This window comes from Kitasatospora sp. NPDC088742 (genome assembly GCF_055584905.1).
This window is the reverse complement of sequence record NZ_JBVJLD010000008.1, coordinates 86550-144220: the sequence shown is the minus strand read 5'-3', so window position 1 is coordinate 144220 and position 57671 is coordinate 86550. Positions and strand designations below refer to the sequence as shown.

General features: G+C 70.6%; 48 protein-coding genes and 1 tRNA gene. 37 read left to right on the top strand and 12 right to left on the bottom strand.

Going from position 1 to position 57671, the window contains the following annotated elements; all coding sequences use genetic code 11:
• The first annotated feature begins 22 nt into the window (after positions 1-22).
• Positions 23-1501: an MFS transporter gene (locus tag ACZ6ZR_RS10030; protein WP_465641333.1), complete on the top strand. Its 1479-nt coding sequence runs from the start codon at positions 23-25 to the stop codon at positions 1499-1501.
• A gap of 84 nt (positions 1502-1585) precedes the next feature.
• The gene (locus tag ACZ6ZR_RS10025; protein ID WP_465641257.1) at positions 1586-2554 is read left to right on the top strand and encodes a carbohydrate kinase family protein; all 969 of its coding nucleotides are present in this window, start codon (positions 1586-1588) and stop codon (positions 2552-2554) included.
• 115 nt (positions 2555-2669) lie between these two features.
• On the opposite strand, the gene ACZ6ZR_RS10020 is transcribed toward ACZ6ZR_RS10025, so the two are convergent.
• From ACZ6ZR_RS10020 to ACZ6ZR_RS10010, 3 genes are read right to left on the bottom strand one after another with little or no spacing between them, the layout of a single operon-like run.
• Positions 2670-3626 carry an ABC transporter ATP-binding protein gene (locus ACZ6ZR_RS10020; protein WP_465641255.1) on the bottom strand — a complete coding sequence of 319 codons (957 nt, stop codon included), beginning with the start codon at positions 3624-3626 and terminating at the stop codon, positions 2670-2672.
• A complete protein-coding gene (locus ACZ6ZR_RS10015; protein WP_465641253.1) occupies positions 3623-6358 on the bottom strand; it encodes a hypothetical protein in 2736 nt (911 codons plus the stop codon). The genes ACZ6ZR_RS10020 and ACZ6ZR_RS10015 overlap by 4 nt, the downstream gene beginning before the upstream one ends.
• Entirely contained in the window at positions 6355-9597 is a 3243-nt protein-coding gene (locus tag ACZ6ZR_RS10010) for an FtsX-like permease family protein (RefSeq protein WP_465641251.1), read from the bottom strand. The genes ACZ6ZR_RS10015 and ACZ6ZR_RS10010 overlap by 4 nt, the downstream gene beginning before the upstream one ends.
• A 123-nt stretch (positions 9598-9720) precedes the next feature.
• On the opposite strand from ACZ6ZR_RS10010, the gene ACZ6ZR_RS10005 reads away from it, so the two are divergent.
• Both ACZ6ZR_RS10005 and ACZ6ZR_RS10000 read left to right on the top strand, forming a co-directional pair.
• The gene (locus ACZ6ZR_RS10005) at positions 9721-10434 is read left to right on the top strand and encodes an ABC transporter ATP-binding protein (RefSeq protein ID WP_465641249.1); all 714 of its coding nucleotides are present in this window, start codon (positions 9721-9723) and stop codon (positions 10432-10434) included.
• Between the two features lie 140 nt (positions 10435-10574).
• Positions 10575-11417, top strand: coding sequence for a trypsin-like serine peptidase (locus ACZ6ZR_RS10000; protein WP_465641248.1), 843 nt, complete (start codon positions 10575-10577; stop codon positions 11415-11417).
• Between the two features lie 26 nt (positions 11418-11443).
• Here ACZ6ZR_RS10000 and ACZ6ZR_RS09995 read toward each other — a convergent pair whose 3' ends face one another.
• The 7 genes from ACZ6ZR_RS09995 to ACZ6ZR_RS09965 form a co-directional block, all read right to left on the bottom strand.
• Positions 11444-12193 carry a M48 family metallopeptidase gene (locus ACZ6ZR_RS09995; RefSeq protein ID WP_465641246.1) on the bottom strand — a complete coding sequence of 250 codons (750 nt, stop codon included), beginning with the start codon at positions 12191-12193 and terminating at the stop codon, positions 11444-11446.
• Positions 12194-12200: 7 nt separating this feature from the next.
• Entirely contained in the window at positions 12201-15554 is a 3354-nt protein-coding gene (locus tag ACZ6ZR_RS09990) for a type I restriction endonuclease subunit R (protein ID WP_465641244.1), read from the bottom strand.
• Between the two features lie 62 nt (positions 15555-15616).
• Positions 15617-16858, bottom strand: coding sequence for a restriction endonuclease subunit S (locus ACZ6ZR_RS09985; protein ID WP_465641242.1), 1242 nt, complete (start codon positions 16856-16858; stop codon positions 15617-15619).
• Positions 16851-19331 (bottom strand): type I restriction-modification system subunit M, encoded by a 2481-nt coding sequence (locus tag ACZ6ZR_RS09980; RefSeq protein ID WP_465641240.1) that lies wholly within the window; start codon positions 19329-19331, stop codon positions 16851-16853. Before ACZ6ZR_RS09980 ends, ACZ6ZR_RS09985 begins: the two co-directional genes overlap by 8 nt.
• Before the next feature lie 71 nt (positions 19332-19402).
• Entirely contained in the window at positions 19403-20077 is a 675-nt protein-coding gene (locus tag ACZ6ZR_RS09975; protein ID WP_465641238.1) for a restriction endonuclease subunit S, read from the bottom strand.
• The gene (locus tag ACZ6ZR_RS09970; RefSeq protein WP_465641237.1) at positions 20074-20727 is read right to left on the bottom strand and encodes a hypothetical protein; all 654 of its coding nucleotides are present in this window, start codon (positions 20725-20727) and stop codon (positions 20074-20076) included. Before ACZ6ZR_RS09970 ends, ACZ6ZR_RS09975 begins: the two co-directional genes overlap by 4 nt.
• A gap of 437 nt (positions 20728-21164) precedes the next feature.
• Positions 21165-21236: transfer RNA gene (locus ACZ6ZR_RS09965), tRNA-Arg, on the bottom strand.
• A gap of 150 nt (positions 21237-21386) precedes the next feature.
• On the opposite strand from ACZ6ZR_RS09965, the gene ACZ6ZR_RS09960 reads away from it, so the two are divergent.
• The 27 genes from ACZ6ZR_RS09960 to ACZ6ZR_RS09830 all read left to right on the top strand — a co-directional run bounded on the left by ACZ6ZR_RS09960 (position 21387) and on the right by ACZ6ZR_RS09830 (position 49367).
• Entirely contained in the window at positions 21387-21812 is a 426-nt protein-coding gene (locus ACZ6ZR_RS09960; RefSeq protein ID WP_465641235.1) for a response regulator, read from the top strand.
• 107 nt (positions 21813-21919) lie between these two features.
• Complete coding sequence (argS, locus tag ACZ6ZR_RS09955; protein ID WP_465641234.1) at positions 21920-23581, top strand: arginine--tRNA ligase; 1662 nt, start codon at positions 21920-21922, stop codon at positions 23579-23581.
• Between the two features lie 80 nt (positions 23582-23661).
• Complete coding sequence (gene lysA, locus ACZ6ZR_RS09950) at positions 23662-25053, top strand: diaminopimelate decarboxylase (RefSeq protein ID WP_465641232.1); 1392 nt, start codon at positions 23662-23664, stop codon at positions 25051-25053.
• 144 nt (positions 25054-25197) lie between these two features.
• Positions 25198-26490, top strand: a complete 1293-nt coding sequence (locus tag ACZ6ZR_RS09945) for a homoserine dehydrogenase (protein ID WP_465641230.1) — start codon at positions 25198-25200, stop codon at positions 26488-26490.
• A 9-nt stretch (positions 26491-26499) separates the two neighbouring features.
• The gene (gene thrC, locus ACZ6ZR_RS09940) at positions 26500-27585 is read left to right on the top strand and encodes a threonine synthase (RefSeq protein ID WP_465641228.1); all 1086 of its coding nucleotides are present in this window, start codon (positions 26500-26502) and stop codon (positions 27583-27585) included.
• 278 nt (positions 27586-27863) lie between these two features.
• Entirely contained in the window at positions 27864-28781 is a 918-nt protein-coding gene (thrB, locus tag ACZ6ZR_RS09935) for a homoserine kinase (RefSeq protein ID WP_465641226.1), read from the top strand.
• A gap of 534 nt (positions 28782-29315) precedes the next feature.
• On the top strand, positions 29316-31412 hold the full coding sequence (gene rho, locus ACZ6ZR_RS09930) for a transcription termination factor Rho (RefSeq protein WP_465641224.1): 2097 nt from the start codon (positions 29316-29318) through the stop codon (positions 31410-31412).
• Between the two features lie 160 nt (positions 31413-31572).
• Entirely contained in the window at positions 31573-32661 is a 1089-nt protein-coding gene (locus tag ACZ6ZR_RS09925; RefSeq protein ID WP_465641222.1) for an LCP family protein, read from the top strand.
• Between the two features lie 146 nt (positions 32662-32807).
• The gene (rpmE, locus tag ACZ6ZR_RS09920) at positions 32808-33035 is read left to right on the top strand and encodes a 50S ribosomal protein L31 (RefSeq protein ID WP_465641220.1); all 228 of its coding nucleotides are present in this window, start codon (positions 32808-32810) and stop codon (positions 33033-33035) included.
• A 120-nt stretch (positions 33036-33155) separates the two neighbouring features.
• Positions 33156-34232 (top strand): peptide chain release factor 1, encoded by a 1077-nt coding sequence (prfA, locus tag ACZ6ZR_RS09915; RefSeq protein ID WP_465641218.1) that lies wholly within the window; start codon positions 33156-33158, stop codon positions 34230-34232.
• A gap of 17 nt (positions 34233-34249) precedes the next feature.
• Positions 34250-35116: a peptide chain release factor N(5)-glutamine methyltransferase gene (prmC, locus tag ACZ6ZR_RS09910; RefSeq protein WP_345290100.1), complete on the top strand. Its 867-nt coding sequence runs from the start codon at positions 34250-34252 to the stop codon at positions 35114-35116.
• Positions 35117-35203: 87 nt separating this feature from the next.
• On the top strand, positions 35204-35851 hold the full coding sequence (locus tag ACZ6ZR_RS09905) for an L-threonylcarbamoyladenylate synthase (RefSeq protein WP_465641215.1): 648 nt from the start codon (positions 35204-35206) through the stop codon (positions 35849-35851).
• Positions 35852-35898: 47 nt separating this feature from the next.
• Positions 35899-36540, top strand: coding sequence for an arsenate reductase/protein-tyrosine-phosphatase family protein (locus ACZ6ZR_RS09900; RefSeq protein WP_465641331.1), 642 nt, complete (start codon positions 35899-35901; stop codon positions 36538-36540).
• A gap of 123 nt (positions 36541-36663) precedes the next feature.
• Positions 36664-37923 (top strand): serine hydroxymethyltransferase, encoded by a 1260-nt coding sequence (locus ACZ6ZR_RS09895; RefSeq protein WP_465641214.1) that lies wholly within the window; start codon positions 36664-36666, stop codon positions 37921-37923.
• A 202-nt stretch (positions 37924-38125) separates the two neighbouring features.
• Positions 38126-39427 (top strand): MraY family glycosyltransferase, encoded by a 1302-nt coding sequence (locus ACZ6ZR_RS09890; protein ID WP_465641213.1) that lies wholly within the window; start codon positions 38126-38128, stop codon positions 39425-39427.
• 300 nt (positions 39428-39727) lie between these two features.
• Positions 39728-40153, top strand: a complete 426-nt coding sequence (locus tag ACZ6ZR_RS09885; RefSeq protein WP_465641211.1) for a hypothetical protein — start codon at positions 39728-39730, stop codon at positions 40151-40153.
• A 264-nt stretch (positions 40154-40417) separates the two neighbouring features.
• Positions 40418-41251: a F0F1 ATP synthase subunit A gene (atpB, locus tag ACZ6ZR_RS09880; RefSeq protein WP_402298687.1), complete on the top strand. Its 834-nt coding sequence runs from the start codon at positions 40418-40420 to the stop codon at positions 41249-41251.
• 83 nt (positions 41252-41334) lie between these two features.
• A complete protein-coding gene (gene atpE, locus ACZ6ZR_RS09875; RefSeq protein ID WP_057226856.1) occupies positions 41335-41568 on the top strand; it encodes an ATP synthase F0 subunit C in 234 nt (77 codons plus the stop codon).
• A 45-nt stretch (positions 41569-41613) separates the two neighbouring features.
• A complete protein-coding gene (locus tag ACZ6ZR_RS09870; protein ID WP_402298688.1) occupies positions 41614-42180 on the top strand; it encodes a F0F1 ATP synthase subunit B in 567 nt (188 codons plus the stop codon).
• The gene (locus ACZ6ZR_RS09865) at positions 42177-42992 is read left to right on the top strand and encodes a F0F1 ATP synthase subunit delta (RefSeq protein WP_465641208.1); all 816 of its coding nucleotides are present in this window, start codon (positions 42177-42179) and stop codon (positions 42990-42992) included. The genes ACZ6ZR_RS09870 and ACZ6ZR_RS09865 overlap by 4 nt, the downstream gene beginning before the upstream one ends.
• Positions 42993-43141: 149 nt before the next feature.
• Complete coding sequence (gene atpA, locus ACZ6ZR_RS09860) at positions 43142-44716, top strand: F0F1 ATP synthase subunit alpha (protein WP_465641206.1); 1575 nt, start codon at positions 43142-43144, stop codon at positions 44714-44716.
• 32 nt (positions 44717-44748) lie between these two features.
• Entirely contained in the window at positions 44749-45663 is a 915-nt protein-coding gene (locus ACZ6ZR_RS09855; RefSeq protein ID WP_465641205.1) for a F0F1 ATP synthase subunit gamma, read from the top strand.
• A gap of 2 nt (positions 45664-45665) precedes the next feature.
• On the top strand, positions 45666-47111 hold the full coding sequence (atpD, locus tag ACZ6ZR_RS09850; protein WP_465641203.1) for a F0F1 ATP synthase subunit beta: 1446 nt from the start codon (positions 45666-45668) through the stop codon (positions 47109-47111).
• Positions 47112-47319: 208 nt separating this feature from the next.
• Positions 47320-47700 carry a F0F1 ATP synthase subunit epsilon gene (locus ACZ6ZR_RS09845; RefSeq protein WP_104818316.1) on the top strand — a complete coding sequence of 127 codons (381 nt, stop codon included), beginning with the start codon at positions 47320-47322 and terminating at the stop codon, positions 47698-47700.
• A gap of 139 nt (positions 47701-47839) precedes the next feature.
• A complete protein-coding gene (locus ACZ6ZR_RS09840) occupies positions 47840-48340 on the top strand; it encodes a DUF2550 domain-containing protein (RefSeq protein ID WP_465641201.1) in 501 nt (166 codons plus the stop codon).
• Between the two features lie 47 nt (positions 48341-48387).
• Positions 48388-48765, top strand: a complete 378-nt coding sequence (locus ACZ6ZR_RS09835) for a VOC family protein (protein WP_465641199.1) — start codon at positions 48388-48390, stop codon at positions 48763-48765.
• A gap of 29 nt (positions 48766-48794) precedes the next feature.
• Entirely contained in the window at positions 48795-49367 is a 573-nt protein-coding gene (locus tag ACZ6ZR_RS09830; RefSeq protein WP_465641197.1) for a cob(I)yrinic acid a,c-diamide adenosyltransferase, read from the top strand.
• Positions 49368-49374: 7 nt separating this feature from the next.
• On the opposite strand, the gene ACZ6ZR_RS09825 is transcribed toward ACZ6ZR_RS09830, so the two are convergent.
• A complete protein-coding gene (locus ACZ6ZR_RS09825; protein ID WP_465641196.1) occupies positions 49375-49932 on the bottom strand; it encodes a hypothetical protein in 558 nt (185 codons plus the stop codon).
• A gap of 147 nt (positions 49933-50079) precedes the next feature.
• Here ACZ6ZR_RS09825 and ACZ6ZR_RS09820 point away from each other — a divergent pair, with 147 nt between their 5' ends.
• The 5 genes from ACZ6ZR_RS09820 to ACZ6ZR_RS09800 all read left to right on the top strand — a co-directional run bounded on the left by ACZ6ZR_RS09820 (position 50080) and on the right by ACZ6ZR_RS09800 (position 56211).
• Entirely contained in the window at positions 50080-51279 is a 1200-nt protein-coding gene (locus tag ACZ6ZR_RS09820; protein WP_465641194.1) for a sensor histidine kinase, read from the top strand.
• A gap of 5 nt (positions 51280-51284) precedes the next feature.
• Positions 51285-51953: a response regulator gene (locus ACZ6ZR_RS09815; protein WP_465641329.1), complete on the top strand. Its 669-nt coding sequence runs from the start codon at positions 51285-51287 to the stop codon at positions 51951-51953.
• Between the two features lie 166 nt (positions 51954-52119).
• A complete protein-coding gene (locus ACZ6ZR_RS09810; protein WP_465641192.1) occupies positions 52120-52986 on the top strand; it encodes a 3-hydroxyacyl-CoA dehydrogenase family protein in 867 nt (288 codons plus the stop codon).
• Between the two features lie 408 nt (positions 52987-53394).
• On the top strand, positions 53395-53730 hold the full coding sequence (locus ACZ6ZR_RS09805) for an STAS domain-containing protein (protein ID WP_465641191.1): 336 nt from the start codon (positions 53395-53397) through the stop codon (positions 53728-53730).
• A gap of 243 nt (positions 53731-53973) precedes the next feature.
• The gene (locus tag ACZ6ZR_RS09800; RefSeq protein ID WP_465641190.1) at positions 53974-56211 is read left to right on the top strand and encodes an ATP-binding protein; all 2238 of its coding nucleotides are present in this window, start codon (positions 53974-53976) and stop codon (positions 56209-56211) included.
• Here ACZ6ZR_RS09800 and nucS read toward each other — a convergent pair.
• On the bottom strand, positions 56208-56867 hold the full coding sequence (nucS, locus tag ACZ6ZR_RS09795; RefSeq protein WP_465641189.1) for an endonuclease NucS: 660 nt from the start codon (positions 56865-56867) through the stop codon (positions 56208-56210). The genes ACZ6ZR_RS09800 and nucS overlap by 4 nt on opposite strands.
• A gap of 367 nt (positions 56868-57234) precedes the next feature.
• Between nucS and ACZ6ZR_RS09790 the strand changes: the two genes are divergently transcribed.
• Positions 57235-57627 (top strand): SCO5389 family protein, encoded by a 393-nt coding sequence (locus tag ACZ6ZR_RS09790; protein WP_465641188.1) that lies wholly within the window; start codon positions 57235-57237, stop codon positions 57625-57627.
• Positions 57628-57671 lie beyond the last annotated feature (44 nt).

Here is a 57671-nt window from a genome sequence, read left to right as displayed (position 1 = left end):
AAGGCGGCCCACGGTGTCCCATCTGCATGCTCCCGAAGACCGCACGGCCGAGTCCCGCCGCTGGTGGGCACTGGCCGTGATCGCCATCGCCCAGCTGATGATCGTGCTGGACGCGACCATCGTGAACATCGCACTGCCATCCGCCCAGCAGGACCTCGGCATCACGGACGCCAACCGGCAGTGGGTGATCACCGCGTACACCCTCGCCTTCGGCGGACTGCTGCTGCTCGGCGGCCGGATCGGCGACCTGTTCGGCCGCAAGCGGACCTTCACCGTCGGCCTGCTCGGCTTCGCGGTGGCGTCCGCGATCGGCGGTCTGGCCACCGAGGGCTGGATGCTGTTCGCCGCCCGTGCCCTCCAGGGCGCCTTCGGCGCGGTGCTCGCCCCCTCGGCGCTCTCGCTGCTGTCGACCACCTTCACCGACCCGAAGGAACGCTCCACCGCCTTCGGCGTGTTCGGCGCGATCGCCGGCTGCGGCGCCGCGATCGGCCTGATCTCCGGCGGCCTGCTCACCGAGTACCTGGACTGGCGCTGGTGCCTGTTCGTCAACATCCCGATCGCCCTCGGCGCCGCGACCGGTGCGTTCTACCTGCTCCAGCACGACCACGTCGAGAAGCACCACCGGACCAGGCTCGACCTGCCGGGCGCGGTGCTCGGCTGCGGCGGCCTGCTGGCCATCGTCTACGGCACCTCGGAGGCCACCGGCCGCGGCTGGGGCGACTGGCTGGTGCTCGGCTGCCTGGCGCTCGGGGTGCTGCTGCTGGCCCTGCTGGTCGTGGTGGAGAAGCGCACCGCCAGCCCGCTGCTGCCGCTGCACATCATCGGCGACCGCAACCGCGGCGGCGCCGCGCTGGCCGTCGGCATGGCGATGATCGGCATGTTCGGCCTCTTCCTCTTCCTCACCTACTACCTCCAGGTGATCAAGGGCTACTCGCCGGTCATGGCGGGCGTCTCCTTCCTGCCGATGACCGCGGCGATCATCATCGCCTCCACCGGTTTCGCGGCCCGGCTGATGACCCGGGTGCCGTCCCGGAACCTGGTGGTGCCCGGCCTGCTGCTGGCCGCGGCCGGCATGGCCTGGCTGATCAACCTCAAGGTGGACAGCTCCTACCTGACGATGGTGCTGCCCAGTGAGCTGCTGCTCGGCTTCGGCATGGGCCTGATCTTCATGCCGACCATGAGCCTGGCCACCCTCGGGGTCGCCCCGAACGAGACCGGCGCCGCCTCCGCCGTCATCAACACCGCCCAGCAGGTCGGCGGTTCGATCGGCACCGCGCTGCTCAACACCATCGCCGCCAGCGCCACCACCACCTACCTGGTGAGCCGGGACGGGGGCGACGCGCTGGTGCGGGCCCAGGGCGCCGTGCACGGCTACTCGGTGGCCACCGTGGTGGCCATGGGCATCCTGCTCGCGGCTTCGGTGATCGCCTTCCTGATGATCGACCACCGGCCGGCCCCGGGGGAGGCGGAGACCGAGCGGGTGGTCCACGCGGCGGTCTGACCGTCCGTCAACTCCCGGCAATCCCTTGCGGAAACATTCCGCAAGGGATTGCCGTCGTACGGGCGGCCCTGGTTGACTCCCGGCATGACCGAGAACGACCTGCTGGTGGTCGGCGGAGCCGGCGTCGACACCATCGTCCGGGTGGACCGGCTGCACCTGCCGGACGCCGATTCGCAGTCCGTCCCGCCGGTACGGGACTACGCCGCGCACACCGGCACCGGCGTCGCGCTCGGCGCGCACCGGCTCGGGCTGCGCACCACCTTCGTCGACTACCTCGGCGACGATCCGCAGGCCGAGCTCCTGCTGGCCGAATTCCGGCGCCACGGGCTGCCGTTCGACCACCTGGTCTCCCCGGACGGCACCCCGCGCTCGGTCAACCTGGTGGACGCGGCCGGGCGCCGGTTCTCCTTCTACGACGGCCGCCACCCGGCCGCGCTGCGGCTGCCCCCGTCCTTCTACCTGCCGCACCTGGAGCGCAGCCGGCACGTCCACCTCTCCATCACCGGCGTCAACCGCGACATGTTCGGGGACGTCCGGCGGCTCGGGGTGACCAGCTCGACCGACCTGCACGACTGGGACGGCGAGAACCCGCACCACCTGCACTACGCGCTCAACGCCGACCTGGTGTTCCTCTCGGCGGCGGGGAGCAGGGGGCGGACGGAGGCCCTGATGCGGCGTGTCCTCGCGGACGGCCGGGCGCGGGTGGTCTGCGCCACCGACGGCGCGGCCGGCAGCCACCTGCTCACCCGCGAGGACCCCGCCACCGTCCACCACGTCCCCGCCACCGACCCGGGCCGCCCCGTGGTCGACACCAACGGCGCGGGCGACGCCTACGTCTCCGGCTTCCTCCACGCCTGGCTCGCCGGACGGCCACCACGGCACGCCGCCCACTCGGGCGCGGTCGCCGGGGCGTACGCCTGCACGGCGGCGGGGACGCACACCGCTCTGATCGACGTCGCAACGCTGGAGGAGGCCATGCCGGGGGCGCGAGGCTCTGCTGATCTGCGGCTCCGCCGCGGGGCGCGGGACGGAAGGCGGCTCACCGGCAACTGAACCGCCGTCAGCCAGTTGCAGGTGCTGCCGTTCCCCTGCGCGCCCACGCGGCGGAGCCGCACATCAGCAGAGCCTCGCGCCCCTGAGGTCGCTGCAGCTGGACCTCGCGCTTCTCCTATACGTGGTCGTCCGGGCGGATCTCTATGTGGTCGGTGGCCAGGTCGGCCGCGACGCGGTGCTGCATGCCGAGGGCCGCCACGAACTTCGCGGGCAGCTGCACCCGGCCGGTGCGGTCGAGCATCACGTACTCGCGCTCGCTGACGCTCTCCTGGCCGTCCTCGTCGGTGACGGTGCGCCGCAGGACCTCGCTGCTGGTGCGGCCGTCGCGGATGGCGACCGTGCGGCGGACCTCGCCGGCCACCATCGGGTCGTGGGTCACCACGACCACGGTGACGCCGAGTTCGCGGTTGACGGTGCGCAGGGCCTCGAAGACGCCGGAGGCCGTCTCGGAGTCGAGTTCGCCGGTCGGCTCGTCCGCGAGCAGGACGGCCGGGTCGTTGGCCATGGCGACGGCGATGGCGACCCGCTGCTGCTGGCCGCCGGAGAGCTGGGCGGGGCGGCGGCCGGCCAACTCGCCGATCTCCAGGGCCTCCAGGAGCTGGGTGACCCGGGCGGACTGCTGGCGGCCGGACTTCCGGGAGCCGCCGCGCAACTGCATCGGCAGGGCCACGTTCTGAGCGGCCGTCAGGAAGGGGAGCAGGTTGCGCGCGGTCTGCTGGAAGACGAAGCCGACCACTTCGCGGCGGTAGCGCAGCAGCTCCTTGCCGCCGAGGGTGAGCAGGTCGCAGCCGGCCACGGTGGCGGAGCCGGCGGTCGGGGTGTCCAGTCCGGCCAGCACGTTGAGCAGGGTGGACTTGCCGCTGCCGGAGGCGCCGACCAGGGCGACCAGGTCGCCGCGGTCGACCGTGAGGTCGAGCCCCTGGAGGGCCTGGACCTCCACCTTGTCGGTGGTGAAGATCCGGACCAGCCGCTCGCAGACGATGGCGGCGTCGGCCTTGGGGACCGCCGGGGCGGCGGCGGCCAGCGCCTTGGCCCGGAGGTCGGCCAGGCTGGGCGGTGGGGTGGTGGTCACTGGTCACCTGCTCTCAGTTCGGTGGTGATCTGGCGTCGGGCGGTGACGGCGGCCTCGGCCAGCACCGCGAGGGTGGCCAGCGCGGCCAGGCCGAGGGCCTGGCCGGCGACCGGCCCGGTGAGCAGCCGCAGGCCGGGCTCGACGGTGGCGCCGACCAGCGGGCTGAGGTCCACGGCCGGACCGAGCAGCAGCACGGCGACCACCGCGACCCCGGCCCCGCCGGCCGCGGCCAGCAGGACCGGGGGCAGTGATTCGGCGAGCACCAGGGCCAGGCCCTGACGGGGCATCAGGCCCATGGTGCGCAGTCGGGCGAGCAGGGCTGCCCGTTCGGGCACGGCCCGGACCAGGGTGAGCAGCACGGCCAGCACCGCGTAGAGCGCGGTGGTGCCGACGGCGGCCCAGAAGGTGCGTTCGGCGGCGGCCTGGAGCGGGTTCTCGCCGAGGTCGCGCGCCGTCGCGGCGCTCGTGTGCAGGCTGAAGCCCGGCTTCTGCGCGTCGGGCAGCGCGGAGTCGTCGACCCGGGGGAAGCTCTTCTCGGCGAGCGCGCGCAGGGCGGCCTCGTCGACCGGGCCGGTGGCCAGCCAGCCGTTGGCCGGGCCGGTGCCCGCCACGTCGGCGATCTGCACGGTCGGGATGGAGCTGCCGAGCACCGCGGGGCTCATGCCCACGGTGCCGACGGTGTGGATCCGCAGCGGGCCGGTGGGCAGGTAGATCGTGTAGTCGCCCTGCGGGATGACGGGGCTGACCAGTGCGGGCACCAGGCCGTCCACGGCGGGGCCGAGCAGCGCGGGGTCGAAGGTGCCGCGCCCGGCGACCTTGGCCACCTCGGCGTACGGGGCCGGGGCGGCGGCGACCAGGGAGATCCGGCCCGAGCCGCCGTTCTCCGAAGCCATGGTCAGGTCGTCGTCGGTGCGCACCGGGACGGCGGTGTGCACGCCGGGCAGCTTGGCGGCCGCCTCGGCGAAGCCGTCCGGGAGAGTGCCGGGCAGCAGAGCCCGGACGGTGGCGTCGCCGCCGACCTGGTAGCGGGCGGAGGCGGCGCGTTCGGTGGTCACCCCGGCCAGCGCGGTGGAGCCGAAGGCGGCGCAGCCGACCGCGAGCAGCAGGGCGAGCAGCGGCAGCACCGAGGGCCGTCCGCCGGGCCCGCTGCGAGCGGCCCGGGCCAGCCCGAGGAAGCCCACCGCGCCGGGGCGCCGGGCCGACCAGCGGGCGGGCAGGCCGATCAGCAGCGGCTGGAGGCGGGCCAACAGCACCGCGCCGGTCAGCGCGAGCAGCAGCGGGGCGGCCACCAGCAGCGGGTCGATGCCCTCGCCGGGCGGGGTGACGCCGCGTCGGCGGGCCTGCGTCACGGCGGCCACCGTGGCGGCGAGGACCAGGAGTTCGGCCATCACCCGGCGGCGGCTGCTCTGCTTCGGCGCCCGCAGGGCGAGCAGCGCCCGGACCGGGAAGGCCAGCCACGCGAGCAGCGAGACCGCCACCGCCGCGACCAGTGCGGTGGTGTGACGGTACGTCGGGAAGAGCAGCAGGGCGGCGGCGGTGCCGAGTCCGGCGGCGGGGAGCACGGTGACGGCGCCCTCGGCGAGCAGCCGCCGGGCCAGCCCGCCGGTGCTCGCGCCGCGTGCCCGGAGCAGCCGCAGCTCGCCGATCCGCCGGTCGGCGGCCAGTGCGGCGGCCAGGCAGAGCACCACCGCAGCCACCCCGGCGGCCCCGGCGGGGCCGACCGAGGTCAGCGTGGTGGCGGCGGTCTGCCGGGCCCGGGCCTCGTCGATCAGGGCGCGCAGCTGGGACTGCACCCGCAGATCGGCACGCCGGCTCTCGGCGACCAGGGAGGCCGCGACCGGCCCGGAGGTGATGGTGGCCAGCGCGTTGGAGATCTCGGTGAGCCGGTCGGCCCGCAGCGCCCCGGTGCTGACCGGCAGGCGCCAGAAGTCCATGCTGCCGGTGCCCCAGGCGCCGACCGCCTCGACGTAGTCGGGGCTGACCAGCGCGGCGGCCTGCCAGTACCGCTCCGGCGGCGGCAGCTGGGTGAAGCTCTGACAGGCCGTCAGCGCGCAGCCGTGGCCGATCCAGAACGGGTCCTGCTGATCGGTGGTGAAGAGGGCGGCCACCTTGACCTGCCGGGGCGCCTGGGTGTCGTTCGGGCCGGTGGCCTCGTCCAGCACCTGGCCGAGTCGGATGCCGAGGGTATTGGCGATCGACTCGGAGAACACCACCGGCCAGGGCTCGCCCGACTGCGGGCGGCCGGTCGGCCACTGACCCTGCGTCAGCCGGATGTGGCCCCGGGCGTCGTGCATGTACAGCAGCGTGAGCTGCGGCGGGATCCCGTCCGGGGCGGCCAGCCCTGGAGTGCCCAGGGTCTGCCAGTGCAGGCCGCCGGTGCCGTACACCGGGCCGCCCGGTTCGAGCGGCAGCTTGGCGCCGATCTGCTGGGTGAGCAGTTTGGCGATGGTGTCGAGGCCGTCGACCTGGTTGCCGCGCCGGCCGGTCGCGCCGGCCTCCAGGCTGGTGGCGCCGGCCCCGGCGTCTGCCAGGTAGCCGCGCAGCGCCCGGTCGGCGCCTCGGTCCGCGGTCAGCGGGAGGGCGGCGGCCAGGAAGGCGGTGACCAGTGCGAGCAGGGCGGTCAGCAGGGCGGCCGCGGGCATGGCCCGCAGGCGGGTACGGACCCAGGGCACGTCGGCCCGGGCCGGCTGCCGCCCGGACTCCTCCGGCGTGATGGTCGGCTGATCGGTCATGACTCCTCCGGGCGGCGCAGACCGGCGGCCGGGCCGCCTCGACGGGCGCCGCCGAGCGCGGCCGTGAGCAGCGGGAGACCGGCGGTGGCGGCGGTCAGCGCCAGGGTGGGCCAGAGCGGCAGGCCGACCAGCACCTCGGGCAGCGGCTGCCGGGCGGCCGGGGTGAGCACCAGCAGCGGCACCACCAGCTGGACCAGGGCGGCGCCGAGCAGCAGCCCGACACCGGTGCCGAGCAGCACCAGGACGGCCTGTTCGGCGGCCACCGCCCGGGTCAGCAGCCGCCGGGGCGTGCCGAGCGCGAGCAGGACGGCGGACTCGCCGGCCCGTTCGGTGGCCGAGGCGGCGGCGGAGGCCGCGAAGCCGATCGCCGCCAGCAGTGCGGCGACCACCGTCAGGGCGGCCAGCGCGCCCTGCGGGGCGGCGCTCAGCGGGTCGCGGAGCAGGGCGTCGGCGCGCTCGCCGGCCAGCTCCACCTGCTGGACCCCAGGTCCGCCGCGCAGTGCGGCGGCGGCCTCGGCCGGGACCGGGTCGCCGGGACCGGTGGCGGGCAGCCACCACTCCATCAGGGTGCCCGACTCCAACCCGCGGGCGGCCAGTCGGCCGTGCACGGCGGGCAGGTCGACGGCGATCGCGGTGGCCCCGCCGACCGGCAGCGCCGCCACGTCGCGGGTGATCCGCACCGGCAGCTTCACCCCGCCGACCAGGACCTCGATCGTGTCACCGGTCTTCGCACCGACCGAGGCCAGGTAGTCCCGGGTGGCCACGGCGGGCAGTGGCCCGTCGTCCGGGCGGCCGTCGGTCCGGGCCCCCGGCGGGGTCAGGACCACCGAGACCACGCCCGAGGAGGAGCTGCCCGACACCTGGTAGGCCATCCGCAGCCCGCCTTCGGGGGCCGGCAGCAGCTTGAGGCCGTCCGCCGACCCGGAGTCGCCCGGCCGGCTCTCCAGCTGCCGCAGCGGCCAGTCGGACCCGGGCAGGGCCACCGGTGTGGCCGGGCCGTCGGCGGTTCCGGCCACCGCCAGCCGGCGGATCGTCAGTTCGCCGTCCGGTTGGGCGTAGCTCTTGGGGTAGCTGACCATCAAGGCAGCCAGGGTGAGCGGGGTGGCGACGGAGCCGACCGGCGGTCCGGCCAACGCGGCCAGGTCCACCTGGAGGGTCCGCTCGCCGCCGGTGCCCGGCGTGGGCGCCGCCACCCGGTGCACCAGGCCGTAGCGGTCACGGAGCATCAGCCAGAGCGCGGGGCCCTGGGGCACCTCGGTGCCGAACACGGACGTCGGTGCCGGGCCCAGCTTCACGTCCACGGTCAGGTCGATCCGCGCCGGGCTGCCGGGCAGCGGCACGCCGCCGGGCTTGCCCGCCAGCGGGCTCAGCACCTCGCGGGGCGAGCTGCCGTCGAACAGGTCCGGACGGACGGACAGTGCCTCGGCCGCCTTGGCGGTGTCCAGCAGCAGCAGCTTCCCGGCCTTGCCGCCCGGCAGGCTCTGGTCCACCTGCGAGGCCGGGATCAGCCGCTCGCCGCCGGGCAGTGAGCCGTACCGTCCGGACTGGCCGAGCACGGTGATCGCCGAGCCCGAGATCCGCAGGCCGCCGCCGGTGGCGAAGTCGGCCTGGTCGCGCTGGGAGCCGCTCCAGGCGGTGTGCTGACCGAGCGCCAGCACCCCGGTGGCCACCGCCAGCACCAGCAGCAGGACCGGCCCGTTGGCCCGCCCCGGGCGCCGGGCCAGCTGCCAGCCGGCCAGCGCCGCGCCGAGTCCCGCGCCGCGGGCCGCCGTCCTGGCTCCCCAGCGGGCCGCGAACGGCAGTAGCCGCAGCACCAGCAGGGTGCCCGCGCAGAGCGCCAGGGTCGGCGCCGCGACCAGCACCGGGTCGACCCCGAGCTCGCCGTCCGCGGCGGTGGACAACCCGCCGGTGCGGCCCGCCAGTTGACGGTAGGCCAGCACCGCGAGCACCAGCAGCGCGAGGTCCGCACCGGAGCGCGCGGCCGTGCTCACCACCGCCTGGCGGCGGGACCGGGTCCGCTGCGCGCCGCCCCTCGGCAGCGAGGTCAGCACCACGCCGACCAGTGCGCAGACCAGGGCCACCGGCCAGCGCTGCCACCAGCTGGTGGTGTCCAGCGGCAGCCCCGCCAGCGCCTCCTGACGGCCCAGCAGCCGCAGCACCGGACCGGCCAGCAGCGGTGCCAGCAGCGCGGCGGGCAGCGCCAGCAGCACCGACTCCACCGCCGTGTACCCGGCCAGCTGGGCCCGGCTGCCGCCGCGCGCGGTCAGCAGCGCGTTCTCGCCGGCGCGGCGCTCGGTCACCAGGTGCACCACCAGCAACAGTGCCGCCACCGCCAGCACCACCAGCTGCAGCGCCCCGATCAGCAGCGTCGACCGCGCCACCAGCGCGGCCGAGCGCAGCTCGCCGACCAGGTCGCCCAGGCTGATCTCGGCCTGCAGCCCGCTGCCCTGCTGGAAGTCCTCCCGCAGCTGCGGGAGCCGGTGCTGGAGCGCCGTCATCCGCTCGGCGGTGACGGTGGAGAAGTCGGTCGTCAGCAGCCAGTTGCGGCCGCCCTGGGTCACCCGGCCGCCGGTGAACGCGGAGTCGTCCACCAGCATCGGCCCGTACGTGGTGAAGCCCTTGACCTGCACCTCGCGGCCGCCCAGCGGGTCCAGCCGCCAGTAGTCCGCGGAGCGGTCGACGGCCCGGTACACACCGGTGACCAGCACGTCGAGCGGCAGGTTGGTGTACCGGTCGACGATGGTCAGCTTCGCGGGGAGCGCGGCGGCGGTCAGGCCGAGCCTGGGGAGCGCGCTCTGCGGCGCGGCCACCTCGACCGGGGCGTCCGCCTGCGGCGGCTTCGGCAGCCGGCCGCCCAGCAGCTCGACCCGGTCGGGGGAGAAGGCCGCCAGGACCGTCAGGTCCGGCTGCGCGTCGGCGGGTTGGGCCTGCTTGGCGGGCAGGCCGTACGCCTTGCTGCGGGCGACGCTGCGCACGGTGGCCGGCAACCCGTCGAACACCTCGCGGCCGAACCCGGCCACCGCGGCGTCGTCCTTCTCGCGCGGACTCTGCCGGTCGGTCCCGACCAGCACGGCGGCCCGGGGCGCCCCGGTCAGCGCACGGCGCAGGCCGGCCTCGCCGACGGTTCGGTCGAAGGCCGCGAGTGCGGTCAGCACCGTGGTCGTGGTGAGCACCGTGAGCAGCACGGCAGCAGCGAGCGGCAGCCTTCCACGCAGGCGCCGCAGAACGAACGAGAACATTCCCCGTAAACCCCCGTTCCGGATAGCGGACGACTCTGTCAGAGATCGTTCGTTACGGGAAGGGTCTTGCGCGAATCGAGATGTTGATGGGCAGAATTCTTCTCTCGTCACACTCTCTGGGGGATGACCGAAATGACGGAGAACCAGCTCGGGCCCATGGTCCAGGTCTCTGACCTGCGACGGAGCTTCGGCAGTGGGCCCAATGAGGTCCATGCCCTGCGAGGCGTTTCCTTTATGGCCGAACGGGGGGAGCTCACTGCCCTAAAGGGCAGGTCCGGTTCCGGCAAGACCACCCTGCTCAACCTCGTCGGCGGCCTCGACAGCGCCACCGGCGGAAGCATCGTCATCGACGGCACCGATCTCTCCGCACTCGACGAGAACGGCCGGCTGGCCCTGCGGCGCGACCGCATAGGCTTCGTCTTCCAGTCCTTCGGCCTGCTGCCGGTGCTCACCGCCGCCGAGAACGTCGGCGTCCCGATGCGGCTGCGGCGCCTGCCCGCCGACGAACGCGAGGAGCGCGTCCACACCCTCCTCGCCCTGGTCGGCCTCGCCGCCCACGCCGACCAGCTCCCCTCCGAACTCTCCGGCGGCCAGCAGCAACGCGTCGCCATCGCCCGCGCCCTCGCCAACGACCCCGCCCTGATCATCGCCGACGAACCCACCGGCCAACTCGACTCCGAGACCGGCCTCGCCGTCATGGACCTCCTCCGCGCCGTGGTCCACTCCCAGGGCGTCACGGCCCTGGTCGCCACCCACGACCCCACCCTGATGTCCCAGGCCGACCGCATCCTCGAACTCCACGACGGCCGCATCGTCGAACCCGCGGCGGTGAACTGACGCCGGCGCCCGACCTCAGATAGTCGCTCCCAGGTTCCGTCCGGGGGATTCCCAGGCTGTTCAAGGCGGTGGATCATCCGATCCTCAGAACCGCAGCCCAAGGTGGGAACCCCCGGACCCCTCTCGGCAGGAGCGCAGCCTTGAACCTCTGGCACCGGCTCGGCCTGGCCGCCGCGTTCAGCCTCCTGTTCGCCGTCACCCCGGCGGCCGCCCGCAACGCGATCCCCCCGGAGACCGCCCCCACCCCGCCCGCCGTCGCCACCCCCGAGGCGGCCCCCGTCCCGGTGCCTTCCCCCTCTCCTCTGCCCTCGCCCTCACCGTCGGCCGCTCCCGTCGTCGCCGCCGTCGTCTACGGCACCACCGACACCGCGCCGCCCGGCCCCGAGGCCGACCGCGTCGGCGTGCTCAGCTCCGGCGGCCACCACTTCTGCACCGCCAGCGTCATCGACAGCCCCAGCGGCACCCTCGCCGTCACCGCCGCCCACTGCCTCGACACCGCCGAGGGCGTCACCTTCACCCCCGCCTACCGCAACGGCGAAGCCCCGTACGGCACTTGGCGCGTCACCGCCGTCCACACCACCGAGGCCTGGCAGGACTCCGAAGACCCCGACGAGGACGTCGCCCTGCTCGAACTCGCCCCCGACCCCACTACCGGTCACACCGTTCAGTCCGTCCTCGGCGGCACCCCGCTCGACTTCGCGGCCCCCCTCACCACCACCGCCCGCCTCTACGGCTACCCCGCCCGCACCGACACCCCGCTGCTCTGCACCAACACCACCACCGCCCAGTCCCGCACCCAACGCCGCATCGACTGCCCCGCCTACCCCGGCGGCACCAGCGGCGGCCCCTTCATCGACACCACCACCGGCCACCTCATCGGCGTCATCGGCGGCTACCAACAGGGCGGCGACACCGAGGACACCTCCTACAGCCCGGCCCTGGGAGCCTCGTTCCAGGTCCTGTACGCGGAGCTGACGACGTAGCAACTGGTAACGGAACCCCCCCCCAGCTACCGATGGTTCCTGTGGGGCGGCTGAACTTCAGGGCCTTCAGGCAGCCAAACGCCAGCACCCCACGCCTCCAGCCTGTCCCGCCGGACTTCGTAGTCGGGAAGGCTCCGGGAGACGATCCGCCAGAAGCCGGGTGAGTGGCTGGGATCATGCAGGTGCGCCAGCTCATGCACCAGGACGTAGTCCACGAGCGCAACCGGGAGCTGCATGACAGCCCAGTGAATGTTGAGTGCGCCTCGGCTGGAACAGGAACCCCAGCGGTAGCCGAGCGGGCGGATGACTAGGTTAACGGGTGTGATCCCTAGACTCTTCGCCCATGGACTGATGCGCAGGGGAAGCCAGTGCTTTCCTCGCTCCATGTACCAGGCAGTGAGCGAGTCCTCAGCCGTTTCCACGCAGTCCCGTCGCAGCTGAAGCCGGCCCGTGGCCAACGCGACGGGCCGCGACGCTTCGTTGATGACCTTGAGGCGATAGCTGCGCCCAAGGTAGTAGAACCCCTCACCGTCCACGAACCTGCGCCTCGGTCGCTGTGCTGCTTCTTCCTCTCGGCCTCGGACCTTGGAGTAGAGCCAGGGCAGACGGGTGCGGAGAAGGCTTTCGAGGGCGCCACGATCCGTGTCGTACGGGACGGCTGCGACGATGCGTGCATCGCGTTCGACCGTGACTCGGACGCTCTTGCGTCCGGGGACGCGGTGAATTTCGATGACCAGACCACCGACGTGCAGTGGTTCGGCCGGAGTACCGGGCATGGGTGAGCTACAGGTCCTTCTTGTTGTGCTGAACGATCTCCCGTACGGCGGGCGCGAGCCTGTCGACTTCGGGGAGGGTACGGTCGTTGACCGCAAGTAGCATCCAGATGTCACTCTGCAGGTCGTGCAACGCGGCAGGGTTGTGGAAGAGGTCCTTGCGCACGCTGTGCCGCACCGCGACCGCGCGTGTTTCCTGTGCCAGACCGATCAGATCAGCACGCACGTCATTGGTGATGATCCCATCGGTGATGACGGTGGTCAGCTGCTGGTAGACGGCTTGTTCCAGCTTGCTGAGGTTGCGTACGTCATCGGGCAGCCCCGCTGCCCGTCCCTGGGTAACGTCCTGGGTTTCTTGGGACAGCGCCTCGATGGCAACGACTTGCTGGGCCCAGTTCTCCGCGTACTGCTTGAGGATGCCTTCCAAGCGTTCCCGGAGCTTCTCATAGGCGACGGGGTTTTCCTGGAAGTGGAGCTCGATGTGATTGCGCAGGGCGTGCGCCATCATCGATGCCTTGGCGCGGGAGCCCGGCAGTTGCTCGACCTTGGTGCGGAAGTTAGCGGAGGTGAGTCGGGTGGGCTCTATCGCTCGTTCCAGGCCGAGGGACTTGACGTGCTCGTCGATCAGTTCGGCGACGCGCTCACCGTAGGCGGCCGGGTCGAAGCCATCCTCCTCCTCGCAGAACCGCACCTTCGCCGCTTGGGCAATGAAGCTGAACACCTTGGCCGGCTTCTGGTACGGGCGGGTGGACTCCCGTGGCAGGAGCAGGTCGAGCGTCTGGAGGAAGTCACGGAGCAGCTTGCGGTAAGCGATCCGCCGCTCCTCGTCCTCCAGGGTGTCCACCAACCGATGGACGGCGGCAGTGTCCGCCGCGTCGATGAGATCCCGGGTGAGGCCGAGGTGGTGGCGTAGCGCGTTGTAGTGGTCCTCCAGCTTGTTCTCCTCGACGTTGAAGTCGAGGGGCGCTCCCTCGGCCTCGTCAGCGGCATAGGCATCCAGCGCTTCGAGGAGAGCGCTGGCCACGCCTGCATAGTCGACGACGTAGCCGGCCTGCTTCTTGTCCCCGTAAGTGCGGTTCACGCGGGCGACGGCCTGCAAGAGTTCTGCCTCGCGCATCCGTCGGTCCAGGTACATGACCTGTTCGATCGGTGCGTCAAAGCCAGTGAGCAGCATGGTCCGCACGATGATCATGGCCACCGGCTTGGACTCCGGGGTGAGATCGGATGTGCTGGGGAAGGGGCTTCGGAACGCCTTGATGGCCTTGTCCTGTGCGCTCCCGTCGGACCATGACGCCCAGGAGGGATCGTCCTCGGAGTCGGGCGAGATCACCGGTACCAAGTCGATGACCTTGAGCAGCGCCAACTGCTTGTGAGCGGCGACGAGTAGGCGCTGGCGGGGGGTGCGATCCTCCGCAGGGGTGTCCTGAGCCTTGAAGAGTGTGCGGGCTGGCGATTTGGCGGCCTTCTCCACCTCGGCGATCAGTTCGTCCCGTGCATCAAGGAGAGCTTCCCGGTAGCGGACGGCAATGCCGCGGGAGTGGGCGACGACCTGAGCTTTGAAGCCCTCCTTCATCGCGCCTTCGACGTAGTGGCGCAGCATGTGGCGGGCCTTGCGGCGGATCATGTCGTGGGCGGTGAGGACGGCAGACGCCTTGGCGTAACGCTTCTGGAGCGCGTCGTACTGCTCGTCGGTGAGCTCTTCGAACTCTTCCTGCAAGGTTTCGTCCAGGCACTCGCCGTCAACGACAGCACCCTTGGCGACGTGTCCCTCGTAGTAGATGGGGACAATGGCGCCGTCGTCCTCGGCGTCCTTGAGTCGATAGGTGTCGATGAAATCGCCGAAGGTCGTGGTGGTCAGCTTGCGGCGGTTCATGATGATCGGTGTTCCGGTGAAGCCGATCCGCGCCGCGTTGGGCAGGGACTCCATGAGGTTCCGGTGGAGAGCGGAACTGTGCGATCGGTGTGCCTCGTCGATCAGGATGAGGACGCCGTTACGGTCGTTGACCAGCCCCCACCCGGGGGTGCCTTCATGGGCGAGTGCATCCGCAGCTTGCTGCCGAACCTTCTCCGCGTCCTGCTGCTTCTGGATCATTACGAAGACCAGGCCGGCGTTCTCGAGCCCGAGGACCTTCGGCACCTGGGAAGACCGGGTGATGACGTCTGGCTTCTCGCCGGAGAGGACAGCTGTCTCCGAGAGCTGGCCCTGCAATTGCTTGCGGTCGGTGACCACGACGATCTTGAAGTGACCCAGGCCCGGTGTGGACCGCATCTTGCGTACCAGGAACACCATGGTCAGAGACTTACCGGAGCCCTGGGTGTGCCAGATAATGCCGCCGCGCTTGTCCTCCTTGCCGTGGACTTGCTTCGTCTCACCCTTCTGAAGCCGCGCGATCGCCTTGTGGACGGCCCGATATTGTTGGTAGCGCGGTGCGATCTTCACACGGGCCGTGCGGCCCTCGGCAACCTCGACGTCCTTGAAGACGACGAAGTTCCGCACGATGTCGAGTAGCCGATGCGGATGCAGCACGCCGGCCACCAACACCTTCTGGGTGCGGGTGAAGGCGTCATCCGGGTGGTACGTAGTTCCTGCTACCTGCTCGGTATCCAGGGGCCAGGCATCCCGCCAGACCACGTAGTCCTTGGGGCGAGCGGTGAAGGTGCCGAGCAAGGCGCTATCTCCGGTTGTGGCCACGGTCAACTGCACCGTGCGGAAAAGCTGTTCGCTCCCTTCTGGGGTGGTCGATTCCCGCCTTTGGTTGGCGTATCGGCGCAACTGCTGGATCGCCTTGTGGGCATCACCGAGATCGGACTTGAGCTTCTTGCACTCGATGACGACCAGCGGGATCCCGTTCACGAACAGGACCACGTCGGCGATCAGCTTCTTAGGGTTGCCCTTGTCGTCCCGAGCACCCGGGATCGTCATCGGGAACTGGGAGACGACTAGGAAGTCGTTGTTCCCGGGCGTCTCCCAGTCGATGAACCGCACCTTCTGTGCGCGCCCGCCGTCCCAGCCCTTGATGCCGGGGACGGCAACGCCTTCGATCAGGGCCTCGGTCGCTGCCGCGTTGGCGGCGACCAGCCCTCCACCGGGCGCGCCGCCCGTACTCAGGGCAGCCATCGCGGCAGCAGCGCGGGCCTCATCTACCCACGCCGATCCGTCCGGCATCCGGTTGAGGCGCTCCACTTGGCGTCGCAAGATCCCAGTAAGTAGTGGGTCGTCGGTCCCCTGCCGGAGATACGGGACCTCGCCGGGCGCTTGGATTTCCGCACCCTGAATCCCGACTGCATGCCGCCAGCCCATGGAGCCATGAGTCAGCTGTGCAATTAGTGGAGCTTCTACATACTTGTACTCTGGCCCGGACATGGAAAGCGCAGTCTCCTTCAATGGGCGGTGCATGGAGATTTGGCAGGAAGACGGGCTTGGGCCTATGTGATAACAGAGGTTCGGATTTTTCCTTGGAGCAAGCCTTCCATGATGGCTTGCTTGATAGACTTGAGCTTCTCCGCTTCCTTTGCTAGTTCATCGCGCCTATTTAGCATCGCTGACACTGGCGCGAGGATTTCTGCTTGTCGTTGTGGTTCCACCCAGGGCACCACAAGGCTCCGGATGGACGCTTGGCTGATGTTCTTCATGCTGCTACTCGTGCCGGTCGCCGACACCTCGATCTGCCTGCGCGCCGCTGGCTGCCGAAGCAGGACGTCAAGAAATCGCGGATCGCCAACTTGTGACGAAAGGTTGAGGCGGAGTGTTTTGTCGCTCAGCATTAGCCCGGTGCGCACCTTGCCCACAACGCATGACAAGCCAACCAGTGCGGGTGTGTTTGCGCGGGTCATCACCAGATCGCCCTGCCGAACCATGATCGATGGGTCGATCAATTCGGGGGAATCAACGCGTTTGTTCTCTCGTTCACGAAACCCATCGCGCCCCACCGCGCTGACCTTTAGGACCCCCCACTGCCCCTTGCTGGCTGGCTTGTCTTCAAGGTCGGGGCTATTGCCAGCGTCGATCGACGTGAGTAGGCTGCCAACCGTAACGAACATGAAGCCGTCGACTTCTTCGCCTACGCGGTCGGTAACATTGGATACTTCTGTTTGCTCGACTGGGTGAAGGGCTGTACGCAACTGGGCGTCCAGGATGGCTGTGCTTGCCGTGGCGATCTTCATCGTCTCGGCCAGTACTCGGTGAATATGTTCATCGATCCCGTCGAGGATCTCGGCGATTCGCTGCTGTTCGGCCAGTGGCGGAACATCAATCTCAATCTTCCCGAATTCGCTGTATTTCAGATTCCAAGTGTCACTGACGAGCCCCTGAGAGCGGTTCAAGAATTTTGCTACAAGCCTCGGTTCCTTCAGGAGCCACCGGAAAAAACCATTTTCGGTCCCGCTGGCCGGTCTGCATACCGTGTATGCAGGGCTGACAATTCCACCCTCACTTGCGAGCCCGGATACTCCCTGCCACATGCGCATAGTGTTGTAAACAACATCGCCTGGGTGGACATCCCAGTACAGGGATTTGTCTGTGCTCGATGAGTCCCGGCGTCCACTCTCGCTCTGTCGGATTACACCTCGGTCGGCAGTTACAGAAAGTAGGGTTTTCGCTGAGTGCGAGCGCTCAGTGCGCAGCTTAAGGACATCTCCCAGGGGGACGCGCTTCCAGTCTTCACGCATAGCCCAGTTCCTCCAGGTACCCCCGCAGTCGCTTGGCCGAAGCCTCGCGCTCCTGCTCCAGGTCGGTCAGCGTCACCGCGTACTTCTCGCCCCAGTTGCGGAAGAAGTCCACCAGTACACGACGATCAGCGGCGACGAAGCGTGTCATGCGCGCATACAGGTCTGCGTTCAGGAAGCCGAGGACGACCTCCCTGGCCTGCTCCGGGGCCAGCTTCTCGGCTGCGCTCTCGAGTTCCGTCACGAACGAAGCCTTGATGCCCGCAAGGTCGAGCTTCGCTTCCCGGAGCTTCTTCTTCAACGCGGTCAGCTGCTTGGGCGGCAGGACGTGCGACAGGTCCAGCTCCTCCTCGTCGCTGTCGTTCTCGCCGTCCTCGTCAACGGCCTTAGTGGTCTTCTTCGGCGGGGAGCCGGCCTTGACTTCCGCGTCCAACTTGGCGACCAGCGCCTCTGCGGTCTCCAGCCGTTCCAGGTATTCCGGGATCAGCTCCGGCACCAGCCGGTGCTCGCGGGCCTTGCGCATCGCCGACCGGTAGTGGGCCTTGGTCTTGGCATCGGCCTTTTCCGACGGCTCCTCGAATGCCGAGGCGATGCTGCGGACCCAGCCGTCGATCAGGCCCTTGAAGTCCTTGACCATCAGCACGTCGAGGTCGTTCCTCGCGTCGAACCACCACGCGGCCACGGCCCCGGCCAGCTGATGCTTGTCCAGCACGCCGACCGGCTCCAATGCCGCGACGAAGGTGGTGAGCATCTCCTCACGCGCCTGAGCCTTCTGCCGGTGCACAGGGAGTGCTGCAAGCCGCTCCTGGTGTTCACCCCACCACGCCTGGAAATCGCGCCCGAGGACGACTTCCCGCTCCTGGGCCAACTCAGGGATCCGGGCCGCAGTTGCCTCGTACCCCTCCGCAAGGAAGTCGACGTAGTCAGGGTCGCCGTCCCTGAGCTTGAAGAGTGCGCCTTCGAGCTCGATGCCGAACGCCTCGAACTGGGCCCTGCGCGACGCGATCTCGCCCCGTGGCACGCCCCCGTACAGGTGGGCGCGCACATCCTGGGGCTCGGGCGGAGGCGTGTTGTCCACGTAGCGGCGGATGTTTAGGTTGTAGTCGTTTCGCTCAAGCTCGTCGAAGGGCACGACTCGAGCGAAACCGGGGATCTCTACCCAGTCCTCGTACGCAGAGACGATCTTCTCTGCGTGCTGAGCCTCCAGCAGGTTCTGGGTGCGTCCAGCAGTGATCTCCCGGTCGGCGTTGATGAAGAGCACGCCATCGCGCCGCCCTTCGGGCGCGCCGTCACGTCCTCGCAGGACAAGGATGCAGGCGGGGATACCGGTGCCGTAGAAGACATTGGGGCCGATGCCAATGACGGCTTCCAAGCGGCCTTCCTCGATCACCCGCTTGCGGATCTTCTGCTCCTCGCCGCCTCGGAAGAGCACGCCGTGCGGCATGACGGAGGCCGCGATGCCGTCAGGCTCCAGCACGGCGAGAACGTGCTGAATGAACATCAGGTCGGCCTTCTTGCCGGACTCGGGGGTCCAGTTCGCCATGCGCTCGGCGAACTTCATGCCCTCCCGACGGTAGTTTTGGGCGAACGGCGGGTTGGTGAGGATCCGGTCGAAGCGCTGGAGCTGCCCGCCCTTGACGTGCTTGGGATCGGCGAGGGTGTCGCCGTGGTGGATGACGCCGTCGGCCACGCCGTGCATTAGCAGGTTCATCCGGGCCATCGCCCAGGCGCTGCCGTTGTCCTCCTGTCCGTAGACCGCCAGGTGGGACTCGTCTCCGCCGTGCTCCTGGACGTACTCCTTGGCGAGGATCAACATGCCGGCCGAGCCGCAGCAGGGGTCGTAGACCGACATCCGTGGCTGAGGCTTGACTAGTTGGTTCATCATGCGGATGACGGAGCGCGGGGTGTAGAACTGCCCGCCCTTCTTGCCGCCCTCGTCGGCGAACTCACCGATCAGGTACTCGTAGGCGTGCCCGAGCAGGTCGGGGAACTCGAAGTCGTCGTTGCTGAGCCGGTACTCGCTGAAGTGGTCGATGAGCTGCTGGATCACCGGCTTGGTCAGCTTGGTGTTGCTACCGCGGGTGTCGGTGAAGCTGATGTAGGAGAGGACACCTTCGAGTGCCTGATGGTTGGTGTTCTCCAACGCATCCAGCGCCACGTTCAGCGTCCCGGCCGGGTCGATCCGCGACTTGCCGACGATCGTGGACCAGCGGGACTCCTGCGGGACGTAGAACTCGTGCGCCTTGTAGGCGCCCCGGGCTTCGGAGATCTGCTTGGCCTGCTCCTCGGTCTTCCCCTCCGCCAGGAGCTTTTTGACCATTGTGGCCTGCGCCACGTCGAACTGGTCGGAGGCACGCTTCAGGAACAGCAGCCCGAAGATGTAGTCCTGGTACTGCGCGGCATCCATCTTGCCGCGCAGGATGTCGGCGGCGGTGTACAAGTGCCGTTCCAACTGCGGCAGAGTGAGCTGTGCCACTCGGGGTCTCCTCTTGCTTCACGTCCCACAGGGCGCGCGCCCTGTGACATATCGGTCCACCCTAGGGTGGCCTATGACATCCGGTTGGTACGGCGAGTTCTTGGGGCTCGGCGTTCGAGGGGCAGCGCCGACGGCCGGGAGGTGGTGCCCCCCGTGAGTTCATCGCCCAGCACGTGCGTGAGCAGACCCTGCTGAACAGAGTTCAGCCGGATCAGGATCTGCTGCTGGATGTCCATCTGTACCCTTACCTCGGTGAGTGCTGTCGCTACGGTCTGCTGGATGTCAAGCGTGGGCAACACCACCGGTAGGTCCCTGAGCGAGCCGGCGTTGAGGACCGGAACCGTGCCTACCTGTGTGTGGGATAGCAGCTGGTCGAGCACCGACGGATGAGCGAGGTAGGCGGCGAGGAACATGGGGTTGACCCGCCCGGTACCCGGCCGGATGCGGATACACGACGAGTGGTACACCCAGTTGTCCGTGTCCGCGTCCAGCAAGGCGACCTTGCCGACATTGCCGAGACGTACCAGTACCAGGTCTCCGGGGCGCAACCGGTACCGCTCCACGCCGGTCGGCTGATCCGGTAGGCGGCGGAGCGTCTCGGTGTTGATTCGCTGGGTGCCAGTGATGTCAGCCGGAGTCACCACCGGCGTGCCCACGGTGCTGACAGTGAGGGTGGAGAACAGATCACTGGACGGGCTGGCTGTGATCTCGCAGAGCTCGCCGAGTGGCACGGACTGCGGCCTCACGCGCTACCTCCCCTACGACGGACGCAGACCTCGGGCTTGTTCACCAGCAACTGCAGCAGCACGGTGTCCGCTGCCTCGACACGACGAGCCGCGGCCTCGGACACGTAGCCGATCGCGGTTAGGATCGACTCTCGGTCCTTCGCCAGATCGCGGCCCCCGATTCGGTCCTGGTGCGCCACCTTGTTGCGCAGTACGCGCAGATGATCCAGGCGGGCGTGCAGCGGGCGACGCGGGCCCCGATAGCCGGGGAATCCGGAGCTGACCGGGCGCCACACCTGCGTATCGTAGTCGTGCCCACTGCCCAGCAGGGAGACCCAGAAACCGAGCGGCACCTCACGCAGGATCGCGGTCGGAGTCGCCGACATCCTGGCACGCTGCAGCTTGTCCTTGGCGGTTTCGATCTGGTTCCGGGTGCTGAACGTCAGCAGCAGGCGAGGCGCATCCCACCAGTCCTCGCGCCCATAGTGGGTCGACAGCCTGTCGGAGATGGCACGCCGCAGCACGTTCTCCAGATTCCGGAGCAGCTCGTACGTCGCCTTCGCGACGGCCGCCTCCCAGTCGGACCAGGCGAGGACCTGCCGACAGTTGGCCGAGCAGATCGTCGCCTGGTTGGCGTACCGCCCGGCGTCGGTCACCTTGATGAACGCCATCTCAGTGTCAGTAGCGCACGGCATCGTGATTCCCCCCACGGTTCGTGTTGCACGATCGAGAGACAGAGCGCTACGATGACCAGGTAAGCCCCGGTGTGTGCCTCTGTTAATAACAAGCGCCCCGGGGCATAGCTGTGCCCTCGGGATGTGTCCGTCTCCCGAATCGTGCACCACGACCCGAACATTCATTCGCAGGAGTACTGTACCACAGTCGTGAGAATAGGGGGGTCCAGGCGTATGTTCATACACAAAGCCTTGCTTGCGAGTGGAGTGTGGCCCGACGATGTTGCAGGCGTAGCCGGATGGCGTCCGGCAGCCGATGCCCCCGAGTGGCTCGCCTGCGGATGTGCGCCGTAGTCGGCATGGCACTAGAAACGACGAAGGCCCGGGCTGACCTATGGTCAACTCGGGCCTTGCGTTGTGCACTTCTTGCGAAGTGCCCCCGGCAGGATTCGAACCTGCGCACCCGCCTCCGGAGGGCGGTGCTCTATCCCCTGAGCTACGGGGGCCTGCTCTGTGTCCCCTTGCGGCGACGGAGAGAACGTTACCAGGTCGGGGGAGTGGTCCGTGCACGGGTTTGGGAGGGGGCCGGCGGAAGGTGAGACGGATGTGGGGAAAAGGGCGGACGGGTGGGTGGATGCGCGGCTACCCTCGGTGAGGTGTCAGGAGCCTCCGGGCGGGTCCTCGTGGTGGACGACAGCGAGGTGATCCGCCAGCTGATCAGAGTCAACCTGGAGCTTGAGGGCTTCGAGGTGGTGACCGCCGCCGATGGTGCGGAGTGCCTGGAGGTGGTCCGCCGGGTGGCGCCCGACGTGGTGACGCTGGACGTGATGATGCCGAGGCTCGACGGACTGAAGACCGCGGCCCGGCTGCGGGCGGCGCCCGCGACCTCCCGGCTGCCGATCGCGATCGTGAGCGCCTGCGCCCCGGCCGAGTTGAGGCAGGGTCAGTCGGTGGGGGTGGACGGGTACCTCGGGAAGCCCTTCGATCCGGCGGACCTGGTGGCGCTGGTGCGCCGGTTGATGGCGATGAAGGTGAGCGACCCGGGCCGGCGGCAGCGGTTCGCGCACGGTTTCGGGGAGTAGTCGCAGGCGGACGACCGTTCGCCGAGAGCGAACGCGACGGCGGCGCGCACGTCTCAACCGGCAAACCAGGTGCGGCCCCCGGCCCCCTCTCGCCTAGGCTGGGGCCCGTGACACCCGCAGATCTCTCCCAGGCAGTCCAGGCCGCAGTGAGCGCCGCCATCGAGGCGGGCGAGCTGACCGTCGCCGTGCCCGAGCACGTGACGATCGAACGGCCCAAGAACAGGGACCACGGCGACTACGCCGCCAACGTGGCCCTCCAGCTCGCGAAGCCGGCCGGCAAGCCGCCGCGAGCCGTCGCGGAGGTACTGGCCGGGCGTCTCCGAGAGATCGCCGGTGTGTCGAAGGTGGACATCGCCGGTCCGGGCTTCCTGAACATCACGCTGGACGACGCCACCCGTGGCGAGCTGGCGCGGACCATCGTCGAGGCCGGCCCGGCGTACGGCCGCAACGACGCGCTCAAGGGCCTGAAGATCAACCTGGAGTTCGTCTCGGCGAACCCGACCGGTCCGATCCACATCGGCGGCGTCCGCTGGGCGGCCGTCGGCGACTCGCTGGCCCGGGTCCTCAAGGCGACCGGCGCCGAGGTGACCACTGAGTACTACCTCAACGACGCGGGCGTGCAGATCGGCAAGTTCGCCGCCTCGCTGCAGGCCGCCGCGAACGGCCGGCCCGCGCCGGAGGACGGCTATGTCGGCGAGTACATCGTCGACATCGCCAAGGTCCTGGTGGAGAACGTCCCCGGTGTGCTCGACCTCCCGGAGGACGAGCAGGTCCAGGTGTTCCGCGCCGAGGGCCTCAAGCTGATGGTCGCCGAGATCAAGCGCTCGATGGACGAGTTCGGCACCCACTTCGACACCTGGTTCTCGGAGAAGAGCCTGCACGACTCGGGTGCGGTGGAGAAGTCCATCGAGCGGCTGCGCGAGCAGGGCCACGTCTTCGACCAGGAGGGTGCGATCTGGCTGCGCACCACCGACTTCGGCGACGACAAGGACCGCGTCCTGATCAAGGCCGACGGCGAGACCACCTACTTCGCCGCCGACGCCGCGTACTACCTGAGCAAGCGGGACCGCGGCAGTGAGGTCTCGGTCTACATGCTCGGCGCCGACCACCACGGCTACGTCAACCGCCTCAAGGCCATCTCGGCCTGCGCGGGCGACGACATGGACACGAACATCGAGGTGATGATCGGTCAGTTCGTGAAGATGGTCCGGGACGGCCAGGAAGTCCGGATGTCCAAGCGGGCCGGCAACATCATCACGATCGACGACGTGGTCGAGTGGATCGGCGTGGACGCCGCCCGCTACTCGCTGGTGCGCTACCCCACCGACTCCACCATCACGCTCGACATCAACGTGCTGACCAGCCAGACCAACGAGAACCCGGTCTTCTACGTCCAGTACGCGCACGCCCGGATGTGCTCGGTGCAGCGGAACGCGGAGCAGAAGGGCATCGCCAAGGCCACGGCCGAGGGCTTCAAGGCCGAGCTGCTCAACACTGAGTGGGAGCGCGCCCTGCTCGGCCAGCTCGGCGAGTTCCCGCGGGTGCTGGCCCAGGCCGGCGAGTTCCGCGAGCCGCACCACGTGGCCCGCTACCTGGAGGACGTGGCCGGTGACTACCACCGGTTCTACGACAACTGCCAGATCCTGCCCAAGGGCGACGAGGAGGTCACCGACCTCACGCACGCCCGCCTCTGGCTCGCCGACGCCACGCGCACGGTCATCGCCAACGGGCTCACGCTCCTGGGCGTCTCGACGCCCGAGCGGATGTAGACGCACCAACCCCCGAGAATCCAGGGGGCGGTGACGGTCCGTCAGGACACGTCACCGCCCCTCCTCGTAAGGAAAAGCAGATGAGCCGCTCCGCCCACCCCGCCGGTCCCCGCCACGGGGACGTGCTGCCCGAGGGCCACTACCTGGCGCCCCCGGCCGACCTGAACGCGCTGGACCCGAAGGTCTGGTCGTCCACCGTCTCGCGCGGCGCCGACGGCGTCGTCGCCGTGGGCGGGGTGGACGTGAAAGCGATCGCGGCGGAGCACGGCACCCCGGCCTACGTGATGGACGAGGCCGACTTCCGCGAGCGGGCCCGGGCCTGGCGGGACGCGTTCGGCCCGGGGGCGGACGTCTACTACGCGGGCAAGGCGTTCCTCTCCAAGGCGGTGGTCCGCTGGCTGCACGAGGAGGGGCTGAACCTCGACGTGTGCAGCCCGGGCGAGCTGGCGGTGGCGCTGGCCGCCGGGATGCCGGGGGAGCGGATCGCGCTGCACGGCAACAACAAGTCCACCGAGGAGCTGGAGCAGGCGCTCAAGGCGGGCGTCGGGCACGTGGTGCTGGACTCCTTCCAGGAGATCGAGCGCCTGGCCGCCGTGGCCGAGCGCCAGGGCGTCCGGCAGCCGGTGCTGATCCGGGTCACGGTCGGCGTCGAGGCGCACACCCACGAGTTCATCGCCACCGCGCACGAGGACCAGAAGTTCGGCCTCTCCCTCAACGGCGGCCTGGCCGCCGAGGCGGTCCGCCGCACGCTGGCCCACCCGAGCCTGGAGCTGCGCGGCATCCACTCGCACATCGGCTCGCAGATCTTCGACACGGCCGGTTTCGAGGTGGCCGCCCGCCGGGTGGTCGGCCTGCTGGCCGAGGTGCGGGACGAGCACGGGGTGGAGCTGCCGGAGATCGACCTCGGCGGCGGCCTCGGGATCGCGTACACCAGCGAGGACGACCCGCGCTCGCCGGCCGAGATCGCCGCCTCGCTGGCGGACATCGTCCGCCGGGAGTGCGCGGCGGCCGGGCTGACGGCCCCTCGGCTGAGCGTCGAGCCGGGCCGGGCGATCGTCGGGCCGACCGCGTTCACGCTGTACCGGGTGGGTACGATCAAGCCCCTCGACGGTCTGCGCACCTACGTCAGCGTCGACGGCGGGATGTCGGACAACATCCGCACCGCCCTGTACGACGCCGAGTACTCGGTGGCCCTGGTCTCCCGCACCAGCGAGGCCGCGCCGATGCTGGTCAGGGTGGTCGGCAAGCACTGCGAGTCCGGCGATATCGTGGTCCGGGACGCCTTCCTGCCCGCCGACCTGGCGGACGGGGACCTGATCGCGGTGCCCGCGACCGGGGCCTACTGCCGCTCGATGGCGAGCAACTACAACCACGCCCTCAAGCCCCCGGTGCTGGCCGTCAAGGACGGCTCGGCCCGGGTGATCGTCCGGCGCGAGAAGGAGGACGATCTCCTGCGTCTCGATATCGGATAGAGAAATCTTCGTCTCAGATCATGGACCGGCCGTAGATCCGTGCGGCTGGTCCCGGAGACTGGTACGGACCGAATACCCTGCGGGCGTCGGCAACCGCCGTCCCAAGAGCCCGCAGGAATCCCCGAGAAAGCAGAGCGGAGTCGGATGATGCGTACGCGCCCGCTGAAGGTGGCGTTGCTGGGCTGTGGTGTGGTGGGCTCCGAGGTGGCGCGCATCATGACGACGCACAGCGCCGACCTCGCCGCGCGGATCGGCGCTCCGGTCGAGCTCGCCGGCATCGCGGTCCGCCGGGCCGGCCGGGCCCGCGCCGGGGTCCCCGAGGAACTGCTCACCACCGACGCCGAGGCCCTGGTCGGCCGCGGCGACATCGACGTGGTGATCGAGGTGGTCGGCGGGATCGAGCCGTCCAAGAGCCTGATCCTCAAGGCCTTCGAGAGCGGTGCCTCGGTGGTCTCGGCCAACAAGGCGCTGCTCGCCAAGGACGGCACCGAGCTGCACGCCGCGGCGGCCGCGGCCGGCGTCGACCTCTACTACGAGGCCGCCGTGGCCGGTGCGATCCCGCTGATCCGCCCGCTGCGCGAGTCGCTGGCCGGCGACAAGGTGAACCGGGTGCTCGGCATCGTCAACGGCACCACCAACTTCATCATGGACAAGATGGACTCCACCGGCGCTGGGTACTCCGAGGCGCTGGAGGAGGCCACCGCGCTCGGCTACGCCGAGGCCGACCCGACGGCCGACGTGGAGGGCTTCGACGCCGCCGCCAAGGCCGCGATCCTGGCCGGCATCGCCTTCCACACCGAGGTCACCGCCGCGGACGTCTACCGCGAGGGCATCACCGAGGTCACCGCCGCCGACATCGCCTCCGCCAAGGAGATGGGCTGCGTGGTCAAGCTGCTGGCGATCTGCGAGCGGGCCGCCGACGGCGAGTCGGTCACCGCCCGGGTGCACCCGGCGATGATCCCGCTCAGCCACCCGCTGGCCTCCGTCCGCGAGGCGTACAACGCGGTCTTCGTGGAGGCCGAGGCGGCCGGCCGGCTGATGTTCTACGGCCCCGGCGCCGGCGGCGCGCCGACCGCCTCGGCGGTCCTCGGCGACCTGGTCGCGGTCTGCCGCAACAAGCTCAACGGCTCGACCGGTCCGGGTGATTCGGTCTACAGCCAGCTGCCGGCCAAGCCGATGGACCAGGTGATCACCCGGTACCACGTCAGCCTGGACGTGGACGACCGCGCGGGCGTGCTCGCCCAGGTCGCCACGGTCTTCGCCGACCACGGGGTCTCGATCGACACCGTCCGCCAGCAGGGCCGCGAGGGCGACGCCTCGCTCGTCGTGGTCACCCACCGCGCCACCGACGCCGCGCTGTCGGCGACGGTCGACAAGCTCCGCGCACTCGACAGCGTGCGCGGCGTGGCCAGCATCATGCGGGTTGAAGGGGAGTAGGGAAGCACCATGAACGCCGTAGTCCAGAGCGGTCACACCCACCAGTGGCGCGGGCTCATCGAGGAGTACCGCGACCGTCTGCCGGTCACCGCCGACACCCCCGTCGTCACCCTGCTGGAGGGCGGCACGCCGCTCGTCCCGGCCCAGGTCCTCTCCGAGCGCACCGGCTGTGAGGTCTACCTCAAGGTCGAGGGCGCCAACCCGACCGGCTCCTTCAAGGACCGCGGGATGACCATGGCCATCTCCAAGGCCAAGGAGGACGGCGCCCAGGCCGTCATCTGCGCCTCCACCGGCAACACCTCGGCCTCCGCCGCCGCGTACGCGGTGCGGGCCGGGATGGTCTCCGCCGTGCTGGTGCCGCAGGGCAAGATCGCGCTCGGCAAGATGGGCCAGGCCCTGGTGCACGGCGCGAAGATCCTCCAGGTGGACGGAAACTTCGACGACTGCCTCACCCTGGCGCGTGAACTCTCCGAGAAGTACCCGGTCGCCCTGGTCAACTCGGTGAACCCGGTGCGCATCGAGGGCCAGAAGACCGCCGCCTTCGAGATCGTCGACATGCTCGGCGACGCCCCCGACATCCACGTCCTCCCGGTCGGCAACGCGGGCAACATCACCGCCTATTGGAAGGGCTACACCGAGTACGCCAAGGACGGCCTGGCCGCCCGCACCCCGCGGATGTGGGGCTTCCAGGCGTCCGGCTCGGCCCCGATCGTGGACGGCGCCCCGGTGCTCAACCCGCAGACCATCGCCACCGCGATCCGGATCGGCAACCCGGCCTCCTGGGACTACGCGCTGGCCGCCCGGGACGACTCCGGCGGCCTCATCGACAAGGTGACGGACCGTCAGATCCTGTCCGCCTACCGGCTGCTGGCCTCCCAGGAGGGCGTCTTCGTGGAGCCCGCCTCGGCCGCCTCGGTGGCCGGCCTGCTGGCGAAGGCGGAGGCCGGCCTGGTCGACCCGGGCCAGCGGATCGTCTGCACCGTGACCGGCAACGGCCTCAAGGACCCGGACTGGGCGGTGGCCGGCGCGCCGCAGCCGCAGATCGTCCCGATCGACCCGGAGGCGGCCGCCCGCCGCCTGGGCCTGCTGGACTGACGCCGCGTCAACAGGCGGGCCGACCCTTTCGGGGGTCGGCCCGCGTGTCCGTTCCGTGCCCGGAGCCGCACAATTTCCGGCCAGATTCGGCAACACGGCAGATCGGAGGGGTACGAGGTGTACCGCTCTGGAACCTGTCTTCGATAGTCTGGACCGCAGTGGGCCGTGCCGTGCGCCGTGCCCGCCCGTCGGGGCCGCCGACCGCAGGCCCCCGCAGACGTACCACCGCAGGCCCGCCCCCCAACCGGGCCGTCATCCCTCAGGAGAGTCCCACCACCATGGCTGGTCCCGCGTTCCGTGCTGCCGCCGTCCGGGTCCGGGTCCCCGCGACCAGTGCCAACCTCGGCCCCGGTTTCGACGCCTTCGGACTCGCCCTCGGCCTGTACGACGACGTGGTGGTCCGGGTGGCCGACAGCGGCCTCTCGGTGGACATCGCCGGTGAGGGAGCGGACTCCCTGCCGCGCGACGAACGGCATCTGATGGTCCGTTCGATGCGCGCCGCCTTCGACCGACTGGGCGGCCAGCCGCGCGGCCTGGAGGTCGTCTGCGCCAACCGGATACCGCACGGCCGGGGCCTCGGCTCCTCCTCCGCCGCCATCTGCGCCGGCATCGTGGCCGCCCGCGCCGTCACCATCGGCGGCCCGTCCGCGCTGGACGACGACGCCCTGCTGGCCCTCGCCTCCGAGCTGGAGGGCCACCCCGACAACGTCGCGGCCTGTCTGCGCGGCGGCTTCACCATCGCCTGGACGGACGAGGAGTCCGCCAAGGCGGTCCGCCTGGAGCCGTCCTCCGGGGTCGTCCCGGTGGTCTTCATCCCCTCCACCGAGGTGCTCACCGAGACCGCCCGCGGCCTGCTGCCGAAGACCGTCCCGCTCGGTGACGCGGCCGTCAACGCGGGCCGCGCGGCCCTGCTGGTCGAGGCCCTGACGAACCGTCCGGAACTGCTGCTGGCCGCCACCGAGGACCGCCTGCACCAGGACTACCGCGCCTCCGCCATGCCCGGCAGCGCCGCCCTGGTGGGCGCCCTGCGCGCCGAGGGCGTGCCCGCGGTCATCTCCGGCGCCGGTCCCACCGTGCTGGCGCTGGCGGACGAGGCCGGGGCCGAGAAGCTGCTCTCCTTCGCCGGGCCGGACTTCGCCGCGCACCGGCTCGACCTGGACGCCGGCGGCACCCAGGTGCTGCCGCTGGACGGCTGAGCGGTTCGTCCGCGCGGACACGATTGACGGGAACAGGGCCGGGGAATGTGTCAGGGGGTCGGTAGTGTTAACCTCATTGCTGCACCAGGTGCCCTCCGGGGTGCGGTGCGCCGCGTCCCGATCCCGCCCTCCCACAGCTGCGGCCAGTCCGCACGAGTGGGGCCGTGGCCGAACGGGACCACGATCCTCCGGGAACCCTCCGCAGCGCGTACGCAGCCTGCCTGCGCGGATGCGGCCGTATCCCGAAGCCGTGACGGCACCTGACTCCCTCCCGCGGCCTCCCACGTAGCACCGCGCCCGGATGGGGCCCGGTCGCCGACACGCGACGGGGGCCCGGGAATCGCGGGCAGCGGGGTCGGCACGAAGCCAGGCCCGCGCCACTTCGCACCACAGTGCACATCACAGCTCTTCCCCGACTGGCAGCGCCATTCGGGGGATCACCGCCTCGGACCGACGCAGTCGAGCGTTGGTCAGGACAGCACAACCGGTCGCCGAGCCAGACAGGCCGACGTCCGCTCCAGGGAAGGACCCTTAGTGAGCGACTCCACCGATCTGATGGGCGCGCGCCCGGACGCCGAGGCGTCGGACGCGGCCACCGCCCCCGCGGCCCCGGCGCGGCGCCGTCGTACCGCTGCCGCGGGCCTGGACGGCCTGGTGCTTGCCGAGCTTCAGAAGCTCGCCTCGACCCTCGGGATCAGCGGTACCGGACGCCTTCGCAAGAGCCAGCTGATCGAGGCCATCAAGGAGAAGAGCGGCGGCGACCCGCTGCTCGCCGGTGCCGCCGCACCGGCGGCTCCGGCCGCCAAGCGGACCACCAAGGCCGCCGCCGCTGCCGAGGCGCCCGCCGCCGAGGCCCCGGCCGTTGCCGAGAAGCCCGCTCGCCGCACGGCCAAGGCCGCCGCTGCCGCCCCGGCCGCCGAGCCGCAGGCGCAGATCGAGATCCCGGTCCAGGCCGCCGCCGAGACCGGTGCCGCCCCGGCCCGGACCGAGCGCACCCGCCGCCGGGCCACCTCGGCCGCCGGCGCCCCGGTCGCCGAGGCCCCCGAGGCCGGCACCGTGGTCGCCGAGGCCCGGACCGAGACCCGCACCGCCGACGGCGAGGCCCGCACCGACACCCGTCGCGACCGCCGTGACCGGCGCGACCGCCGCGAGGGCGGCGAGCGCACCGAGGTGGCCGAGGGCCAGGACGGCGAGAGCCGCGAGTCCCGCCGCGAGCGCCGCAACCGCCGCGACCGCGCGGACCGCCCCGAGCGCGGCGAGCGCCAGCAGGGCGGCCAGCAGACCCAGCAGCAGGACGGTGGCCAGCAGAGCCGTCAGCAGCAGCCCGCCGTGCAGCAGCAGTCGCAGCCGCAGGCCGCCCAGGGCGGTTACGACGACGACGAGTTCGGCGACGGCCGCCGCGGCCGCCGGGGCCGTTACCGCGACCGCCGGGGCCGCAGCGGCAGCAGCCGCCGCGACGGCTTCGAGGCCGGCCCGGCCGAGGTGCAGGTCAACGACGACGACGTCCTGATCCCCGTCGCGGGCATCCTGGACATCCTCGACAACTACGCCTTCGTCCGGACCTCCGGCTACCTGCCGGGCTCGAACGACGTCTACGTCTCGCTCGCCCAGGTCCGCAAGAACGGCCTGCGCAAGGGTGACGCCATCACCGGTGCGGTGCGCCAGCCCAAGGACGGCGAGCGCCGCGAGAAGTTCAACGCCATGGTGCGGCTGGACTCCGTCAACGGCACCGACCCGGACCAGGCGCGCAACCGCCCGGAGTTCGGCAAGCTGACCCCGCTCTACCCGCAGGAGCGCCTGCGGCTGGAGACCGACCCGGGCATCCTGACCACCCGGATCATCGACCTGGTCTCGCCCATCGGCAAGGGCCAGCGCGGTCTGATCGTCGCCCCGCCGAAGACCGGCAAGACGATGATCATGCAGGCGATCGCCAACGCGATCACCACCAACAACCCCGAGTGCCACCTGATGGTCGTCCTGGTCGACGAGCGTCCGGAAGAGGTCACCGACATGCAGCGGTCGGTCAAGGGCGAGGTCATCTCCTCGACCTTCGACCGCCCGGCCGAGGACCACACGGTCGTCGCCGAGCTGGCCATCGAGCGCGCCAAGCGCCTGGTCGAGCTGGGCCACGACGTGGTCATCCTGCTGGACTCGATCACCCGCCTCGGCCGCGCCTACAACCTGGCGGCGCCGGCCTCCGGCCGCATCCTGTCCGGTGGTGTCGACTCGACCGCGCTCTACCCGCCGAAGAAGTTCTTCGGCGCCGCGCGCAACATCGAGAACGGCGGCTCGCTGACCATCCTCGCCACCGCCCTGGTGGAGACCGGCTCGCGCGCCGACGAGGTCGTCTTCGAGGAGTTCAAGGGCACCGGCAACATGGAGCTCCGGCTCGACCGCAAGCTCTCGGACAAGCGCATCTTCCCGGCCGTGGACGTGGACGCCTCCAGCACCCGCAAGGACGAGATCCTGCTGGGCAGCGAGGAGCTCGCGATCACCTGGAAGCTCCGCCGGGTGCTGCACGCGCTCGACTCGCAGCAGGCCATGGAGCTGCTCCTGGACAAGCTCAAGCAGACCAAGAGCAACGCCGAGTTCCTGATGCAGATCGCCAAGAGCACGCCTGGCTCCGACTGATCATCCGCACACCGAGAACCCCGGACCGCAACCGCGGCCCGGGGTTCTCGCGTCTTCTCAGGCGGTTCTAAGAAAGGGACTTATCGGTATCCGGTTCGCTTATGCTCGGATTGAGGTCATACCGACCAGAGCCCCCCTGAGAGTGAGGACGAGAGGCGATATGGCCGAGCACCGACGCAAGATCCTCTCCCGCAAGGTCCGACTACGACGGACCGTGGTGTGCAGCGTCGCGGGGCTGCTGGTGCTGGGCGGCGGAGCCGCCGGGTACGCGTACTGGAAGCTGGACGGCAACATCAAGGGCGTCGACATCGACGCCCAGCTGGGCACCGCCCGCCCGCCCGCCGCGACCGACGGCTCCTTCAACGTGCTGGTGCTGGGCTCCGACTCCCGGGGCGGCGCCAACGGGAACCTGGCCGGCGGGGACACCGACGGCACCGCCCGCTCCGACACCGCGATGGTGGTCCACGTCAACCAGGACCACAGCCGCGGCGAGGTGGTCTCGATACCCCGGGACACCCTGGTGTCCCGCCCCGCCTGCACCTCCGCCGCCGGGAAGGCGGTGCCCGCCGCGAAGAGCGCGATGTTCAACTCCGCCTTCGAGGCCGGCGGCCCGGCCTGCGCCGTGAAGACCACCGAGCAGCTCACCGGGCTGCGGATGGACCACTACGTGGAGATCGACTTCGCCGGCTTCGCGGGCCTGATCGACGCCATCGGCGGGGTCGACGTGACCACCACGGTGCCGATCGACGACAAGGACAGCGGCCTGCACCTGGAGGCCGGTGCGCACCACCTGGGCGGCGAGCAGGCGCTGGCCTTCGTCCGCACCCGGCACGGGGTCGGGGACGGCAGCGACCTGGGCCGGATCGAGCTGCAGAAGCAGATGGTGAAGGCGGTCATGGCCCAGACCAAGAGCCTGGGGCTGACCAGCAACCCGGCCAAGCTGTTCTCGGTGGCCGACAAGCTCACCAAGTCCGTCACCACCGACTCCGACCTGGCCTCGGTGAGCGCGCTGATGGGCCTGGCGGAGAGCCTCAAGGGCATCGGGCCGGACGAGCTGGGCATGGTCACCCTGCCGGTCGTCACGGCCCCCAGCGACGTCAACCGGGTGGTCCCGGCCGAGCCCCGGGCCACCCAGCTCTGGGCGGCGCTCAAGGCCGACCAGCCGGTCCCCGCCTCGGTGCTGGCCGAGCAGCCCGCCAACCCGGCCCAGGCCACCCCGACCCCGAAGGCCTCCCGGGCCAAGCGCTGAGGCCTTCCCAACGGGGGCGGAATACCCGGGGGCGCAACCCGGTTTGGGAAGATGCGCCCAGTCCTGGCAGACTGGTCCGTCGGTCCCGGTTCACGTGCGGCTGTCAGCTGCCGACCCGGTGCCCTCCCGAACTCTAGGAGATCCCCTTGAAGCCCAACGTTCACCCCGACTACGTGCTCACGCACGTCACCTGCACCTGCGGCAACGAGTTCACCACTCGTTCGACCGAGACCAGCGGCGTCATTCGCGCCGAGGTCTGCTCCGCGTGCCACCCGTTCTACACCGGCAAGCAGAAGATTCTGGACACCGGTGGCCGTGTCGCCCGCTTCGAGGCCCGCTTCGGCAAGAAGCTCTCGGTCAAGCAGGACGACTAGCGTCCGTACGGCGCCGGTTCCGGTCGTACCCATCCGTGGGTGCGTCCGGACCGGCGCCGTTCGCGTCCCTCCCCACCGTCCGGCACGCTCCTCCCCCCCACCTGGAAGTAGGCCCACCCGATGTTCGAGGCAGTCGCAGAGCTCCTCGTCGAGCACGCCGCCCTCGAGGAGCGGCTGGCCGACCCGTCCGTCCACGCCGACCAGGCCAACGCGCGCAAGCTGGCCAAGCGGTACGCCGAGCTGACCCCGATCACCCGGACGTACCTGGCCTGGAAGCAGGCCGGCGAGGACATCGTGGAGGCCCGTGAACTGGCCGCCGAGGACTCGGACTTCATCGCCGAGGTGAAGGACTCCGAGGCCCGGCAGGCGGTGCTGACGGAGGAGCTGCGGCTGCTGCTGGTGCCGCGCGACCCCAATGACGACAAGGACGTCATCCTGGAGGTCAAGGCCGGTGAGGGCGGCGAGGAGTCCGCGCTGTTCGCCGGGGACCTGCTCCGGATGTACCTGCGGTTCGCCGAGCGGGTGGGCTGGAAGACCGAGATCATCGACGCCAACGAGTCCGACCTCGGCGGCTACAAGGACGTCTCGGTCGCCGTGAAGACCAAGGGGAACGCGGAGCCCGGCCAGGGCGTCTGGGCCCGGCTCAAGTACGAGGGCGGCGTGCACCGGGTGCAGCGCGTCCCGGCCACCGAGTCGCAGGGCCGGATCCACACCTCGGCGGCGGGCGTGCTGGTCACGCCGGAGGCCGAGGAGGTCGAGGTGGAGATCGTCGCCAACGACCTGCGGATCGACGTCTACCGGTCCTCCGGCCCGGGCGGGCAGTCCGTCAACACCACCGACTCGGCGGTCCGGATCACCCACCTGCCGACCGGTATCGTGGCGTCCTGCCAGAACGAGAAGAGCCAGCTGCAGAACAAGGAGCAGGCCATGCGCATCCTGCGTTCGCGGCTGCTCGCCGCCGCGCAGGAGGCGGCCGAGCAGGAGGCCTCGGACGCCCGGCGCAGCCAGGTCCGCACGGTGGACCGCTCGGAGCGCATCCGGACGTACAACTTCCCGGAGAACCGCATCTCGGACCACCGGACCGGCTTCAAGTCGTACAACCTGGACCAGGTGCTGGACGGCGAGCTCGCCGCACTGATCCAGTCCTGCGTGGACGCCGACGCGGCGGCCAAGCTGGCCGCCGCGCAGGAGAACTGACCGAGGGGTGTGGACGGATGAACCTGCTGCTCGCCGAGGTGGCCCAGGCCACCCAGCGGTTGGCCGCGGCCGGGGTGCCGTCGCCGCGCTTCGACGCGGAGGAACTCGCCGCCCACGTCCACAACGTCAAGCGCAGCCAGCTGCACACGGTGAAGGACGGCGACTTCGACGCCCGGTACTGGGAGGCCGTCTCCCGGCGTGAGGCGCGCGAGCCGCTGCAGCACATCACCGGGCGGGCGTTCTTCCGCTACCTGGAGCTGGAGGTCGGCCCCGGGGTGTTCGTGCCCCGGCCGGAGACCGAGACCGTCGTCGAGTGGGCCATAGACGCCGTCCGCGACATGGACGTGGCCGAGCCGCTGGTGGTCGACCTGTGCACCGGCTCCGGCGCCATCGCGCTCGCGCTGGCGCAGGAGCTGCCGCGCTCCACCGTGCACGCCTTCGAGCTGGACGAGGGCGCGCTCGCCTACACCCGGCGCAACGTCGAGGCCAGCTCCGACCGGGCCCGGGTGGTGCTGCACCAGGGCGACGCCACCCGCGCCTTCGAGGACGACCGCTCCTGGGACGGCCGCTTCGACCTGGTGATCTCCAACCCGCCGTACATCCCGCTCACCGAGTGGGAGTACGTGGCGCCCGAGGCCCGCGACCACGACCCGCAGATGGCGCTGTTCTCCGGCGAGGACGGCCTGGACGCCATCCGTGGCATCGAGCGGGTGGCCGCCCGGCTGCTGCGGCCCGGGGGAGTGGTGGTCATCGAGCACGCCGACACCCAGGGCGGCCAGGTGCCGTGGGTGTTCCGCGAGGAGAGCGGCTGGACCGACGCCGCCGACCACCGGGACCTCAACAACCGCCCTCGCTTCACAACAGCCCGAAGGGCGTCGTTGTGAACATCGAGCACAGCACCACAGCCCGTAAGGCCTCGCTGTGAAGCACCACTTGACGACCTGTCAGCTTTCCGAGAGGGGACCGCACCGATGAGCCGCCGCTACGACTGCGCAGACGCAGCCGACCGCGAGACCGGGCTGCGCGAGGCCGCTTCGGCGGTCCGCCGGGGCGAGCTGGTGGTGCTGCCGACCGACACGCTCTACGGCATCGGCGCGGACGCCTTCAGCCCGGAGGCGGTCTCCCACCTGCTGGACGCCAAGGGCCGCGGCCGGAACATGCCCTCCCCGGTGCTGGTCGGCTCGCCGACCACCCTGCACGGGCTGGTCACCGACTTCTCCGAGCAGGCCTGGGAGCTGGTCGACGCGTTCTGGCCGGGCGGGCTGACCCTGGTCGCCAAGCACCAGCCCTCGCTGCGCTGGGACCTGGGGGACACCCGGGGCACCGTGGCCGTCCGGATGCCGCTGCACCCCGTCGCGCTGGAGCTGCTGAACAACGTCGGCCCGATGGCCGTCTCCAGCGCCAACAAGACCGGCGGGCCGAACCCGTCCACCTGCGACGACGCCTACGACCAGCTGGGCGACTCGGTCGCGGTCTATCTGGACGGCGGCAACGCCGACTTCGGCAAGCCGTCCAGCATCGTCGACGTCACGGGCAAGGTCCCGGTCCTGCTGCGGGCCGGCGCGATCAGCGCCGAGCAGCTGAGGGAGGTCGTCCCCGACCTGGAGGCCGGCAGTTGACAGCGGCCTCGCTGTACGGGGTCGGCGCCGCGATACCCGGCGGCGCGCTGCCCGGGCCCGGCTACGTCACCGTCGCCCCCCGGCCGCTGGACACCTTCCGGATCCTCTTCGTCTGCACCGGCAACGTCTGCCGCTCGCCGATAGCCGAGCGGCTCACCCGGCACGAGCTGGACGCCCGGCTGGCCGCCGTGGCCGCCGGGCGGTTCGTGGTGGAGAGCGCCGGGACCTGGGGCCACGAGGGCGCGCCGATGGAGGCGCACGCCGCCACCGTGCTCGGTGAGTACGGGGTGGCGGCGGACAACTTCGCCGGGCGCGAGCTGCTCGACGAGCACGTGATCGACGCGGACCTGGTGCTCACCGCGACCCTGGACCACCGGGCCCAGGTGATCTCGATGGGGCACGCGGCGGGCCTGCGCACCTTCACCATCAAGGAGTTCACCCGGCTGGTGCGGCGGATCGACCCGTCCACCCTGCCGGACCCGCGCGGCGGCACCCAGGCCACCGAGCGGGCCCGGGCCCTGGTGCGCTCGGCCGCCGCGCTGCGCGGCTGGCTGCTGGCCTCCACCCCGGAGTCGGACGAGGTGGACGACCCGTACGGCGCGCCGATCGGGATGTTCCGCAACTGCGGCGAGGAGATATTCGACGCCCTCGACCCGGTGGTGACGGCGCTGACCGGCGTCGCCCGCTGAGAGGTCCCCGGCCGGTGTCCCCCGGTCGGGCGATGCCCGCTTGGGTGCGTTGACGGGCCGTCGGGTGCGGCCCGTCCTACGCTGGGGTTGCCGCCCCACCGTGCCGCCGCCCGGGAGCACCCCATGACCGTCACCTCCGATGTGCAGCTCTCCTGGGAGGCGCCCGCCGCGCTGCGGCTGGCGGACCCTCAGCTGGCCGACCTGCTGGCCGCCGAGGCCGGACGCAGGGCCGAGACGATCCAGTTGCTGGCGGGGGAGAACCTGACCAGCCGGGCGGTGCTGGCCGCCCTCACCGGGCCGCTGGTGGACAAGTACGCCGAGGGCTACCCGGGCCGCCGCCACCACGCCGGCTGCTCGCTGGCGGACGCCGCCGAGCTGCTCGCGGTGGACCGGGCCAAGCGGCTGTTCGGCGCCGAGCACGCCAACGTCCAACCCCGGTCCGGGACTTCGGCCGTGCTGGCGGCGTACGCGGCGCTGCTGCGGCCGGGTGACGTGGTGCTGGCGATGTCGCTGGAGCACGGCGGGCACCTGAGCTGCGGCTCCAAGGCCAACTTCTCCGGCCGCTGGTTCGACTTCGTCGGCTACGGCGTCCGCGAGCAGGACCACCTGGTGGACTACGAGCAGGTGCGCGAACTGGCCCGGCTGCACCGCCCGAAGGCGATCATCGCGGGCGGCATCTCCTACCCCCGGCACCTGGACTGGCGGGCCTTCCGGGAGATCGCCGACGAGGTGGACGCCTACCTGATCGCCAACGTCTCCCAGGTGACCGGCCTGGTGGCGGCCGGTCTCGCGCCCTCGCCGGTGCCGTACGCGGACGTCACGGTGGCGGCCACCCACAAGCTGCTGCGCGGGCCGCGCGGCGGGCTGCTGCTGTGCGGGGAGGAGCTGGCCGAGCGGGTGGACCGGGCGGTCTTCCCGTTCAGCCAGGGCGGGGCGGCGATGAACGAGGTGGCGGCCAAGGCGGTGGCCTTCGCGCAGGCGGACACGCCGGAGTTCGGTGTGTACCTGCGGCGTGCGGTGGACGGTGCGCGCTCCCTGGCCCGGGAACTGGCCCTGGCCGGGGCCGCCCCGCTGACCGGCGGCACCGACACCCATCTGGTGACCGCCGACGTCGGCCCGCTCGGCCTGACCGGCCTGGAGGCCGAACGGCGCTGCGCGGCCGCCGGACTGGTGCTCGGCAAGTGCGTACTCCCGTACGACCCGGCGCCGGCCGCGGTCGGCTCCGGGATCAGGCTCGGCACCGGCACCGTGGCGGCCCAGGGGATGGCCGCGGAGACCACGGCCGAGCTGGGCGGACTCATCGGCCGGCTGCTCACGGCGGGCCCCGACCCGGCGGTCGGCGCCCGGGTCCGGGCCATCGCCGGGGAGCTCGCGCGGAACTGACGGAGCGGCGGATCCACGGCGGATCCACGCCGGAATCACGGCGATTCCCGGATTCGGCACCCGGTAAGGCGAACCGCGGTGCACACGCGGCGCGTCGGACTCAATAAGGTGTGGTCCGTGACGACGACGCACCTCGAATCCCGGGCAGCCACGGGGGTACCTTCGGTATCCGACCGTCAGACCGTCACACCGGAGGCCAGTGGTGCGTGAGTATCTGCTGGTGCTGTTCGTCACCGCGGCCGTCACCTACCTGCTGACCGGCCCGGTGCGGAAGTTCGCCATCCTGGCCGGCGCCATGCCGCCGGTCCGGGCCCGCGACGTGCACCGCGAACCGACCCCCCGCCTCGGTGGCATCGCGATGTTCGGCGGGCTCTGCGCGGGCCTCCTGGTGGCCTCCCAACTCACGAAGCTGAGCGGCCTGTTCATCCAGTCGGCGGACATCCGCGCGCTGCTCGCCGGGGCCGGGATCATGTGGCTGCTCGGCGTGCTGGACGACAAGTGGGGCGTGGACGCCCTGGTCAAGCTCGGCGGTCAGATGATCGCGGCCGGTGTGATGGTCTGGCAGGGCGTCACGGTGATCTCGATCCCGGTGCCCGGCGTCGGCCCGGTGGCGGTCACCCCCACCATGGGCATGATCATCTCGGTCACCCTGGTGGTCGTCATGGTGAACGCGGTGAACTTCATCGACGGCCTGGACGGCCTGGCGGCCGGCATGGTCTGCATCGCCGCGATGGCGTTCTTCCTCTACTCGTACCGGCTCTGGTACGGCTACGGGATCAACGACGCGGCCCCCGCGGTGCTGTTCAGCGCGGTGCTGATCGGGATGTGCCTGGGCTTCCTGCCGCACAACCTGCACCCGGCCCGGATCTTCATGGGCGACTCCGGCTCGATGATGCTCGGCCTGATGCTGGCGGTGGCCGCCATCTCCATCACCGGCCGCGTCGACCCCGACCTGATCACCGCTCAGACCGGTTCGCAGACCGCCACCGTGCACGAGCTGGTGCCGATCTACATCCCGCTGCTGCTGCCGCTGACCGTGATCGCGCTGCCGCTGGCCGACCTGCTGCTCGCGGTGGTCCGCCGCACCTGGGCCGGCAAGTCCCCGTTCGCGGCGGACAAGCAGCACCTGCACCACCGGCTGCTGCTGGTCGGCCACTCGCACAGCCGGGCCGTGCTGATCATGTACTTCTGGGCCGCCCTGATCGCCTTCGGCACCGTCGCCTTCTCCGTCCCGGGCCGGGGCCGCGCCCTGGTGCTCGGGATGGCCGGGCTCTGCCTGCTCGGGATCGTGGTGCTGCTGATGCCGCGGTTCCGCCCGCGGGCCCCGCGCGCGGTGCAGGCCTTCGTGCCGCCCCGCTACCGCAAGGTGCCGGAGCCGCAGGTCACGGAGGTCACGGAGGTTTCGGCGGAGGCCGCCCTGTCCGTCGAGGACGAGGAGCTGCTGGGCCGGCTCGGCACCGGTGCGACGGCGGTGGGCGGCGCCCGCCGCGGCGTCCAGGGCTGACGACACGTCGCCTGACGGACCGTCAACTGCCGTCACCCGTACGGCGGCACCGTTGCTCCCTTGGTGTGACAGCCACCACACCCGCATGGTAAAGCTCTAATCAAATAGTTTGTGATACCGTTCACGAGTACCGAGTACGCGCCGAAAGACCTGACAGGTGGAGGACTTCCGTCCCTGGTCAGGCTCCTCGACGGGCTCGCCGTCGGGCGGCCCGGTCAACGGCTGGACGTTCTCGGTGCGGTCCCACACCGCGTCCCAAGCGCCGTCCCCCGTTCTCGACATGCCGCCGGAGTTGCCGACATGCCGTCCCACGACGCCCGGATCCCCCTCCGCGGCGCCGCAATCCCCACTGCGGTCGCCGGGGCCATCGCCACTGCGGTCTCCGCCGTGGCGGTGGGTAGCAAAGGGTTGATCGGTGCCCTCTTCGCGACCCTGCTGGTGCTGGCGTTCTTCGCCTTCGGCCAAGTCGCGCTGGAGCGGTTGACCAGGAACAACCCGCAGATGCTGATGGCCGCCGCGCTGCTGGTGTACACCACGCAGATCCTGCTGGTCGGCATCGTGCTCGCGGTGTTCAAGAACACGACGCTCTTCGACACCAAGGTGTTCGCCTTCACGCTGCTCGGCTGCGTTCTGATCTGGACCGGCTTCCAGGTCCGGGCGGGTATGAAGGCCAAGCTCTACTACGTGGAGACCACTTCCTCGGCGAAGAAGGACGACAAGCCGTGAGCCGGCCTGCCCGTCCCTCTCCCGAGGGGGGCGGTGTTTATGCCCTCCTGACGGACTGCTATCGTCCGTCGCGACGAACGAGTACGGGAAGCGGCCAGGTCCCTCCGCCCAGCGGACGGATCGCCCCCCGGACTCAGACAGTCTTCAACGATCCCGCGGTTCACGACGAGCCCGCGCTGGGTCGGCGAGAGACCCACCAAGTTCCAGTGCCGCACCGTGGCCCCAGGCCGCGCCGACACACCGAGGTTGCCGTAACCATGCGTCATGACGAAGGAGTCCGTGGTGAGTGCTGAACTCACGTTGCTCGCCTCTGGGGGCAGTTGCCACTTTGATGACCTTGGTTGCGGATTCCCCGCTCCGGGCCTGAACGAGTTCCAGTTCAAGCCGATCTTCACGATCGGGAGCATCGAGTTCAACAAGCCGATGCTGCTGGCCTTCTTCTGCGCCTTCCTGGTCATCGCCTTCTTCTGGGCAGCCTTCGCCAAGCCCAAGCTCCTCCCGGGCAAGATGCAGCTCGTCGGCGAGATCGGCTACGACTTCGTCAAGCGGTCCATCGTGCTGGAGACGATCGGCAAGAAGGGCGAGAAGTTCGTCCCGATGCTGGTCTCGATGTTCTTCTTCATCTGGATCATGAACATCATGTCGATCATCCCGTTCGCACAGTTCCCTGTGATGGCGGCGATCGCGTTCCCGGCCGGCCTTGCCGCCGTGGTGTGGTTCACCTACATGTTCCTCACCTTCAAGCAGCACGGCTTCGTCGGTGGCATGAAGAACCTCTGCTGGCCGTCGGGCATCCCGGGCTGGGTCATGTTCATCCTGGTGCCGATCGAGTTCTTCTCGAACATCTTCGTGCGCCCCTTCACGCTCGCGGTCCGAGCCTTCGCGAACATGTTCGCCGGCCACCTGCTGATCGTGATGTTCTCCATCGCTTCCTGGTACCTGCTCAGCCCGAGCCTCGGCGCGCTGTACGGGTCGGTCTCCTTCGTGGTGACCATCGCCCTGACCGCCTTCGAGCTGCTGGTCCAGTTCCTGCAGGCGTACATCTTCGTGATGCTCGCCAGCAGCTACATCGCCGGTGCGCTCGAAGAAGCCCACTGAGTCCGCTGTAGCACCCAGCCCGACCCCCCAGTACTGCCGGTGGCCAACCACCGCCGGTCCACACCCCGAAAAGGACAGCTGAAATGGCACAGCTCGCTGAGCTCACCGGTTCCATCGCCTCCGTCGGTTACGGCCTCGCCGCGATCGGCCCCGGCATCGGCGTTGGTCTGATCTTCGGCAACGGTGTCCAGGCCATGGCCCGTCAGCCCGAGGCTGCCGGCCTGATCCGTTCCAACATGTTCATCGGCTTCGCGCTGACCGAGGCGCTCGCCCTCATCGGCATCGTCATGCCGTTCGTCTTCGGCACCGGCAGCTAATTCCTCGCGGATACTGTCTAGCCCTTTTCGACGAAAGGTTCAGATATGAGCGCCTCCGTGGCACTCCTCCTCGCGGAGGAGGGGGAGAAGATGAACCCCCTGCTTCCCGCGTGGCCCGAGGTCGTCATCGGCCTGCTCTGCTTCTTCATCGTCTTCGGCATCCTCGGCAAGAAGCTCCTCCCCAGCATCGAGAAGGTGCTGGCGGACCGCCGGGACGCGATCGAGGGCGGCATGGAGCGCGCGGACGCCGCTCAGGCCGAGGCCCAGGCCCTGCTTGAGCAGTACCGTGCCGAGCTCTCCGAGGCGCGTCACGAGGCCGCTCGCATCACCGAGCAGGCCCGTGAGCAGGGCGCTGCCCTGATCGCCGAGATGCGCGAGGAGGGCCAGCGTCAGCGCGAGGCCATCGTCGCCGCCGGTCACGCGCAGATCGACGCCGACAAGAAGCAGGCCACCGCGGTCCTGCGTCAGGACGTCGGCTCGCTCGCCGCGCAGCTCGCCTCCCGCATCGTCGGCGAGTCCCTCGAGGACTCCGCCCGGCAGAGCGGCGTGATCGACCGCTTCCTGGACGACCTGGAGGCCAAGGCCTCTGCGGCCCAGGGTGCGTCCAAGTGATCGGCGCCAGCCGTGAGGCCCTGGCCGCCGGCCGGAAGAACCTCGAGAGCCTGACCGACGCCACCTCGGTGGACGCGGCCAAGCTGGCCGAGGAGCTCACCGCCGTGACGGCGCTGCTGGACCGCGAGGTCTCGCTGCGCCGGGTGCTGACCGACCCCTCGCGGAGCGGTCAGGACAAGGCCCAGTTCGTCGCCACGCTGCTCGGCGGCCAGGTCTCCGGCGAGACCGTCGACCTGCTGTCCGGCCTGGTCCGGTCCCGCTGGTCCGGCGGCCGTGACCTGGTCGACGCGGTCGAGGAGCTCGGCTCCTACGCCGAGATCATCGCGGCCGAGAAGGCCGGCCAGCTGGACGACGTCGAGGACGAGCTGTTCCGGTTCGGACGGATCGTCAGCGGCTCGCACGAGCTGCGCGCGGCCCTGACCGAGCCGAAGGCCGGCGCCGTCCACAAGGCGGACCTGCTCAAGAAGCTGCTCGGCGGCCGGGCCAACGCGGGCACCGCCCGTCTGGTCACCGCCCTGGTCACCAACCCGCGCGGACGTAGCCTGGAGCAGGGCCTCGAGTCCTACTCCAAGCTCGCCGCCGCCCGGCGGGACCGTGTGGTGGCCCTGGTCACCACCGCCGTTCCGCTGACGGACGGTCAGAAGGACCGCCTGGCGAACTCGCTGGGCCGGCTCTACGGCCGCCAGGTGCACCTGAACATCGACGTGGACCCCTCGGTCCAGGGTGGTGTCCGGGTGCAGATCGGTGACGAGATCATCGACGGCACCGTGTCGAGCCGCCTCGAAGGCGCTCGTCAGGCCCTCGAAGGCTGACGCACCAGCACCATCCGACCCTCGGTCGGGAACCGGCTCCCAGAGCCGGGAAAACGTACGGCCGGTTCGCACGACCCGGCCGAGAGTCGAATACTTGCGGCCCTCAATGGCGGGCCGAGGATCGCAAACTAGGAGAGCAGGGAAGCCTGATGGCGGAGCTTACGATCCGTCCGGAGGAGATCCGGGACGCGCTGGCCGGCTTTGTCCAGTCGTACCAGCCGGACGCCGCCTCGCGTGAAGAGGTCGGCACGGTCACCGAGGCCATGGACGGTATTGCCAAGGTCGAGGGCCTGCCCTCGGTCATGGCCAACGAGCTGCTGAAGTTCGAGGACGGCACCCTCGGCCTCGCGCTGAACCTCGAGGCGCGCGAGATCGGCGTCGTCGTCCTCGGCGAGTTCAGCGGCATCGAGGAGGGCCAGACGGTGCACCGCACCGGCGAGGTCCTCTCCGTTCCGGTCGGTGACGGTTACCTCGGCCGCGTCGTGGACCCGCTGGGCAACCCGATCGACGGTCTCGGCGACGTCGCCTCCACCGGCCGTCGTGCCCTGGAGCTGCAGGCCCCCGGCGTCATGGTCCGCAAGTCGGTGCACGAGCCGATGCAGACCGGCATCAAGGCCATCGACGCGATGACCCCGATCGGCCGCGGCCAGCGTCAGCTGATCATCGGCGACCGTCAGACCGGCAAGACCGCGGTGGCGATCGACACGATCATCAACCAGCGCGACAACTGGAAGTCGGGCGACCCGAAGAAGCAGGTCCGCTGCATCTACGTCGCCATCGGCCAGAAGGGCTCGACCATCGCGTCGGTCCGCGGCGCCCTGGAGGAGGCCGGCGCGCTGGAGTACACCACCATCGTGGCTGCTCCCGCCTCCGACCCGGCCGGCTTCAAGTACCTCGCCCCGTACACCGGTTCGGCCATCGGCCAGGAGTGGATGTATGACGGCAAGCACGTCCTCATCATCTTCGACGACCTGTCGAAGCAGGCCGAGGCGTACCGCTCCGTGTCGCTGCTGCTCCGTCGTCCGCCGGGCCGCGAGGCCTACCCGGGTGACGTCTTCTACCTGCACTCCCGCCTGCTGGAGCGTTGCGCCAAGCTCTCCGACGCCCTGGGCGCCGGCTCGATGACCGGTCTGCCGATCATCGAGACCAAGGCCAACGACGTGTCGGCGTACATCCCGACCAACGTCATCTCCATCACCGACGGCCAGATCTTCCTGGAGTCCGACCTGTTCAACGCCGGCATCCGCCCGGCCGTGAACGTCGGCATCTCGGTCTCCCGCGTCGGTGGCTCGGCCCAGATCAAGGCGATGAAGTCGGTCGCCGGCCGTCTGCGCCTGGACCTGGCCCAGTACCGTGAGCTGGAGGCGTTCGCCGCCTTCGGTTCCGACCTGGACCCGGCCTCGCTGGCGCAGCTGGAGCGCGGTGCGCGCATGATCGAGCTGCTGAAGCAGGGTCAGTACCAGCCGTTCCCGGTCGAGGAGCAGGTCGTCTCGATCTGGGCCGGCACCACGGGCAAGCTGGACGACGTCCCGGTCGCCGACATCCGCCGCTTCGAGCGCGAGTTCCTCGACTTCCTGCGCACCTCCAAGAAGGAGCTGCTGGCGGGCATCGTCGAGACCTCGAAGCTCGAGGACGGCACCATCGACGCGCTGACCGAGTCGATCGCCTCGTTCAAGCAGGGCTTCACCACCGCCGACGGCAAGCTCCTCGGCGAGCAGGCCTGAATCCGGTAGCGAGGGAAAGGACGTAACGACCCATGGGAGCACAGCTTCGGGTCTACAAGCGCCGGATCCGCTCTGTCACCGCGACGAAGAAGATCACCAAGGCGATGGAGATGATCTCCGCGTCGCGCATCGTCAAGGCGCAGCGCGCGGTGGCCGCCTCCACCCCGTACGCGGACGAGCTGACGCGGGCGGTGACGGCGGTGGCCACCCGGTCCAACGCCAAGCACCCGCTGACCACCGAGAAGCCCGGCGCCTCGCGCGCCGCGGTGCTGGTGATCACGGCCGACCGTGGTCTCGCCGGTGGGTACTCGACCAATGCCATCAAGCAGGCCGTCGCGCTCAGCGCGCGGCTCCGCTCCGAGGGCAAGGACGTGCTGACCTACATCGTCGGTCGCAAGGGCGTCTCGTACTACAAGTTCCGCAACCTCGAGGTCGCGGGCTCGTGGACGGGCTTCTCCGACAAGCCGACCTACGGTGACGCCAAGGCCGTCTCCAGCGACCTGATCGAGGCCTTCACGGCCGAGGTCGGTGGCGTGGACGAGCTGCACCTGGTGTCGACGAAGTTCGAGTCGATGCTGACGCAGACCGCCCGGGACGCGCGGCTCCTCCCGCTGAAGCTGGACGAGGTCCAGCTCAGCACGGAGAAGCCGGCCAAGGCCGAGATCTTCCCGCTGTACGACTTCGAGCCGTCGGCCGAGGGCGTCCTCGACGCCCTGCTGCCGCGGTACGTCGAGAGCCGGATCTACAACGCGCTGCTGCAGTCGGCCGCCTCGGAGCACGCCGCACGCCGGCGCGCGATGAAGTCCGCGACCGACAACGCGGGAGAGCTCATCAAGTCGCTCACGCGGCTTGCCAACTCGGCCCGTCAGGCCGAGATCACCCAGGAAATCAGCGAGATCGTCGGCGGTGCCAACGCCCTCGCCGACGCGAGCCGCGGGAGCGAATGAGAATGACCACCACTGTTGAGCCGACCACGGCGACGGGCCGCGTCGCGCGGGTCATCGGCCCGGTCGTCGACGTGGAGTTCCCCGTCGACGCGATTCCGGACATGTACAACGCCCTGCACGTCGAGGTGGACAACCCCGACGGCACGGGCAAGAAGGTGCTGACCCTCGAGGTCGCGCAGCACCTCGGCGACGGCCTGATCCGCGGCATCTCGATGCAGCCGACCGACGGCCTGGTCCGTGGCGCGCAGGTCTCCGACACCGGTTCGGCGATCTCCGTGCCGGTCGGCCAGATCACCAAGGGCAAGGTCTTCAACGCCCTCGGTGAGGTGCTGAACGTCGACAAGGACGAGTTCGAGTCCCAGGTCGAGGTCCGCTGGCCGATCCACCGCAAGGCTCCCGAGTTCAAGGACCTCGAGTCCAAGACCGAGATGTTCGAGACCGGTATCAAGGTCATCGACCTGCTCACCCCGTACGTCACGGGTGGCAAGATCGGTCTGTTCGGTGGTGCCGGTGTCGGCAAGACCGTTCTGATCCAGGAGATGATCTACCGCGTCGCCGAGAACTTCGGTGGTGTGTCGGTGTTCGCCGGTGTCGGCGAGCGCACCCGTGAGGGCAACGACCTCATCCACGAGATGGTCGACTCGGGCGTTCTGGACAAGACCGCGCTGGTCTTCGGCCAGATGGACGAGCCGCCGGGCACCCGTCTGCGGGTCGCGCTCTCCGCGCTGACCATGGCGGAGTACTTCCGTGACGTCGAGCAGCAGGACGTGCTCCTGTTCATCGACAACATCTTCCGGTTCACCCAGGCCGGTTCCGAGGTGTCGACCCTGCTCGGCCGCATGCCCTCCGCGGTGGGCTACCAGCCGAACCTGGCCGACGAGATGGGCCTCCTCCAGGAGCGCATCACCTCGACCCGCGGTCACTCGATCACCTCGATGCAGGCGATCTACGTCCCTGCGGACGACCTGACCGACCCGGCCCCGGCCACCACCTTCGCCCACCTGGACGCGACGACCGTTCTGTCGCGTCCGATCTCGGAGAAGGGCATCTACCCGGCCGTCGACCCGCTGGACTCCACGTCCCGCATCCTGGACCCGCGCTACATCGCGCAGGACCACTACGACACCGCGATCCGGGTCAAGGGGATCCTCCAGAAGTACAAGGACCTCCAGGACATCATCGCGATCCTCGGCATCGACGAGCTGTCGGAGGACGACAAGATCACCGTGCACCGCGCACGTCGGATCGAGCGCTTCCTCTCGCAGAACACCTACGTGGCGAAGCAGTTCACCGGTGTCGAGGGCTCGACCGTCCCGCTGTCGGAGACCATCGAGGCCTTCAACCGCATCGCGGACGGCAAGTACGACGCCACCCCGGAGCAGGCCTTCTTCATGTGCGGTGGCATCGAGGACCTCGAGCGCAACGCCGCCGAGCTGGCCAAGAAGTAACCAGCCCGGCCAGATGGCTGACTGACCGTGAGGGGTGGTCCCCGTCCCTGGGGGCCGCCCCTCACGGCTCAGAGCCGCCGTGTGACCGGAGGTTCTGCTGTGATCCCGGTCATCTCCGTGTCCTTGGTTTCCTGCCGGGGCCGCGGGCCCGTTATTCTTACCGCAATCGCCGGGTCATCCGGGGGTTGCAAGAGCCTAGGAGCCCACGTTGGCTGAGCTGCACGTCGAGCTGGTCGCAGCCGACCGCAAGGTGTGGTCCGGTGCGGCCACCATCGTCGTCGCCCGTACGGCCTCCGGTGACACCGGCATCATGCCGGGGCACACCCCGGTGCTGAGCGTGCTGGAGAGTGGCCCGGTCACCATCCGCACCACCGATGGCGGCACCGTCATCGCGGCCGTGCACGGCGGCTTCATCTCCTTCGCCGACAACAAGCTGTCGCTGTTGGCGGAGATCGCAGAGCTCGCGGACGAGATCGACGTCGCCCGCGCCGAGCGCGCGCTGGAGACCGCGAAGAGCGAGCTCGACGCGCACGCCGAGCGTCGCGCCGAGGTCCGCCTCGTCGCGGCCGGCCGCCGCAAGGCCGCCTGAGTTCCAGCAGTACGTACAACCGACGGTCCCGGGGACGCGAGAGCGTGACCCCGGGACTGTCGTATCAGTTGGTAGGTCAGTGCCGGGTCGTTGATACGACCGGCAAACGGGGATGCGGGTAGCGAGGAGGTCGGTGAGCATGGTCCTCGCCCTTCTGGTGTGCGCTGCGGTGGTGGCGCTCTGTGTGCTCGGCTTGGTGGCCTTCGCGGTCCGCCGCCGGGTGATCCAGCGAGTAGGCGGAACGTTCGACTGCAGTTACCGCCTCAAAATGCCCGCCGACGCGTCGACGCAGCCCGATCTCGACAAGAACGGTGAGCCCACCTCCGCCCCGGTCCCCGTGACCGACGGCAAGGGGTGGGTTTTTGGTATCGGCCGCTACAGCGGTGACTCGATCGAGTGGTTCCGGGTCTTCTCCTACGCCCCGCGCCCGCGCCGGGTGCTGCCGCGGCGGGAGATCGAGGTGCTCGGCCGGCGCTACCCGGAGGGCCAGGAGGAGCTCGCGCTGCTCTCCGGCTCGGTGGTGCTGCGCTGCCTGCACAACGGCGCCCCGCTGGAGCTGGCGATGAGCGACGACGCGCTGACCGGCTTCCTGGCCTGGCTGGAGGCGGCGCCTCCGGGCCAGCGCGTGAACGTGGCCTGACGGGACCACACTGGGTGAAGGGGAGCTCTTAGGGAAGGGAGCCGACCATGTTGACCCAGGGGAGCGTCACCACCACCCTCCCGGTGGTGGACCTGGACCGGGCCAAGGCCTGGTACCAGGAGAAGCTGGGGATGTCCCCGGCGAAGGAGATGGAGGGCGGCGCGGTCTACGAGGTCGCGGGCAGCTCCATCCTGCTGTTCCCGACCTCGGTCGCCGACCGCGGCGGGCACACCCAGGTGGCCTTCGAGGTGTCGGACCTGCGTGCCGAGATGACCGAACTCCGGTCCCACGGCGTGGTGTTCGAGGAGTACGACCTGCCGGACTACAAGACCGTGGACGGCGTGATCGAGTGGCCCGGCGGTGCCTCGGCGTACTGCAAGGACAGCGAGGGCAACCTGATCTGCGTCAACGAGATGCGGGGCTGACCGCACGGACGGCCGCTAGGCTGCGGCGCATGGTCAACCTCACGCGCATCTACACCCGGACCGGTGACGACGGCACCACCGCGCTCGGTGACATGAGCCGCACCACCAAGACCGACCCCCGCCTGGTCGCGTACGCGGACGCCAACGAGGCCAACGCCACCATCGGGGTGGCGCTGGCCGTCGGGCAGCTCCCCGAGGATGTCGCGGCGGTCCTGACGCGGGTTCAGAACGACCTCTTCGACGTCGGCGCGGACCTGGCCACCCCGGTGGTGGAGGACCCCAAGTACCCGCCGCTGCGGGTGCTCCAGTCCTACATCGACCGGCTGGAGGGGGACTGCGACCACTACCTGGAGCAGCTGGAGAAGCTGCGCAGCTTCATCCTCCCCGGCGGCACCCCCGGCGCCGCCCACCTGCACCTGGCCTGCACCGTGGTGCGCCGGGCCGAGCGGGCCACCTGGGCGGCGATCGAGGAGCACGGGGAGAGCGTCAACCCGCTCACCGCCAAGTACCTCAACCGGCTCTCCGACCTGCTCTTCATCCTGGCCAGGGCGGCCAACAAGGAGCGCGGCGACGTGCTCTGGGTGCCGGGCGAGAACCGCTGACGGAGGGTCAGAGCAGGGTGGAGGAGCGCTCCTTCTTCTCCTGCTTGGGCCAGATGGTGTAGCTGGCCGCGATCACCAGGTTGATGCCGGTGATCAGGCCCATCCGCTGGTACCAGGCGCTCAGCTCCCTGGTCCGCTCGGCGTCGCCGACCAGCCAGGTCACCCCGGCGATCAGGGTGACCGTGATGGCGGCGGCGACCGCCGTGCGGACGAAGACCTTCCACTCGTGGGCGGCCCGGGCCGCGCCGTACCTGGGTGCCTTCGGGGGCCTCGGGCCGCCGGCGAAGCGGTGCTGGAAGTGGCCGTCGGCCCAGGTCACCAGCGAGTGCCCGAAGGCCACCGAGAAGCCGACGTAGCTCGCGGCCAGGCCGTGCGTCCAGCTCGCGGTGGTGCCGCCGCGCAGGTCGACCACGGTGAGCACCAGGATCACCAGGTCGATCAGCGGCAGGCCGAGCAGCAGCGCGGTGCTGACGGTCCGCCACTTCAACAGGTAGCGGGCGGCCAGGGCGAGGGCGAGCAGGACCCAGAACCCGGCCTCGCCGGCGACGATCAGCGTGACGATCACGGTGTACCTCCCTGGCTCCCAGCCTCCCAGCGCGGCGGGGTGCGGGGCATCGTCGCCGGCGCCGAGAGTGGACTGCACCTTTCGATGTACGGGGCTCCGCCGTGCGGAGGGTCGGTGACCGCGGCCGCGGGATGGTGAGATGGGGCCGTGCTCAACCTCGACCTCACCCCGCGCCAGGAGGACCGCGCGATCGCACTCGGCGGCCTGCTCGGCGGCCTGGTGCTGATCGCCTTCGGTGCCTACGACCGTGCGGACAGGCTGCCGGTCCTGGCGGTGCTGCTGCCGATGGTGGCGCTCGCGGTGCTGGAGCTGTTCCGCCGGACCCGTCCGGTCTGGACGGTCAGCCTGGGCGGTCTGCTGATCGGCGTGGTGGTCTGGGGCGGCTCGCTGGCCGCCTCGCTGGTGATGTACACCGACCTGCTCTACGCGGCGGTGCTGTACGGCTCGCCCCGGATGTCCAAGGTGCTGCACCTGACCGGGATGGCCACCACCGTGGTGCTCGGCTCCTGGGCCGGGCTGTACACCACCTCGGTGGGGCAGGCGCTGCTCGCGGTGGTGGTCTGCGTGCTGGTCTTCCTCGGCCCGGTGTGGACCGCGGACCTGGTGCGCAAGCACCGGGACCGGGCCGAGACGGAGCGGCTGCGGGCCGAGCAGACGGCGCTGCTGGCCGAGTTGGACCGGCGCGAGGCGGTGGTCTCCGAACGGGCCCGGATGGCCCGCGAGCTGCACGACGTGGTGGCCAACCACCTGTCCGCCATCGCCATCCACGCCACCGGCGCCCAGGCCCTGGCGCGCCGTCAGGAGCGCGACCCCGAGGACCCGCTGCTGGCCACGATGGCGGTGATCCGGGAGAACAGCGTGCAGGGCCTCACCGAGATGCGCCGGATGATCGGGCTGCTGCGCGCCGGGGACGCCGAGGACGGCCACGCCGCGCCCCGGCTGGAGGCCGTGGACTCGCTGGTGGCCAAGGCCGCCGAGAGCGGCCGGGCGGCGGGGCTGGGCTTCCGGCTGACCGAGCGGGGCGAGCGCGGTGAGCTGCCGGCGCCGGTCGGCCTGGCCGCCTACCGGATCGTCCAGGAGGCGCTCACCAACGCGCTCAAGCACGCCGCCCCGGGCTCGGTGGAGGTGCTGCTGGCCTACGGGGCCGAGGAGTTGGAGATCCGGGTGGAGAGCCCGTACCGGGCCGGCGAGGGGCGCGGGCTGCCCGGCGCCCGGGCCGGGCTGGTCGGGATGGCCGAGCGGGCCGGGCTGCTCGGCGGCAGCTTCGCGGCCGAGCCGGTGGAGCGGAGCTGGGTGGTGCGCGCGGTGCTGCCGCGTGAGCCGAGGACGACCGAGGGGCGGACGTGACGGACGTGGTGGACGCGGCGGGCGTGATCCGGGTGCTGGTGGCGGAGGACCAGGCGGCCGTGCGGGCGGCCCTGGTGATGATCCTGCGGGCCGAGCCGGGCTTCGAGGTGGTCGGCGAGGCGGCGGACGGCGAGCAGGCCGTCCGGCTGGCGCTGGAGCTGCGGCCGGACGTGGTGCTGATGGACGTGTCGATGCCGCGGCTGGACGGGGTCGCGGCGACCCGTCAGGTGGTGGCGGCCGACGCCGGGCGGGTCCTGGTGCTGACCACCTTCGACCTGGACGAGTACGTCCACGGCGCGCTGCGGGCCGGGGCGTCCGGCTTCCTGCTCAAGGACCTGGAGGCGGACGCGCTGATCGAGGGCGTGCGGACGGTGGCCCGCGGCGACGGCATGCTGGCCCCCTCGGTGACGCGCCGTCTGATCGCCACCTTCGCCCGGCCCGAGCGGCCCGACCGGCCCCGGGCCAAGGAGGCGGTGGCGGCGCTCACACCCCGGGAACGGGAGGTGCTGGCCTGCCTGGGCGCCGGACTCTCCAACGGGGAGATCGCGGGGCGGCTGGAGATGGCGGAGGCCACCACGAAGACGCACGTGAGCCGGATCCTGGCCAAGCTGGAGCTGCGCAGCCGGGTGCAGGCCGCCATCCTGGCGCAGGACTTGGGGATGGTGCCGGAGTAGGGGTACCGGAGTGGGAGTGCCGCCGCGCAGCGTGGGCACGTCAGCAGCATCACACTGCGCAATCGCACCATCCGGGCTCCGTGGGCACTAGAGTCCGGCGCGTGAGCGGCGCGGCTCCGGTGGGTGATCCCTGTCCCGAGCCGCCTTCAGGAGCCTAGGGGTATCCATGAGCAACGTAGCGGACCAGCGGATCGCCGTCATCGGCGCGGGTCTGATGGGCGCGGGCATCGCGCAGGTCTCGGCCCAGGCCGGGCACCAGGTGGTGCTGCGCGACGTCACCGACGCCGCGCTGCAGCGCGGCCTGGACGGCATCCGCGCCTCGTACGAGAAGTTCGTCTCCAAGGGCAAGCTGACCGCCGAGGCGGCGGAGGCCGCGCTCGGCCGGATCACCACCACCACCGACCTCGGCGCGGTTGCCGAGGCGGACATCGTGGTCGAGGCGGTCTTCGAGCAACTCGACGTCAAGGAAGGCGTGTTCCGCGAGCTGGACAAGCTCGCCAAGGACGGCGCCGTGCTCGCCTCGAACACCTCGGCCATCCCGATCACCCGGATCGCCGCCGCCACCTCCCGCCCCGAGTCCGTGGTCGGCGTGCACTTCTTCTCGCCGGTGCCGCTGATGAGGCTGGTCGAGCTGGTCCGCGGCTACAAGACCAGCGACGAGACGCTGGCCCGGGCCCGCGCCTTCGCCGAGAACGTCGGCAAGGAGGTCGTGGTGGTCAACCGCGACGTGGCCGGCTTCGTGACCACCCGTCTGATCACCGCCCTGGTGGTCGAGGCGGCCAAGCTGTACGAGTCGGGCGTGGCCAGCGCCGAGGACATCGACACCGCCTGCCGCCTCGGCTTCGGCCACCCGATGGGCCCGCTGCAGACCGCCGACCTGACCGGCGTGGACATCCTGCTGCACGCGGCGCGCAACATCTACGCCGAGACCCAGGACGAGAAGTTCGCGGCTCCGGAGATCATGGCCCGCATGGTCACCGCGGGGGACCTCGGCCGCAAGAGCGGCCAGGGCTTCTACGACTACCAGAAGTAAGACTGACCGGCGATTGGGGGGTGGGTGAAGGAGCGGCGTTGGGGTGCGTGCATCGGCGCCGCCGAGGAGGGAGCCCATGCGGAGCATCGGCGACTGACGAGAAGGTGTCGAGGTGCGTGCCCCGGCGTCGCGACGCCGCCCCCCAATCGCGGGTCAGTCTAGGTCCCGGGCGGCGGGGGAGTGGGTGAGCTTGCTCACGACCCCGCCGCGCACGGGTGATTTGGGCGGGAATCGAGCGTGGGTGTGGGGCTCGACTGCGTATATTCCCTCTATTCCATCGGACGGGTGAAGTTGGCCCGTAACCGGCGCGGACCAGCAACCTGAACGGCTGATCCACCGTCAGATGGGTGAGGGGGAGACGGCATTCCGATTGTCCTGACCGCTCCGGCGACTGCGGAGGAGGAGAGCGTGCACATCATCGGTGACCACCGGCGCCTGGCCATCCAGGGCCGCCTCGACGTCCGCAGCGCCGCCGACGCCCGCGCCCGTCTGCACCAGGCGGTCGACGGCGGGCAGGGTGACCTGGTCCTCGACCTCGCCGGTCTGGAGTTCTGGGACGCCACCGGCCTCGGCGTCATCATGGGCACCCACCGCAGGGCGGGGCGCCTCGGGCGCCGCCTGGTGCTCCGCTCCGTGCCGGCCCAGCTCCAGCGCCTCCTGGTCGCCACCCGCCTCCACCGCATCCTCGCCGTCGAGGGCACCGTCCCCGACGCCTACGGCACCACCCTCCCGGTCGTCCTCTGACGCACGCTTCCGGGGGCCGCTCGGCAGGGCAGCGACCTCGGGGGCGCGGGGAACTGCGCGCAGGGGAACGGCACCACCCGCAACTGGCTCGCCTGCCCCGATCTCACACTGGTCCGCCTTCCGTGTTCGCGCAGTTCCCCGCGCCCCCGGCGGCCCAGCCGCTTACCCCGGGTAGAGGTGTCGGAGGTGGGTGTGCGAGAGTCTCCGGTCAGACAGTCGGCCTAGACGGGGCGGAGCGAGACCGTGAACCAGCCATCCGGTGACGTCCGGCAGGAGGCGCCGCGCCAGCGGAGCGGTGAGCTGGTCACCGGTGACTGGCTGCTCGCGGTGGGTGGGGCGGACGGTTCGGAGTTCCGGCCGTGTCCGCCGGAGTGGCGGCCGCAGCCGCGGCGGGTGGTGGCGGACAGCCACCGGCCGACCGCCGCGGCGGTGGGGCCGCTCGCGCTGGGTGGTGCCGCCGCGGACCAGCCGCTGCTGGACCGTGAGGCGGACGTCGCGCAGCTGCTGGGTCTGCTGGCCGAGGGCCGTTCGGTGCGGCTGGTGGGCCAGGGCGGCTCCGGCCGGACCGCGCTGCTGGGTGCGGTGGCGGACGCGGCCGGGGAGTTGGCGCCGGACGGGGTGGTGCGGCTGACCGGTCACCGCCGGACCTCGGCCGATCTGCTGCAGGACCTGTACGCGGCCACTCACCGGTCGGCCCCGTTCCGTCCCGACCAGGACCAACTGCGGGACCTGCTGGCCCCGTTGGGCGCCGTGGTGGTGATCGACGACGTCGAGCCGGGCGGGCCGGAACTGGAGGAGCTGCTGGCCGCCGCGCCGGACTGCGCGTTCCTGGTCTCGGTCGCCCCCGGAAGCCCTCAACTGCCGCCCGGTTCACGGCTGCTGGACCACCTGGTGGCCGGGCTGTCCCGGCCGGCCTGTCTGAACCTGGTGGGCCGCCTGGCGGGCCGTCCGCTGGACGAGCACGAGCGGGCATGGGCGATCGACCTCTGGTTCGAGTCCGAGGGGCTGCCGCTGCGCTTCGTGCAGGCGGCCGCGCTGCTGCGCCAGCGGGACGTCGAGGTGGACACCCTGGTGGCCGAACACGAGGACCGGGGGCGGGTGTTCGGCCTGGTCAAGGAGGTCGCCCGGCCGGAGGACCCGGCCGAGTTGGAGGAGGAGCTGCGCCGTTCGGTGCCGCTGCCCTCGGTGGCCGAGTCCGCCGCGCCGACGCTGCGGCTGGCGGCCGGGCTGAGCGAGTCGGCCCGGGCGGTGCTGCTGCTGGCGGTGGCGCTCGGCGGGGAGTGCCCGACCGCCCCGCACCTGCCCGCGCTGATCGACGTGGGCCTGGGCGAGAGCGCCCTGCAGGAGCTGACCGACTGCGGCCTCGCGGTCTCGATCGGAGGCCACCACCGGCTCACCGACGGGGTGTTGGGGATCCTGGTGGGGCACTGGGAGCCGGGTGAGGTGGCCTTCGGGGCAGCCCGGCACTTCTCCTGGTGGGTGGGGCACAGCTCGGTCAGCCCGGCCCAACTGGCCGCCGAGGCCGAGGTGGTGGTCGGCGCGCTGCTGGCCGACCGGGCGGCCGGGCGGCCGGAGGAGGTGCTCCGACTGGCCCGGGCAGCGGCGCCCGCCTTCGCGCTGTCGCTGCGCTGGGGCGCCTGGGAGCAGGTGCTGGAGATCGGTCTGGAGGCGGCCCGCGAGCTCGGCTCGCCGTCCGAAGAGGCTTGGTTCCACCAGGAGTTGGGCGTACTGGCGGCCTGTACCGGGGTGACCGGCCCGGCCGTCGGGGAGCTGGAGGCGGCGCTCTCGCTGCGGGCCTCGGTGGAGGAGGCCCGGGGCACCGCCGCCGGGCGCCGGATGCTGGCGCTGCTGCGGGCCGGGACGGGCCGGGCGGTCGAGGGCGCGGACCGCCCGGGCGGTGGCCGACGGCCCGTCATGCGGGCGATCGCCGCCCAGGTGCCGCTGCGCTTCCGGAAGATACCGAGGGGCGGCCGCCGCCGGGTGGCGGTGGCGGCCGGGGCCGCGGTGCTCGCGGTCGGCGTGCTCGGCACGGCGGTCGGTCTGAGCCTGGCCGGTACCGAGGAGCCCGGCCGGGGCGGCCGGGGCGGGGTGGTGGACGAGGGCGTCTACACCGGTGACCTCGGCATCTCCCCGAGCGCCACTCCGACGCCCACCCCGAGCCCGACGGCCACCGAGCCGGCTCCCTCGCCGACCGAGTCGGAGAGCCCGAGCCCGTCCGCGAGCCCGTCCAAGAGCGGTACCCGCAAGCCGAGTTCGAGCCCCAGCCCGAGCACGGGCAAGCCCTCCGCCACGCCGGCCACCCAGCAGCCGAACCCGCCGCAGCCGACGACCCAGGCGCCGACCACCAAGCCGGCCACCACCCCGCCGGCCCCGACGACCGCGGCGCCCACGACCACGGCACCCACCCCGACCCCGACGCCCACTCCGACGCCGACGCCGACCGACACGGGCACGGCGACGGCGTCTCCCCAGAAGTCCTAGAAGAGCTTGAGCTTGTCGTCGTCGATGCCGCGCAGCCCGTCGTAGTCCAGCACCACGCAGCCGATGCCGCGGTCGGTGGCCAGTACGCGGGCCTGCGGCTTGATCTCCTGCGCGGCGAAGACGCCCTTCACCGGGGCGAGCAGCGGGTCGCGGTTGAGCAGCTCCAGGTACCTGGTCAGCTGCTCGACGCCGTCGATCTCGCCGCGGCGCTTGATCTCGACCGCGACGGTGGCGCCGTCGGCGTCACGGCCGAGGATGTCCACCGGGCCGATGGCGGTGGGGTACTCACGGCGGATCAGGGTCCAGCCGGTGCCGAGCACCTCCATGCGGTCGGCCAGCAGCTCCTGGAGGTGCGCCTCGACGCCGTCCTTCACCAGACCGGGGTCCACCCCGAGCTCGTGCGAGGAGTCGTGCTGCACCTCCTCCAGGGTGATGATCAGCTTCTCGCCGGCCTTGTTGGTCACCGTCCAGACGTCGCCGTCCTGCTTCAGGGAGCAGGGGGGCGACATCCAGTTGAGTGGCTTGTAGGCCCGGTCGTCGGCGTGGATGCTGACGCTCCCGTCCGCCTTGACCAGGATCAGGCGGGTGGCGGAGGGCAGGTGGGCGGAGAGCCGACCGGCATAGTCGACGGAGCAACGGGCAATGACGAGACGCATGGTTGACCACGCTAGCCCAGCGGGGCCAGTTGAAGCGAAACCGCGACGGACGGGTGATGAACCCGCGTGGACGGCGAAACATGGAGTCTGCACCCCGCCCCCGCCCTAGCTCCACGGGTTGTCCGACGGGTGGGGGTCACTCAACGGGGACGGAGCACTTCGATGAACGATCCGACGGGATTCGGCCAATCTGACGGGGCACGCGGTGATTGCGGTTCGAATCGGTGGATTCACCGGCCGTACTGACGACCGGATGTCACTCTGTGGTGAGCGGTCGTAGCTTTCCACAACGGCACCAACGGCACCAACGGCACGACGTACGACCACCCCGGCGGTCCGCCCGGGGTGGACCGCGAGAGGAGAACCCATGTCGCTCGACGTCTCACCGGCCCTGCTGGAGAAGGCCGAGAGAGGAGAGGTCGACGAGAGGGAGTTCGTCGACTGCGTCCGAACCTCCCTGCCGTACGCCTGGGACCTGATCAGCTCGCTGGTCGCCCAGGTGCAGGTGGACGGCACCGATTTCGCCGACAACCAGGTACCGCCGCCCAGCGAGCAGGCCCGGGGCCAGCTGCTGCGGGCGATGGCCAGCGACGCGATCCGGGGTGCCCTGCAGCGGCACTTCGGCGTCCGGCTGGCGTTCCAGAACTGCCACCGGGTCGCCGTCTTCGCGCCCTCGGAGCAGAGCGAGGAGCGGTACGGCCGCTTCACCTCGGTCCGGGCCCAACTGCTCAACCAGTCGGACGAGTTGCGCGACTGCTGAGCACCTACCGCCGAACCGACGGGACGCCGGGCCGCCTGCACCAG

Coding starts and splice junctions, on each gene's coding strand:
- atpB (WP_402298687.1), top strand. CDS start 40,418: ATGACGAAGGAGTCCGTGGTGAGTGCTGAACTCACGTTGCTCGCCTCT.
- ACZ6ZR_RS10015 (WP_465641253.1), bottom strand. CDS start 6,358: ATGACCGATCAGCCGACCATCACGCCGGAGGAGTCCGGGCGGCAGCCG.
- lysA (WP_465641232.1), top strand. CDS start 23,662: ATGAGCCGCTCCGCCCACCCCGCCGGTCCCCGCCACGGGGACGTGCTG.
- ACZ6ZR_RS10005 (WP_465641249.1), top strand. CDS start 9,721: ATGACCGAAATGACGGAGAACCAGCTCGGGCCCATGGTCCAGGTCTCT.
- ACZ6ZR_RS09925 (WP_465641222.1), top strand. CDS start 31,573: ATGGCCGAGCACCGACGCAAGATCCTCTCCCGCAAGGTCCGACTACGA.
- ACZ6ZR_RS09970 (WP_465641237.1), bottom strand. CDS start 20,727: ATGGCGTTCATCAAGGTGACCGACGCCGGGCGGTACGCCAACCAGGCG.
- ACZ6ZR_RS09985 (WP_465641242.1), bottom strand. CDS start 16,858: ATGCGTGAAGACTGGAAGCGCGTCCCCCTGGGAGATGTCCTTAAGCTG.
- ACZ6ZR_RS09830 (WP_465641197.1), top strand. CDS start 48,795: ATGGTCAACCTCACGCGCATCTACACCCGGACCGGTGACGACGGCACC.
- thrC (WP_465641228.1), top strand. CDS start 26,500: ATGAACGCCGTAGTCCAGAGCGGTCACACCCACCAGTGGCGCGGGCTC.
- nucS (WP_465641189.1), bottom strand. CDS start 56,867: ATGCGTCTCGTCATTGCCCGTTGCTCCGTCGACTATGCCGGTCGGCTC.
- ACZ6ZR_RS09885 (WP_465641211.1), top strand. CDS start 39,728: ATGCCGTCCCACGACGCCCGGATCCCCCTCCGCGGCGCCGCAATCCCC.
- ACZ6ZR_RS10010 (WP_465641251.1), bottom strand. CDS start 9,597: ATGTTCTCGTTCGTTCTGCGGCGCCTGCGTGGAAGGCTGCCGCTCGCT.
- atpA (WP_465641206.1), top strand. CDS start 43,142: ATGGCGGAGCTTACGATCCGTCCGGAGGAGATCCGGGACGCGCTGGCC.
- ACZ6ZR_RS09945 (WP_465641230.1), top strand. CDS start 25,198: ATGATGCGTACGCGCCCGCTGAAGGTGGCGTTGCTGGGCTGTGGTGTG.
- ACZ6ZR_RS09990 (WP_465641244.1), bottom strand. CDS start 15,554: ATGTCCGGGCCAGAGTACAAGTATGTAGAAGCTCCACTAATTGCACAG.
- prmC (WP_345290100.1), top strand. CDS start 34,250: ATGAACCTGCTGCTCGCCGAGGTGGCCCAGGCCACCCAGCGGTTGGCC.
- ACZ6ZR_RS09905 (WP_465641215.1), top strand. CDS start 35,204: ATGAGCCGCCGCTACGACTGCGCAGACGCAGCCGACCGCGAGACCGGG.
- atpE (WP_057226856.1), top strand. CDS start 41,335: ATGGCACAGCTCGCTGAGCTCACCGGTTCCATCGCCTCCGTCGGTTAC.
- ACZ6ZR_RS09855 (WP_465641205.1), top strand. CDS start 44,749: ATGGGAGCACAGCTTCGGGTCTACAAGCGCCGGATCCGCTCTGTCACC.
- ACZ6ZR_RS10025 (WP_465641257.1), top strand. CDS start 1,586: ATGACCGAGAACGACCTGCTGGTGGTCGGCGGAGCCGGCGTCGACACC.
- ACZ6ZR_RS09810 (WP_465641192.1), top strand. CDS start 52,120: ATGAGCAACGTAGCGGACCAGCGGATCGCCGTCATCGGCGCGGGTCTG.
- prfA (WP_465641218.1), top strand. CDS start 33,156: ATGTTCGAGGCAGTCGCAGAGCTCCTCGTCGAGCACGCCGCCCTCGAG.
- ACZ6ZR_RS09790 (WP_465641188.1), top strand. CDS start 57,235: ATGTCGCTCGACGTCTCACCGGCCCTGCTGGAGAAGGCCGAGAGAGGA.
- ACZ6ZR_RS09840 (WP_465641201.1), top strand. CDS start 47,840: ATGGTCCTCGCCCTTCTGGTGTGCGCTGCGGTGGTGGCGCTCTGTGTG.
- ACZ6ZR_RS09895 (WP_465641214.1), top strand. CDS start 36,664: ATGACCGTCACCTCCGATGTGCAGCTCTCCTGGGAGGCGCCCGCCGCG.
- ACZ6ZR_RS09995 (WP_465641246.1), bottom strand. CDS start 12,193: ATGCCCGGTACTCCGGCCGAACCACTGCACGTCGGTGGTCTGGTCATC.
- atpD (WP_465641203.1), top strand. CDS start 45,666: ATGACCACCACTGTTGAGCCGACCACGGCGACGGGCCGCGTCGCGCGG.
- thrB (WP_465641226.1), top strand. CDS start 27,864: ATGGCTGGTCCCGCGTTCCGTGCTGCCGCCGTCCGGGTCCGGGTCCCC.
- ACZ6ZR_RS09835 (WP_465641199.1), top strand. CDS start 48,388: ATGTTGACCCAGGGGAGCGTCACCACCACCCTCCCGGTGGTGGACCTG.
- ACZ6ZR_RS09870 (WP_402298688.1), top strand. CDS start 41,614: ATGAGCGCCTCCGTGGCACTCCTCCTCGCGGAGGAGGGGGAGAAGATG.